Genomic DNA, 57671 nt, shown 5'->3' with positions numbered 1-57671 from the left:
ACTTCAAATCAGATTAGGAAAGTTCATGCCCCAACCCATAAAATTCGGCACCGACGGCTGGCGTGCCGTGATCGGCGACGACTACACGTTTGCGAATCTTGAGAAGGTCGCTCTTGCGACTGCAAGACACTACAAGAAACACAAGAAAATCCGTAACGGGATTGTTATCGGCTACGATGCGCGGTTCATGTCAAAGGAATTTGCCGAAGTTGTTGCGACTACGATTGCCAATACCGGTATCAAAGTGAAGCTTTCAGACAGCATCGCATCGACACCGGCTATTTCTCTTCTCTCAAAAACCGAAAAAGCCGCTGCCGGGATCGTCATCACAGCGAGCCACAATCCCTACAAATGGAACGGTTTCAAGATCAAGGGCGAATTCGGAGGGCCGGCGTTTCCCGAGACTATTGATAAGGTAGAGAAGGAACTGGCAAAGATTCTGAAGCCGAAAAAACTCCCACCGCAAAAGCGATCATTCAAACAGCTTCTGGACAAAGGCACAATCTCCACCATCAGCATGAAGCAACAGTACCTTGATGATTTGATGACGAAGTTGAACTTTGATCTCATCAAGAATTCCGGCATCAGGATTCTCTACGATGTTATGCACGGCGCAGGCCAGGGTGTGTTGGATGGCGTGCTTCCGAATGTTGTTCAGATGCGCAATGAGTACAACCCGTCGTTCGGCGGCACAAACCCGGAGCCGATAACGCAAAACCTCGGTACACTCATGCGTCGCGTGAAGGACGAGGGATTTCACATCGGCATTGCGACCGATGGCGATGCCGACCGCATTGGCGCGGTTGATGAACACGGCAATTTTGTTGACTCGCAACGCGTGTTTGCTCTTCTTCTCAAATATCTTGTAGAAGAGAGAGGATTACGAGGGGATGTTGTCAAAACCTTCTCCGTCACGCAAATGGTCGACAAACAGTGCGAGAAGTACGGACTGGCGATGCGCGAGACGCCTATTGGTTTCAAACACGTGTGCAGGCTGATGGTGGAAGGCGACGTGTTAATTGGCGGAGAGGAAAGCGGCGGCCTCGGAACGAAAGTTCACCTGCCCGAGCGGGACGGGATTTTTCTCGGTTTGTTGTTGTGTGAGATGATGGCCGTCCGGCAAAAAAGCCTGAGCTATCTTGTCCAGGAATTGATGGACGAATACGGTCAGCATGAATTCAAGCGTATTGATCATCATACAACGGAACAGGGCAAAGCGGCGATCATGAGGCGGTTCAAGAAAGGCGTGAAGAAAATCGCGGGCTACAACGTCATTGATCGTCAGGATAAGGATGGCTTCAAGTTCTTCGTTGAAGGAGGCGGATGGGTGCTGGTGCGTGCGTCAGGAACAGAACCGCTTATTCGCTTCTATGCCGAGTCCGACAGTCAGATAAAATGCGACGCGCTTCTTGCTGCATCGATTAGTGGGTAGGGGTCTCTTCACAGCCGAGTCTCAGGCACGCCTGCAATGTTGCCCGCCTTCCGGTGTTGCTGTATTCTGAAAAGAGAGTTTTCCAACAACTATGGACAAGCATGGAACTCACAGTTTACTACACCATAATGCCCGACGGTACGGTGAAGCAGGTTAATCCGTTTACAGGCACCGAGGTGTGGGCTGTTGCCGGTCGAAAAGGGAAGCCCATTACGAACGAACAAGCAGAAGATGTGCAGTCCCTTGAAGTTCATTCACCTGAAGATTATTGCAGCTTCTGCCAGTCTCGTTATCACGAAACAGCCCCCGAAAAAGCCCGCCTTATCCGTCATGCTGATGGCCGGTGGGGAAGTATTCCTCTCGCGGCACCGGACAGATATTTCGATACCACCGCCGAGTTCCGCCGTGTTGGAAACATGTTTGAGATTGTCACGCTCGACTATTGGCGCAAGAATTACGCCTACAAACTGACGGGTGCCCAGACCCGGTGGAAGGAAGAGTATCTTGCCAATCCCGCCGGGCTGAAACACATTTCTGATATCATTGAATACAAGTTGCGTCGCGAAGGGAAGTCTGATGAACAGCTGGAGAAGATGCACATGGCTGACAGGCTGGCACTTGCCGATTCGTTCTTCGGCGGCTCGCATGAAATGATTATTGCCAAGCGCCATTATCGCGACAACGCTGTAAATACCTCCGACCTGTACTCTTCCGGAGAGATGACGCTGGAGGAACACTTCCAGTATTTTCGTTTCACAATAGAAGCAATGCGTGATGTAGCTGCTGCGAACCGCTACGTTCGCTATATCAGCGTGTTCCAGAATTGGTTGCGGCCCGGCGGGGCATCGTTTGACCATCTTCACAAACAACTTGTCGCGCTCGATGAATGGGGATCCTCCATCGAAAATCAAACAAAGATGATTCGTGAAGATCCGAACGTGTACAACCAGTTCGGGGCAAATTTTGCGGCACACCACAACCTGGTTTTTGCCGAGAACGATTTCGCGATTGCGTACGCCGGTATCGGCCATCGGCATCCGACCATCGAAATCTACTCGAAGTCGCAGGCGGGCAGACCCTATGAACACACGGATGATGAAATACGGGGGATGAGCAACCTTGTGCACGCAATGCATGCCGCAATGGGCAGCAAAATCTCCTGCAACGAAGAGTGGTACTATACACCCATCGATGCTGTGTACAAAATGCCGTGGCATGTGCTGATCAAGTGGCGCGTGACTGTGCCTGCCGGCTTTGAAGGTGGAACGGGCATCTTCATCAATCCTATGACACCGATTGAAGTCCGCGACCTCATGGTTCCGAGACTGTACAGGCTTCGCGACGAAAAGAAAATCGACAACATTCGCATTGCGGAGGAATGCCGCGTAGATCCGAATCCGCTGAAGTACTATTTGCGATAGAGAGAGTCTTTCCGCATCGTCGGTTCAACACCTCCCGTCAATTCAGCGCGGGCATACTTCTCCCGCTCGCCAGATTTCAGTATATTGCCTCCCATGATCTCCGCAGTTAACATAGCACTCCAATACGGCAGCAAAATTCTCTTCAAGGGAGTGTCGTTTCGTATCGGCACACATGATCGGATCGGACTTGTAGGGTCGAACGGAACGGGCAAGACCACGTTGCTCCGCATGCTTATCGGCGAAGCCTCCCCCGACAAAGGCGAAATTGCGAAAGCAAAGTACGTCACGGTCGGCTACCTTCCGCAAGAAGGCATGCACGTCGAAGGGCGCACGTTGTACAAGGAAGCCGAAACAGCGTTCGGTGATGTGCTGGAAGCGCAACAACATCTCGAAGAAGTCCATCGCCGGATGGGTGAAGTGACTGACCATCAGAGTGAAGAATTTCAGGAACTGCTGGAACTCTATGGCGAACTGCAACACAAGCTGGAAGACAGCGACGCGTTCCGCATGAAAGCGAAGATAGAGAAAGTACTTCTCGGCCTAGGCTTTTCCGTCGAGGATTTGGATCGACAGACGGATGAGTTCAGCGGCGGCTGGCAAATGCGTATCGCGCTTGCGAAACTTCTTCTCATACAACCATCACTATTGCTGCTCGACGAGCCAACAAATCACCTCGACCTCGATTCATTGCAGTGGCTGGAAGAATATCTGCAATCGTATGAAGGGGCAGTTATGATTGTCTCACACGATCGTCGCTTTCTCGATAATATGACGACGAAAACGTACGAGTTGAGTCTCGGTAATCTTGCCGAATATCCCGGAAACTTTTCGTTGTATGTGCGAGAAAAGGAAGAAAGAAAGCAACTCACACTCGCCGCCTATCAGAATCAGCAGCAACAAATCAAACAAACAGAACGGTTCATTGAACGCTTTCGCTACAAGGCGACAAAAGCCAGACAGGTTCAAAGCCGGGTCAAGATGTTGGAGAAGATGGATCTGGTGGAGATTGAAGATGAAGAGAGCGGCATTCACTTCAAGTTTCCTCCGGCTCCGTCAAGCGGGCGATCTGTGTTGGAAATCAGAAATCTGCAAAAAAGCTACGGCAGCAAGCGCATATTCAGTGGTATCGATTTCGACATTGATCGCGGCGACCGGATTGCATTTGTAGGCGTGAACGGCGCCGGAAAATCCACGCTCTCCAAAATCGTTGCCGGCGTCGAACCGTTTGAGGGCGGCGAGCGAAAGCTCGGGCACAATGTGATCCTCTCCTATTTTGCCCAGCATCAGGCAGACGAATTGAACCCGGCCAATGATGTGTTGGGAACGGTGGATGAAGTTGCGGTCGGCGAAATCAGGAAGTCGTTGCGCAATCTGCTCGGCTGTTTTCTGTTTCGCGGAGATGATGTGTTCAAGAAAGTCGCCGTTCTTTCAGGCGGCGAGAAAAGTCGGCTGGCTCTTGCCAAAATGCTGCTCCAACCCTGCAACTTGATTGTCATGGACGAACCGACGAACCATCTTGATATGCGCTCGAAGGCGGTGATGCAGAAGGCATTGATGAATTTCGAAGGAAGTTACATCATCGTCTCACATGATCGCGATTTTCTCGATCCCATCGTGAACAAGGTCGTGGAATTCTCAAAGGGAGGAGTTCGTACGTTTGCGGGCAACGTCAGCGAGTATATCTACGCCAAGCAAAAGGAGATTGCCGCATCAACCGCAACGGTTTCTGTACCCGCAAGGAAAGAAGAATCGCATATTTCCGAGAAGGAACGCAGGCGAATCGAAGCTGAACAGCGCCAGCGCGCCTACAAGATCACAAAACCACTGAAAGAAAAGATAACAAAAGCCGAACGGGAAATCGAGCAGAAGGAAGCGCTGAAACGCGAGATTGAAGAACTGATGGGGCATCCCGATTTCTACAAAGACGGCGGGAAGGTGAAGGCCGTTACTGCGCAATACAAGAATCTGGAAAGCGAATTGCAGAATGTCTACTTCAGGTGGGGCGAGCTGACAAGAGAATTGGAACGTGTGACCGGGGAGATGAACGATTGAGCCAATTCCGGCGGGGAGAAGAACTTATCCTCACATTGGATTCCTTTGCCTTTGAAGGGAAGTCCCTTGCCCGGCATGACGGACTCGTGGTGTTCGTTTACGGCGGCGTTCCCGGCGACGAGGCCCGCGTCCGGTTGACGAAAATTAAAAAGCAGTTTCTTGAAGCCGAAGTTGTCGAGCTTGTGAAGCAGTCGCCGTTGCGTGTTCAGGCGCGCTGCCGTTACTTCGGAACCTGCGGCGGCTGCAAATGGCAGCATGTTGATTACCGGGCGCAACTCGATTTCAAACGCCAGCATGTAGCTGATGCTTTTGAGCGAATAGGCGGGTTCAAAGGAATAGCCGTCAATCCTGCAATCGGTTCGGATCAAATCTACTTTTACCGGAATAAAATGGAGTTTTCTTTCGGAGAGAAGTGGTTTCCGAAGGAAGAGTATGAATCGAACAAGGATGTGCAGGCATTTTCTCTCGGTATGCATCCGGCGGGGATGTACCGCAAGGTTCTCGATCTTGAAGAATGTCATCTCCAATCCGAAGAAAGCATCCGCATTGTGAACACAGTCCGGAATTTTTGCGTTGAACGGAATCTCTCCATCTACTCAACATTCACACACGCCGGCTATCTCCGCAATCTTGTCATTCGGCAAAGCGCCTCCACGAATGAGTTGATGGTGAATATCGTTACCTCTGACGACAACCCCGGGTTGCTCTCATCTCTTTGCACGTGTTTGCTGAAGGAGATGCCATCCATCACCACTATCATCAACAACATCACGCAGCGGAAGAATCTCGTTGCTATCGGCGAGTATGAAAAAGTGTATCACGGCCCCGGCTATATTACAGAGATGATCGGGAAACGCATCTACCGTATTTCAGCAAACTCATTCTTCCAGACAAACACACAGCAGGCCGAACGATTGTATAATGTCGCACAACGGATGGCCGGTCTCAAACCCGGCGATGTGGTGTTTGATCTCTATTCCGGCACCGGCACGATTGCATTGCATATCGCCGATGATGTGAAAGAAGTTGTCGGCGTGGAAAATGTCGAAGCAGCCGTCGAAGATGCCCGAAAGAATGCGACCGCCAACAGAGTAACGAATTGCGCGTTTGTGTTGGGAGATTTGAAAGATCGATTGACGAAAGATACAGCCTGGCTCGACAACCATCCTTTGCCGGATGTGATGATCATCGATCCGCCTCGAGCCGGTATGCACGAGAAGGTCGTGAAGGAAGTCATAGAAATGAAACCCGAGCGAATTGTGTATGTGAGCTGCAATCCGGCAACACAAGCCCGCGACGTAAAGCTGATGGCAAACGCGTACCGGATTGCTGAAATCCAGCCCGTTGACATGTTCCCTCACACCTACCATATCGAGAATGTGGTGCGGCTTGAAAGGTCGTGAGTACCCGTCCGATGCATCCCCTCTTGTGTAACCCTTGTCACAGTTCAGTTGAGGGTTCGTTGATTTTCTGCGAATGGAAGGCTATCTTGAACTAACACAGGATCCATCCACTGATATTTCGACCCTAATGCGTTACTCAGGGGGATTCCTCCTTGCATATGCGTTTCTGGTTTCACCCGCATTATGGGCTGATACAGGGAAGATCATCAAGGCGGCCCGCCTTGAAAGTCGGTTAACGCTCGACGGATTGCTGCACGAGCGACAGTGGCACGCCGCACTACCCGCGGAAGACTTCACGCAGTTCTATCCCCTCGAAGGAAACCCCCCGACCGAGAGAACCTCTGTCCGCATTCTGTATGACGATAAGGCAATTTATGTCGGGGTGATTTGCTACGACAGCAATCCGCACGGGATCGTTTCGCAATTGACACGGCGAGACCGGACATCGGAAGCCGACCGGTTCACCGTGCAGATTGATTCATACAATGACCGGCAAACGGCGTTCGTGTTTTCAGTAAATGTTGCCGGCGTGCAAAGCGACGGCTTCCTTTCGCAGGACGGGAATGCCTACGACCTGAACTATGACGCTGTGTGGAGTGTACGCACGGCGCGGCATCGTGAAGGATGGTCGGCGGAGTTTGAGATTCCCTACAACGCTATCCGGTTCTCGCCGCAAGATGGAGAATATCGATGGGGGATTAACTTCCGTCGCTACATCAGCCGGAAGCGGGAAACAATCGAATGGGTGATGGTGCCGAGTACCGAACGGCTGATGATCTCAAAATGGGGATATGTAGAAGGCATCCGCGCCATTACGCCACCCTTGCATCTGAGTCTCATCCCGTACATTTCTGCAACGGCATCATTCGAAACGGAAGCGTCGTACCGTCCGCACCGGTCTGATCAAGCAGCGCATGCCGGACTTGACGTGAAGTACGGACTCAGCCGCAACTTTACGTTTGATGCGGCGATCAATCCCGACTTTGGCCAGGTGGAGGTGGATCAGTCGATTCTTAATCTGACAGTCTTCGAAACGTACTATCCCGAGAAGCGCCCGTTCTTCATTGAAGGCGCGCAGTTGTTCACATTCGGCAATTCGGTTGATAACACCCCCCTTACGCTATTTTACTCGCGCAGAATCGGGCAGAGACCCTTCCTTTCTCCGTTTGTTGCTGCGCCTCCCGGCGGGTCCATCAAAGAAAATCCTCACATTACAACGATTCTCGGCGCCGCAAAAGTAACCGGCCACACGGAATCCGGTTTTTCGTTGGGCGTTCTTGCCACTGCCACCGATGACGAGAATGCGGTTCTGTTGGATAGCGCGGGACGGGAATCAAGGATACAGACGGAGCCGAAAGGAACGTACAACGTTGTTCGTGTAAAGCAGGAGCTTGCAGGAAACTCGTGGGTTGGCGGCGTTGCAACACTTGCTGCCCGCGATCAGTTGAAGCCGGCGTTCAGCGGCGGTGCGGATTGGAATCTGCGCTTCGACGACGGCTCGTATACGCTCGATGGTTACATCGCCGGCGTGCATTCATCCAGCAGCCGCGCCAATCCGGACGGCACCGCCGGGCGCCTGCTGTTCTCGCGCATCGCGGCGCGGCACTGGTACTACACGGCATCCTACAATTTCTTCAGCGCCAACTTCAACAGCAACGATCTCGGCTTCTTTGCGCAGCCGCGGTATCACGGCGGTTACGTGCAGCTTCTCTATCGCGAGAACAGGGCCGAAGAGCCGTTCCGCCGCTATTCGTTCTCGCTTGTTCCCGAAGCCAAGTGGAACTGGGACGGTGTACGTACACTTTCGCAGGTCGACCTGTCGTTCTCGGCAGACTGGACGAATTTCTGGAAGTCAACATTCCGCTTTGTTCTCAACGACCGGGCCTACAGCGATTCGGAACGGGGGATTCTCGGCCTCTACCTTCGCCCCGTCGATTACTCGCTTCAGGCGCAAATACAAACAGATGAGCGACAGCCGGTTTCTATTTCGATGACAACAGATTTCCGGTTTGATGAGAAGGAGAAGAAGAGCATCAGCACCCTCATCGGCGTTACGATTCGTCCGGCCTCAAACATCGAACTCACACCTCTCTTTTACTTTGAGAAGACACGTTCGGAAGAAACGGGAGTACTGAGCGGCGGCAGGATTGTTCCGGTCGGCGGGCGCAGTCTCTTTGGAGATAGAGATGTCGACGAGATAGATTTCGCGCTGCGCGGCATCATCACCTTCACCCGAACGGTATCGTTGCAGTTCTATACACAAGTTCTGCTTGCACGGGGGCGCTACAACAACTTCCGGCTCCTGACCGGAGGCAGCGGCTTTGCCTCCTACACAACTCCTAACGTGTACGATTTTAATTACGCGATCTTCGACGCCAACCTGCTGCTGCGATGGGAGTTTCTACCGGGCAGTACAATTTTTCTTGTGTGGACTCAAAGCCGTGCAGATGATTCCGGCAATTACAACAACGACTTCGGCCCGCGGTTCCGCGGCATCTTCAAGCTGCCGCACGATGACGCCGTGCTGCTGAAGATGAGTTATTGGTGGGGATTGTAGAGCGAAAAGCTGAAGCGCCTCTGCTGCGTCAACGACTGCATGACAAGACGCTACGAGATCATCCCGCCTTCGCGAACTTCGTGCCCTTAGTGGATGAACAACTTCTTCTATCTCCTCGGCCCCGCCGCAATCACCTCCGGCGGACAGCCGGACTCGAACTTCTTGAAGTTTTCGATGAAGCGGGAAGCGAGATCTTTGTATCGCCGCATGTAGTCATCCTTGTTGCTCCACGAATCTCCCGGATTCAGAACGCTTACCGGCACGTCGCCGCAGCGTTGCGGAACCTGGAAGCCGAAGATGGGATCGGTTTTGTATTCAACGTTCAACAGCTCGCCACTCAGTGCAGAGTTGAGCAGCGCACGCGTATACTTGATGCTGATGCGCTTCCCGATGCCGTACGGCCCGCCAATCCAGCCTGTGTTGACAAGCCAGCAGTTGACGCCGTGACGCAGAATCTTCCGCTTGAGCAAATCGGCGTAGAAGTAGGGATGATGCACCATGAAGGGCCCGCCGAAGCACGCGCTGAATGTCATCTCCGGCTCTTTGCCCAACCCGACTTCCGTTCCGGCAATTTTCGATGTGTAGCCGGAGATGAATTGGTACATCGCCTGATCGGGCGTGAGTTTCGCAATCGGAGGCATGACACCTGATGCGTCGCAGGTGAGAAGAATGATATTTTTCGGATGTCCGCCTAATTTTTCGGGGACGGCGTTACCGATGAACTCCAACGGATACGATGCGCGGGTGTTTTCGGTGATGGACTCGTCGTCGAGGTCAATCACGCGGGTAACCGGATCGTACGGAACATTTTCGAGAATGGTGCCGAACATGCGCGTCGTCGCGTAGATTTGCGGCTCAGCCGAAGGGGAAAGCTGAATCACTTTTGCGTAACAGCCGCCTTCGAAATTGAACACGCCCTCGTCGCTCCAGCCATGCTCATCGTCGCCGATGAGGCCGCGGTTCGGGTCGGCGGAGAGTGTCGTCTTTCCCGTTCCCGAAAGGCCGAAGAAGATTGCAGCATCGCCATCCTTGCCGATGTTTGCCGAGCAGTGCATCGGCATGACTCCATCGAGCGGCAACAGGAAGTTGAGGATGGTGAAAATGGATTTCTTGATCTCCCCCGCATAGGCTGTGTTGCCGATGATGCAAAGCTTCTGCGCGAAGTTGAGGGCGATGAATGTGTTCGCGGGTGTTCCATCAATCTGTGGAATGCCTTTGAACGACGGCACGCAAATCACGGTGAAGTCCGGAACGTGCCGGCGGTATTCCTCGTTCGTCTTCGGCAGAATGAACATGTTCCGCACAAAATGGCTGTGCCATGCAAGCTCGGTGATCATGCGGACTGGCATCCGGTAATTCGGGTCGGCGCCAGCATAGCAATCCTGCACGAACACATCTCTGCCTTGCAGAAATCCCTGCAAGCGATTGTACAGATCGTTGAACTTGTCGGGACTCATCGGTCGGTTGTATTGTCCCCACCAGATTTTCTCCTCGGTGGTCGGCTCTTTCACAACGAACTTGTCGTTTGCGGAGCGGGCGGTATGCTTGCCCGTGAACGCAACGATTGGCCCGTTGCGCGTAATGCGCGCTTCCTTGCGGAACGTGATTTCTTCATACAACGCTTCTGTCGGCAGATTCCAGTACGCAACGCGCAGGTTTGCTAGACCGTGATTGTCTAAACCGTAGTCGCTCTTGAGTGCTGTGGCTTCGGCCTGTGCCGGTGTTACAATATTCAGTAGGTTGTTCATAGCCAATCCCGAATCAGTTTTCGTTCACCGATGTAAATATCATTGGGAGATGTCGGATCAAGCGCCCACTTGATGCGGGCAACGCCTTCCATTACGTCTTTGATTGTCGTTGCATAGCTCAGTCGCAAGTGTCCTTCCATCCCGAACTCTTTCCCCGGCACCGTAACGACAAGCGCTTTCTTCAACAAGAACTTTGACAGTCCGACCGAGTCGTTGCTGTATGCACGAAAATCCGGCAGGCAGTAGTACGTGCCGTCGGGTTTCGTAATCTTCACGCCGTTGAACGATTTCAATTCCTGCATCATCACGTTGCGGTTGTTCTCTAACGTCATCCGCAGCGTATCAACGTGACTTTGTATTCCGGTGAGAGCGCCTTCCGCGGCAGCTTGCAGCAGAAGCGATGTACAGGAAACAGTCTGCGACTGCACGTTCCCCAACACTTCTGTAATTGCCTTCGGCGCAATCGTCCAGCCGATGCGGAAACCCGTCATGCCGTACAATTTTGAAATGCCGTTGATAACGATGACTCGTGTGTTTTCGGTATCTTTGTTGGTGAATTTGTATGCGGAGATGTTCGTCTTTCCATCAAACACCAACTTGTGGTAGATGTCGTCCATGATAAGATAGATACCTTTGCGTTCGCAGAACGCGACAATCTCCGCAATGAACGACTCGGGATACATCACGCCCGAGGGATTATTCGGACTGTTGACGATGATAGCTTTCGTGTACGAGCTGACGGCGCGCTCGATTTCCTGCATACGCGGATAGAATCCGCCATCTTCCGGCGTGACAATGACGGGAATGCCGTACACCATTTTGATCATTTCGGGATAACTCACCCAGTACGGCGCGAGCACAATCACTTCATCCTGCGGATTGACGAGCGTGACGAGGAGATTGTACAACGCTTGCTTCGCTCCCGCCGAGACAAGAACATTTTCCGGGGCGACCACGCGGTCGTAATTTTCTTCCGTGTACTTGATGATGGCTTTGCGCAGCCCCATTGTTCCTTCGGTCGGCGTGTACTTGATGTCGCCAACATTCAGTTTGGCTGCCGAGGCAAGGATAGCGCTGATGGGGGCTTTGTTTTTTGGTTCGCCCGCGCCTAAGTGAACGACAGCTTCGCCTTTCTCGCGAAGAATGCGCGCTTCTTCGTTCAGCGCAAGCGTCGGCGACGGGGCAATTTCGCGTGCAAGTTTACTTATACTCATGATATTTCCTTCGGTAGAATTTCCTGTTCAGCCGGTTCGAATGGATTTCACCGTTTTATTCCTCGCAGATTCAATGCCAGAGAAAATCCGCTAAAATGGCAGATTTCAAGGGGTACAGATGAAACGATTCTCGAAATTGACAAATCGGAGAGTGTTGTGGGGGGATTGCAATTTTACATCAGAGTTGTAAATATGCAATGCAAATTTACAACTGTTTAGAAATTGGAACGACGGGCAGTGTCGGCGGCAGTTGCTATCTCTTGTAGTGGTATTTGCAGGAGACGATGATGATGGAGTCTTGTGTGACCTTGTAGACAAGGCGATGTTCGTCCGTTATGCGGCGCGACCAATAGCCTTGCAGTTCATGTTTGAGAGGTTCGGGCTTACCGATACCCTCAAATGGTGATTGAGCAGCACTACGAATCACCATAGTTAATCGTTCGAATATCTTCGGATTCTCCTTTGCCCAATTGCTGTATTGCTCGAATGCTCCTGATTGAAACGCAACGGTTTTCATTGAAACTGCTTTTGATCGGGGATGACGATATTGCGGTTATGTTCCACATCGTCAATCGCTTCAAGCAATCTTCGCTTGTTTTCCGGCGAGCGAAGAAGGTACTTCGTCTCATCCATTTCATACACCACGATCTCAACCTCTTTGTCGCCGTACAATGTTTTGATGCTTGCGAGGAACTGATCATCAAGTTCGCTCGCCTTCAAACGATATGTGCTGGACATCGCCTTTCTCCCTTCCTTTCATGTTGAATTAAGATAGTCCATCCAGAAACGAATAGCAATACAAGCATCAGGCTGGCTTTTCCACGGAAATTTTCTAAATTAGAACACATCACAAGACGTTCCACCAATCATTCTCGCATGATTCTCACCGATAAACGCATTCTCGAAGAGATGGACAAAGGCACCATCGTCATCTCTCCGTTCGACAAGAAGTACTTAGGCTCCAACTCGTACGACGTGCATCTCGGCAAATGGCTTGCGACGTACAAGAGTGATATTCTCGATGCGAAAGTTCATAATCAAGTGGAACATTTCGCCATTCCGGACGACGGGCTGATTTTGCTTCCGCATAGATTGTATTTGGGAGTGACGGAAGAATACACCGAGACACATGCGCATGTTCCGTTCCTTGAAGGTAAGAGTAGCATCGGGCGGTTAGGCATTGATATTCACGCAACGGCGGGCAAAGGGGACATCGGTTTCTGCAACACGTGGACGCTGGAGATTTCCGTCAAGCAACCTGTACGCATTTATCATGGAATGCCGATTGGCCAGTTGATCTATTTTGAGGTTGATGGCGAAGTGCTGACAAGCTACAAATCGAAAGCGTCTGCAAAGTACACTGCACGAACAGACAAGCCGGTTGAATCAATGATGTGGAAGAATTTTTTGAAGTGAGCACGAAAGATGTAACTCTTCCGAAGGAATGCCTTCGGCAAAAGGTACAAAGAGACACAAAGGTTCAGGAAGATGTTTTCCTTTGTGTACCTTCGTGCAACTCCGTGTCTTCGTCTTGAACCCCGGTCAATCATCATTTCTACAACTACTATTCACAAGATGCACCATGCGAAGAATAACGATTCTCATTATCACCACGCTGTTCTGTTCGAATCTCTACGCGCAGCAGAAACGACCTCTCGAACTCGCGGATATGTTCAAGATGCAGCGCGTGTCCCAACCGGCGGTCTCGCCCGATGGAAAGTGGGTTGTGTACACGCTGACGACGCCCGATGTTGGAGAGAACAGGAACTTCTCCGACTTGTGGATTGCCTCAACCGAAGGCGGCACACCGCGACAATTAACGACAGATCCCGCATCCGACCGTCATGCGGTGTGGTCTCCGGATGGTCAGTGGATTGCGTTCGAGTCAAGCCGCTCGGGCGATTCCCAAATCTGGCTGATGAAGCCCGACGGCAGCGAGCAGAAACAGCTGACCGTTCTCTCTACAGGGGCTTCGACGCCACTCTGGTCGCCTGACGGAAAGATGATCGCGTTCGTGTCGGATGTGTTTCCTGAAAACTCGACACATCCCTTTGCCGTCAGTGATTCTCTTAACAGGAAGAGATTGGATGAGCTGAAGAACGGCAAAGTCAAGGCAAAGATCCTGACCCAACTGTACTTCCGGAATTGGGACACCTGGATCGACGGCAAGCGTCAGCATGTGTTTGTACAGGGTGTTGAAGGCGGAGATCCGGTGAACGTCACGCCGATTATGCGCGACGGCGTGCCGCGTTCGATGACATTCAACTCGGGAGTTGAGTTTGCCTTTTCACCCGATGGGAAAGAAATAGCACACACGGCATCAACGGTAAACACGCGGGAAGAAGCGTGGACAACGAACTACGATATCTGGCTTGTCCCTCTCGATGGCAAACCTCCGAGACAAATCACAACCAACGCCGCTGCCGACGGACATCCTCGCTACTCGCCCGACGGGAAGTACATTGCGTATCGGGCACAAGCACGTCCCGGTTTCGAAGCCGACCGCTGGCAACTGATGTTGTTCGACAGGGCAACATCAACAAGCAGAAGTTTGACGGCGAATTTCGATTCACATATCGATGAGTTTGAATGGGGATCGGACAGCAGAACGATCTACTTTGCAGCCGAGGAGAAGGGAAGCAAGCCCATTTGGTCTGTGACGATTGCCGGGAATGACGTGAAGAAAGTGTTCGACAAGGCAACAAACGGGAGTCTGAACGTTACTTCCTCTTCCGTCATTTTTTCGCATGTCAGTGCCGTTCGTCCGGCGGAAGTGTACAGCATCGGTCTCGACGGATCCAACCTGAAGAAGATTACGGGTGTGAATGATGGGCTCTTTGCCACGCTCGACATTCCCGAGCCGGAGAGCATCTGGTTCAAAGGTGCGGGTGGAACGAACGTTCAATCGTGGATTTTCAAACCGCCGGTGATGAAGGAAGGCGTGAAGTATCCGCTTGTGTATCTTGTGCACGGCGGGCCGCAAGGCGCGTGGATGAATTCATGGTCGTACCGGTGGAATCCCGCGTTGTGGGCGGCTCAAGGATACATCGTGATGGCCCCGAATCCGCGCGGAAGCAGCGGGTTCGGACAGAAGTTCATGGATGAAATTTCCGGTGACTGGGGCGGCAAGGTGTATGTCGATTTGATGAGAGGGCTCGACTATGCCTGCAAACTTCCGTTCGTGGATAGTACAAAGAAGGCAGCGGCAGGAGCCTCCTACGGCGGTTACATGATCAATTGGTTCCAGGGAAACTGTCCGCAACGGTTCAACGCACTGATTACGCATGACGGCGTGTACAATTTCGTGAGCATGTACGGCACAACGGAAGAAGTCTGGTTTGACGAATGGGATCACGGAGGTACTCCTTGGGACAATCCGAAGGGATACGAAAAATTCTCGCCGCACACGTATGCAGAGAATTTCAAGACTCCTCACCTCGTGATTCACGGCGCAAAAGACTACCGCGTTCCTGAAACGGAAGCGTTTCAGCTTTTTACGGCATTGCAACGGAAAGGTATCCCGTCAAAATTCCTCTACTTTCCGGATGAGAATCACTGGGTGCTGAAGCCCGCAAACAGCAAGCTGTGGCACGAAACGGTGTTTGAGTGGTTGAAGCAATACTTGCACTGAAAACGTAATGTAGGTCGAATTCCCGACCGGAAGGTGAGAGCTCATCCGGGGGTCTGTGAGGGCTCTCACCAACGGAGAAGATTTCCTTGAAATGTTTGGGGATTCACCGTATCTTTTTCTCCACTTGAACGCCACTCCCCGGCCAAACTCACACTGTTTCATTTACTCAAGAAGGAAATCGTTCATGCCAACTGAAGTGAAGGGCGTACTCGCTCAACTCGGATTGAAAAATCTCGGCGACGTGTATTCAAATCTTTCGACTCCCCGATTGTATGAAGAAGTTGTCCGTCGGCGTGAAGGATGGATTTCTCATCTGGGGCCGATGGTGGTTCATACCGGACACCACACGGGTCGATCTCCCAACGACAAGTTCATCGTGAAAGAGCCTTCGAGCGAGGACAAGATTGCATGGGGAAAAGTGAACCGCCCGATGGAACTCGCCAAGTTCGATGCATTGTATGCCAAGATGTGCGCGTACTTTCAAGGCCGTGATGTGTTTGTGGCAAACCTCTACGGCGGTGCGGACGAAAAGTACCGCATTCCGGTCCGCGTCATCACCGACTATGCGTGGCACAATCTCTTTGCGCGCAACCTGTTAATTCAGCCGGAACAGCCCGTTGTCCATACGTCGCCCGACACATGGACAATCATCGACTCGCCGCGGTTTCACGCCTCGCCGGAAGTTGACGGCACGAACTCCGAAGTGTTCATTGTCATCAACTTTGCGCGTAAGCTGGTGATTATCGGCGGAACGAGTTACGCGGGAGAGATCAAGAAATCCGTTTTCACGATTCTCAACTATCTTCTTCCCGACAGCGGCGTGATGCCGATGCACTGTTCTGCGAACGCGGGTAAGAATGGCGACACGGCGTTGTTCTTCGGACTCTCGGGTACCGGCAAAACCACTCTCTCGGCGGATCCTGACAGAAGTCTGATCGGCGATGACGAACACGGCTGGACGGACGGCGGCATATTCAACTTTGAAGGAGGATGCTACGCAAAAGTGATTCGCCTCTCGAAGGACGCGGAGCCGGACATCTATGATACCACACGCATGTTCGGAACCGTCCTGGAGAATGTGATTCTGAACTCCGATTCGCGCCACGTCAATCTCGATGATGGCACGCTCACAGAGAATACGCGTGCAGCATATCCCCTCACACATATTAAGAACATTGTTCCATCGGGAATTGCGGGGCATCCGAAGAACATCATCATGCTCACCTGCGACGCCTATGGCGTGATGCCGCCGATATCAAAGCTGACCCCGGCGCAGGCGATGTATCATTTCCTTTCGGGCTACACGGCAAAGGTTGCGGGAACCGAAAAGGGTGTTACCGAGCCGCAGACGACGTTCAGCACATGCTTTGGCGCGCCATTTATGCCGTTGCCGCCGACTGTCTATGCAAAACTCCTGGGCGAGAAGATTGCAAAACACAAGTCGGATTGCTGGCTTGTGAATACCGGCTGGAGCGGTGGCGGAGTGGGTGTTGGTGCGAGAATGAAAATCGGCTACACGCGCGCAATGGTGACCGCGGCGCTCAACGGCACGCTTGCCGCCGTTGCGACGGTCCAGGATTCCGTATTCGGACTGAACATACCGACCTCATGTCCCGGTGTTCCCGAAGAGATTCTCAATCCCCGCAACACCTGGAAGGACAAATCAGCGTACGACGCGAAGGCAAAAGACCTTGCTGGGAAGTTCAAAAAGAACTTCGAACAGTTTGCCGCCGCTGCAAGCGAGGATGTTCGCAACGCGGGGCCGAAGTAGAATAGAAGTCAGAAATCAGACGTCAGATATAAAAAGCCTCCCAGTGTGCCGGGGGGCTTTGTCTTTTGAGTACGAAGACGAGAGGAACCACAAACTTCTTTTGTTCTCTTCTTTGTGTACCTTTGTGTGGCTTTGAGCCTTTGTGTTGAAATCTTCTTCTGATGAATAAACCCAAGTACAAAATCTGGGGCAGCGACATCGATCCCGAGGCGAAAGCGCAGATGGAAACTGCTGCGTCACTTCCCATCTCGGTTGCTGGAGCGTTAATGCCCGATGCCCATGTCGGTTACGGCCTGCCGATTGGCGGCGTGCTGGCGACGGACAATGCCGTGATTCCGTACGGCGTCGGGGTTGATATTGCCTGCCGGATGATGATGACGATCTTCGACGTGCCGCCGAAAGTTGTCCGTACGCAGGAAGATCTGTACAAGAAGGCAATCGAAGAGAACACACGATTCGGCGTCGGGGCGGAGTGGAAGAACAAGAAACAGCACGACGCGATGGATGAAGATTGGAATGTCTCGCCGGTGACGCGTGAGATGAAGGACAAGGCTCACCGCCAGCTCGGCACATCAGGTTCGGGGAATCACTTTGTGGAGTTTGGCGAGATTACGTTCGAGGAAGAGGCGCTCGGCATTCCCGCGGGCTCGTATCTTGCCCTGCTCTCGCACAGCGGCAGCCGGGGTACCGGCGCGCAGGTTGCCGACTACTACACGCGCATCGCAAAGCAAAAGCATCCCGAACTCATCGGCGCAGCGCGCAATCTTGCCTGGCTTGATGTCGATGAAGAAGGCGCCGAGTATTGGGCGGCTATGGAGTTGATGGGAAAGTACGCCTCCGCCAACCATCATCTTATTCATGAAGCTATCATCAGATTTCTGAAGCATGACGTGTTGAAGCAAATCGAAAACCACCACAACTTTGCGTGGCGTGAGAAGCACGGCGGACGCAATGTGATTGTTCACCGCAAAGGCGCGACGCCTGCAGGCAAAGGAATTCTCGGTATCATTCCCGGCTCGATGGGAACCCCGGGCTTTTTGGTGGAGGGATTGGGAAGCGAAGAGTCGCTTGCCTCCACCTCGCACGGCGCGGGACGCCGCATGTCGCGAAAGCAGGCCTCCAAGACCTACACGTGGAAAGAGACGAAGGAGTTTCTGGAGAAACAGGGTGTCAAGCTCCTCTCCGCCGGACTTGATGAAGTCCCGTGGGCGTACAAGAACATCAACGACGTGATGAACGCGCAGTTGGATTTGGCAAAGCCTCTTGCGAAGTTCATGCCGCGACTCGTGAAGATGGCGCCGGCGGGCGAGAGGCCGGAGGATTAAGCTGTTGATTCGGCGTTCATCATTCCTTAGATTGGATCACAACACGCAGCGGTTTTCATATCCTCTTCACGCATGAACATCCGAATCGGTTCGACGACACTCACCCTCGTTCAAGCCGACATCACCCGACAAGAGGTTGATGCCATCGTCAACGCCGCTAATTCGAGTCTGATGGGCGGGGGCGGAGTTGACGGTGCGATTCATCGGGCAGGTGGACCGCAAATTCTGGACGAATGCAAAGCGTATATCGCCCGGCACGGCCGCCTTCCGACTGGCGAAGCAATGATAACATCCGGCGGGAGAATGAAGGCGAAACATGTCATTCATACGGTCGGGCCCGTGTGGCACGGAGGCGGAAATCATGAAGTTGAGTTGTTGGCGAATGCGTACCGCAACTCATTGCAGGTTGCTGTCGAGAACAATGTAAAGACGATAGCGTTTCCATCCATCTCAACAGGGGTTTACGGCTTCCCGATTGAGGGGGCGGCAAAGATAGCGGTCGAAGCGGTGAAGAATTTCGTTGAGAAGAATCCATCCCTGAAAGAAGTTCGCTTTGTAACGTTCAGCCAACCCGATTACGACATCTACCGGATATTATTCACATCTTGATCTACCAATCTATTTTCAGGAGTACTCATGATTGATACGCTATCGCGTCGGGGAGGAGTGTTGCTTGCGTTGGCTCTTCTCGTTCTGCAATCGGGCATTGCGCAAACAACTCCGCCCGAAGGCATCCGCAGGAACACGCCAACCGTTCACGCGTTCACGAACGCCCGCATCATTCAATCGCCGGGCAAGGTGATCGACAAAGGAACGCTGGTGATCCGTGACGGCGTGATTGTCGCTGTCGGAACGAATGCCGCCATTCCCGCCGATGCGCGTGTGTGGGATATGATGGGACAGTCCATCTACCCAGGACTGATTGATTCGTATTCGGATTACGGCGTGCCGAAGGCCCCGAAGCCGCAACCCCAACAGGAAGGCGATCAACCGCGCCAGCGGCCCGAGCAGGATCCGGCGCGGGGGGCGGAATATTGGAACAAGATGGTTGCAGCGCAGAACAACGCCGCAAGACTCTTCACGCCTGATCAAAAAGCAGCCGAGAAGCTTCGCAGCCAGGGCTTCACATCGGCGCTGATCGTTCCACAGCGGGGAATTATCAAGGGAAAAAGCGCGGTGGTGAATCTCGGTGGCGGGAAGCCGAACGACGGGCTCGTCAGGGACGGCGTGGCCCATCACGCACAGCTTGGCGGTGAGTGGGGGTACGACGGTTACCCGGGCTCGCTCATGGGCATCATTGCGCTGATCCGGCAAGCGATGTATGATGCGGACTGGTATGCAAAGGCACAGGACGCGTATGCAAAGAATCTCTCTCTCCCCCGACCAGAAACAAACGAGGCACTCGCAGCGATGAGGGATGCGAAGTCGCTTCCATTCATTATTGAAGTGAACGATGAGTTGAGTTTCCTTCGTGCGGAGAACATTGCGAAGGAATTCGGTTTGAATGTGATTGTACGGGGAAGCGGACGCGAGTACAAGACGCTGAATGCAATCAAGCAGACGCGTCGACCCATTATTCTTCCTGTCAACTTCCCTGAAACTCCGAAAGTCGACTCGCCCGAAGAGGCGCTGCAATACACGCTCGAAGAATTACGCCACTGGGATGAGGCTCCCGAAAATCCCAAGCGTCTGCAAGACGCGGGCGTTTCGTTTGCATTCACCTCTGCAACGCTTGACGATCCCGCGACATTTCTCGCAGCAGTTCGGACAACAGTTGAACGCGGACTTTCTGCTGATGCCGCGCTTGCGGCGCTGACATCAACTCCCGCCCGGCTCTTCGGAGTCGAGAAGCAACTCGGCTCGCTCGATGTTGGAAAGACGGCAAACTTCATTGTTACGAACGGTGATCTGTTTGCAGAAAAGACAGTCATCAGGGAAAGTTGGATTGACGGCAGTCGCTACGAAATCAAGCCGTTACCGGAAATTGATCCGAGAGGAAAGTGGACCATCAAAGGAGAAAAATCATCCAACGATACCATCACCCTGACGCTGAAAGGCGAACCCGAATCGCTGCAGGGAACTGTGACGAAAACATCTCCCGGCGGGCTGAAAAAAGAAGTGAAGCTGACAACTGTTTCCTACTCTGCTTCACGCCTCTCGTTTTCGTTTGCCGGTGATTCGATCGGTTTCGGCGGTATCATTCGCATGACGGCAACTGCACGTCCGGACATGCTTACAGGCAACGGCGAATGGTCGGACGGCTCGACGTTCACCTGGTTTGCGGATCGTGTTGCCCCGTACATTCCCGATCCCGATACGGCAAAGCCGAAGGAAACAAAGATGGCATCGTTCCCTCCCGTATATCCTTACGGCGAGTTCGGTAGATCAAAAATACCTGATCAGCCTGCAACAGTGATTGTGAAAGGCGCAACAGTCTGGACGAGCGGACCGAAGGGTAAGTTGGAGAATGCCGATGTGTTGATTCAGAAAGGGAAGATCGTAAATGTCGGAACAAATCTCGCCGCACCTTCCGGCGCATTGATAATTGACGGAAAGGGGAAGCATGTTACCGCGGGCCTCATCGACGCGCATTCTCACATGGCGGCGACAGGCAGCGTCAATGAAGCACAGCAGGCAATCTCTGCCGAAGTTCGCGTTGCAGATGTGGTGCAAAGCGACGACATCGACATCTACCGCGCGCTGGCGGGCGGCTTGACTTCAGCCCACATTCTTCACGGCTCCGCCAACCCGATCGGCGGACAGGCGCAACTCATCAAATTACGTTGGGGATTGCTGCCGGAAGAACTGAAATTCGAAGGCGCTCCACCCACAATAAAATTTGCGCTTGGTGAAAACGTCAAGCAGTCAAATTGGGGCGAACGTTTCACAACACGCTATCCGCAAACGCGCATGGGAGTGGAGCAGATAATCCGAGACGAGTTTCAAGCCGCTCTCGACTACGAGAAGGCGTGGCAGAAGTGGGAGAAGGAGAAAACGGGTATTCCGCCGCGCCGCGATCTTGAGCTTGATGCGATCGTCGAAATTCTGCGCAGCAAGCGGTTCATCCATTGCCATTCGTATGTGCAAAGCGAGATTCTGATGTTGATGAGAGTGGTGGAGGATTTCGACCGTATGCTTGGCAAACCGGGATTCAGAGTTCAGGTCTTCCAGCATATTCTCGAAGGCTACAAAGTCGCCGACGTGATGGCGAAGCACGGAGCGGGCGGGTCGTCGTTCACCGATTGGTGGGGATACAAGTTCGAAGTGTATGATGCCATTCCGCACAACGGCGCGTTAATGCACGAGCAAGGCGTGCTGGTCTCATTCAACTCCGACAGCGACGAGCTTGCGCGGCGGATGAACCTTGAAGCAGCGAAGGCAGTCAAATACGGCGGTGTTTCTGAAACAGAAGCCCTCAAGTTTGTCACCATCAACCCCGCAAAGCAGCTCAAGGTGGATAATCGAGTCGGATCGCTTGAGCCCGGCAAAGACGCTGACTTCGTCATTTGGAGCGGCAGCCCTCTCTCGACGTATTCGCGTTGCGAGCAAACGTGGGTTGACGGCCGGAAGTATTTCGATATTGACGAAGACAAGAAAATGAACGAGGAAGTACAGAAGCAACGCGCAACCCTCATCCAGAAAGCGCTGACACATAAGAAAGCGGGCGGTTCCGAGCAAACACCGCGGCCGCAAAAGCGCGGCGACGAAGTGGATCATCCCCGACATAATGACGAAGGAGGATTTTGAAATGAAGAATGGTATTCGTCATTGGTCATTGGTCATTGGGGTGTTGGTCGTCTCTTCCGGTTCGCTTCTTGCGTTGGGACAAATTCCCGGCAAGAAACAGGAGAAAACCATTGCCATCGTAAATGCGACGATACACACGGTCAGCGGGCCGGTGATTGAAAAGGGAACGATCATCTTCGAGGACGGAAAAATCACGGCAATCGAAACACAACTCACGACGCCGCGGGGAGCCGAAGTGATTGACGCAACCGGCAAACATGTGTATCCCGGACTGATGAGTCCTGATACATATATCGGGCTCACCGAGATCGGGGCCGTACGCGCTACTCGCGATCACAATGAAACCGGCCGCATCAACCCGAACGTTCGCGCTGAAGTTGCTGTGAACCCGGAGTCGGAGATCATTCCCGTTACGCGGGCAAACGGCATCACGACATTTGTCACCGCGCCGCAAGGCGGACTCATCTCCGGTATGTCGGCGGTGATGATGTCGGATGGATGGACATGGGAGGACATGACGCTGAAAGCACCGGCCGCCCTTGTCGTCCAGTGGCCGGCTATGACAATCGGTCGCGGGCGCAGACAAATCCGCTCCGAGGCGGATCAGATCAAGGAGCGCGAGAAGCAGTTGAAAGAACTTGCCGATGCCTTCCGCGATGCGCGGGCATACATGAACGCAAAGAAAGCGGAAGAGCAAAAGGGCATTCCCTACCATAACGTCGATCTGCGTTGGGAGGCAATGATTCCCGTGCTCGAAGGCAAAGTGCCGGTGATGGTGGTTGCGAATGACGTGCAACAAATTCAGGCGGCTGTTGCATGGGCAATACAGGAGAATCTTAAGCTTATCATCCGCGGAGGGCATGAGGCGTGGCGCGTAACGGATTTGCTGAAGAAGCACAACATCCCGGTGCTAGCAGGAGGCATTCACCGTCTTCCCACACGCCGTTTCGACAAATATGATGAGCCGTTTGCATTGCCGAAGAAACTGCACGAAGCCGGAATCCGGTTTGCCATTATCAGCGAAGAGGAAGCACCGCACGAACGCAACCTGCCGTATCAGGCCGCTCATGCCGCTGCCTACGGCCTGCCAAAAGAAGAGGCGCTGAAAGCGATCACCCTCTACCCGGCGCAAATTTTCGGCGTTGCAGACAGGATCGGCTCGCTCGAACTTGGCAAGGACGCAACGCTTATTATAACAGACGGCGATCCCCTTGAAATCATGACACGGGTTGAGATGCAATTTATTGAGGGAAAAAAAGTCGACCTCACGAGTCGCCATACGATGTTGTATGAAAAGTACAAAGAGAAATATCGCAGGATGCGAAGTAATTGAGGAAGACAATATCTTCATCTCTTCATCATATCCTGATCGAGCCTGAAGCCCCGGCGGGCGAGAAGCATCCGACGGTTATCATGCTGCACGGGCTTGGCGCCGATGAGCATGATCTTGCCGGACTTGCGCAATATCTCGATTCCCGATTGCTGACTATCGCCGTGCGGGCGCCGTTCAACCTGGAATGGGGCGGATACAAGTGGTATGACTTTCTGGAGATGGGCAAACCTGAGCCGCACATGTTCAAAGAGAGTTGCGACAAGCTCTCCACGTTTGTCGATGCTGTGCTGTTACATTATCCTGTCGATCAACATCAGGTCTACCTGTTGGGGTTCAGCATGGGGACAGTGATGTCGCTGGCGATGGCATTGAGCATGCCGCAGAAATTCCGCGGCGTTCTTGCCAACAGCGGCTATCTCGTCGAGGGTACACATCTCGAATACCGGTGGAACGAAGTGAACGCCCTCGGCTTTTTTGTTGCTCACGGACTCTACGATCAGGTGATTCCTGTTGAGGCAAGCCGCCTCATTAAGGAGAAGCTGGATGCGGCGAAAGCTCGCGTTGAGTATCATGAATACCCGATGGCGCATGAAATCGGCCAGCAAAGTCTGAACGACATGGTCCGGTGGCTTTCGCAACAGATTGACGGCGGGAAGAGTACGTAGCCATGCCGGAAAACGAACTCTACCTCTTCATCGGCTTCAATTTTTTCATCCTCCTCCTGTTGGCGCTCGACCTTGGTGTGTTTCACAGAAAAGATGAGCCGGTCACTCTCAAAGAAGCGGCATGGTGGAGTGTTGTGTGGATTGCACTCTCGCTTGTCTTCAACGTGGGCTTGTACTTCTGGGTGAAGGAGAATAGCGGAAGTGAAGTGGCAACGAGGGTGAGTCTGGAATTCCTGACCGGCTATCTGCTAGAAAAATCCCTTTCGGTTGACAACATTTTTGTCTTCATCCTTATCTTCAATTATTTTGGTGTCCCCCCGAAGTATCAACACAGAGTACTGTTCTGGGGTGTGCTTGGCGCGCTCGTGTTTCGTGCGATATTTATCGCGGCGGGTGCATTGCTCATAGCGCGATTTGACTGGATTCTCTACATTTTTGGGGCAATACTCATCTACAGCGGCTGGAAAATGTTGCGCGAGGATGAGGTGAAGGTTCATCCTGACAAGAATCCCATTATCCGATTAGCGAAGAGGGTGTTTCCGGTCGATACAGGGTATGAGACGCACAATTTTTTCACACGCGTCGGCGGCAGACTTCATGTCACAACGTTGTTTCTGGTTCTCCTGACGGTGGAAACGACGGACATCGTGTTTGCTGTGGACTCGATCCCCGCGGTATTCGGCGTAACGCGCGATCCGTTTATCGTTTACTCGTCAAACGTCTTTGCCATTCTCGGTTTGCGCGCTTTGTATTTTCTGCTCGCTGGAGTCATGAAGTCCTTTTACTACCTGAAGCATGGACTTTCCCTCGTTCTCATTTTTATCGGGATTAAGATGTTGTTGGAGGATGTTGTTCATATTTCTATCGGCATCTCCCTCGGCACTATTGCATCCGTTTTGACTGTTTCTGTTATACTGTCGCTGTTGCGCAACAAACACATGCGGCCCTCCAGATGACCCTTTCGGGCCTGACCGCGCCTTGACATCGCCGCGGGACTTCTCTACATTGAAATGACGAATCTTTTCTTCCAACACCAAATTCTTTCAGCAGTTCTCATTCAATTCGAACAAGGAAGGCCAGTGGCCTCGTGCGACAGAATTGTTCCAACAACATAATCATTGGAGATAGGAGAATGAAACATATCGTTACCCTGATGCTGTTTCCCGTTACAGCGTTGCTTCTGACTTCCTGCGCAAACGAGCCGAAGCAAGAGGCAGATGAATTTCTTCAGGACTATAACACGCAATTCCACAAGCTGCTGACGGCTGCGAATGAAGCGCAATGGCTTGCCAATACCGACATCAGCGACGTGAACGACAGTCTCGCCACGGAGGCAACAAAAGTGCTGGCAAGATTCCAAGGAAGCAAAGAGGTTATTGAGAAGACGAAGACCTTGCTTGCACAACGCGACAAACTTGATCCTTTGCAGGTTCGCCAGCTTGAGAAGATTCGTCTTTTTGCAGCCCACGCTCCCGGGACCATTCCGGCCGTTGTCGACTCGCTGATCAGCGCGACAACAAAGCAGACAAGTGCCCTCTACGGCTATGAATACATGATGACCGACGCGGATGGAAAGCCGAAGAAAGTCACAACGAACGAAATAGATCGCATTCTGGTGGAGTCAAACAATCTTAAAGAGAGACTCTTCGCCTGGGAAACCAGCAAAGGTGTCGGGGTAGAACTCCGGGACGGACTGGAAGAGCTTCAATACCTGCGAAACAGAGTTGCGCGGGAAATGGGATACAACTCCTATTTCGACCTTGAGGTCGCCGATTACGGCATGTCTACATCGGAGATGATGGTGTTGATGGCGAAATTAGTGGACGAACTTCGGCCGCTGTACAGGGAACTTCATACATACGCCCGCTATGAGCTCGCGAAACGATATAAACAGCCCGTACCCGACAAGCTACCTGCTCACTGGTTGCCGAACCGTTGGGGGCAGAACTGGCCCGGACTTATCAAGTCTGTAGATTTGAACGAGCCGTTCAAGACAAAGACAAAGGAATGGATTGCTGAACAATCCGAGAAGTTCTACGTGAGCCTCGGGTTCCCGGAAATGAACAAGACATTCTGGGAAAAGTCCGATCTTTATCCTGTGGAAGCAGGCTCGGCGCGCAAGAAGAACAATCATGCCTCGGCGTGGCACATCAATCTTGCCGATGACTATCGTTCATTAATGAGTATCGAACCGACGGCGGAGTGGTTCAGAACATCGCATCATGAACTCGGACACATCTACTACTTCATAGAATACTCAAATCCGGATGTGCCCATGGTTTTGCGTGACGGGGCAAACCGCGGCTACCACGAAGGTATCGGCGATTTGATGGCCATCGCGTCGATGCAACAGCCGTATCTGCAGGATCTTGGCCTGCTTCCGGCGAAGAAGATTGACCAGACGCAGTGGCTGTTGAATGAAGCACTTTCCAGCAGCTCCGTTGTGTTCATCCCATTCGCCGCCGGCACGATGTCGCATTTCGAGCACGACCTCTACGAGCAGAACCTGACGAAGGATGAATACAACAAGCGCTGGTGGGAGTATGTGGAAAGATTTCAGGGGATTGTTCCTCCGACGCCGCGGCTTTCAGAATATTGCGATGCAGCGACGAAAACTCATATCATCGACGATCCCGGGCAGTATTACGATTATGCGATCTCGTGCGTGCTGAAATTCCAGCTTCATGACTATATCGCAAAGAATATTCTGAAACAAAGCCCGAATGTCTGCAATTATTATGGCAACCAAGAAGCGGGAGATTTTCTGCGCGGCATTATGCGCCCCGGCGCTACCCGCGATTGGCGAGAGGTGCTGAAAGAGAAAACAGGGGAAGACCTGAGCGCCCGCGCAATGCTTGAATACTATCAGCCGCTGATGGAATATCTCAAGAAAGTAAACGCCGGCAGGAAGAGCACGATTCAGTAGCTCAGTGGGCGTCGAGCCCTTTCAATACTTTTTTTGCCCTTGCGCGAAACCCCGCCGTTCCCCACGGTATCTGTTGTTCAACGATGAGCCGGATTTCATTCCCGAGGTCCGGCTCTTGCTTTGCGATGTTGCCGAGAACTGTCATGCAGAAGCATTTTACGGCAACCGGCTCTTTCCGAGATGCCAGCAACTCGAAACAAATCGTTGCCACTTTGCCCGCAAGTTTGGGTGGGACTTCGATATTCTGCAAAAGCCTGACGACATTTCTTCTCGCCGCAACATGCACATCCGGTTCCATCATACGGTCGATCATTTTGTTGAGGTAGGGAAGAAGAAGAACCGGATGTTCATCAGCACAATGCGATACGATCCACGCTGATCGCTGCGTCACTCGATATTCTCCTTTCAGAAACAGATCCATTAACTGCTTGAATCGCTTTTTGTCGCTGCCAACCCACCGCGCAATGCGGACCGTGTTGTGCTTGGAGTGTTCTTTGAGGATTTGTTCTTCAAGATTCATGTCGAACGACTGGCTGCCGTATCAATGATAATCTAAGCCGGGATACAGCAAGTTAATTGCCGCCAAATGAATCGGCGGGTAGATGTACGTGAACAATTGCCACGCGAGAAAAATACCGAAAATGGCAAAGCCCGATCGATGCAGGAGACTCATGTACTTCTGTCCGAGCTGTTCGCTCATGAAAAGCGGCAATGCACCGCTTCCATCCAACGGCGGCACAGGTATCAAATTGAAAGCAAACAACAGCAGGTTCAGAGAGAAGAGAATGCTAAGTATGGTTGCAGCGTTTGACCACATGCCCCCATCGACGGCCTCAGTAAGATGAGTAAAGGAAAGCCTCTCGGGCGGTACAAAGAAGCCGAACTCAACTCCCAGCCGAATGATGATCGAAGTCCCAAAGACAAGCACCAGATTCGATGCCGGTCCGGCAAGCGACATAATTGCGGAGCGCTTCGGATACTGTAACGCCCAATGCGGATTGTACGGCGCGCTTGCCCATCCCATCATCCAACCCGCAAGGAAGTAGGAGAGAATCGGAACGATCACGGTGCCGAATGGTTCGCGGCGTACATGCGGCGCAGGATTAAGCGTTACTTGTCCGCCGTTGTATGCCGTGTCGTCTCCCATTTTCATTGCAGCAAATGCGTGAGCCGCTTCGTGCACTGTTATTGAAAACAAAAACACGACGTACCACGCAAGTCCGTTGGCAAGTATCTCCGGCGTCACGTTAACCTCATATCATGATCAATGATTAATGATTTCTATCCCCGTAAGAGCTCGCGGCAGCCAGATATTCATTTCTCCCTCTCCCCGATGCGCCCACGCATAGTAGGGAATTGCGACAAACTGTTGCCGCTCCGTCGTTACACTTTTGCCGTCTTTCCCGAGAACAAATGCCGGGACTTCGCTGGAAAGCGTCATCACTCCGTTGAGCAAATCAAGGCGGAATTCCGCCTTCAACTCCGTGTCGTCCGGTAACAACAAGTTGCTTGTCAGTCCACCGTTGTCAACCCATTCCGCGCAATACACAAGCGGCCCGCGTTGCAGGGCAACTTTACCCGAATTCTCTTTGAGATTCGGGTGCGATACCATGCGCTCGATGTTCATTGGAAAATCTATTTCCACCACATCATTCTTCTTCCATTCACGATCAAGAATTGCGTACCCGTCTTTTGCTTCTACTGTCGCCGTTGAACCGTTCACTGTCAGCGAATAGGAAGCTGTCCGTTTTGATTGATAGCTGTACAAATCGGACGGAACCGGCCGGGAAAGCCATCCGGGAATACGGATATTCACTGAAAACCGCGCCGACTTCCCGGTGTTGATTGCGATTCTCACCTTTCCGTTCCACGGATAGTTCGTCTCTTGTTTCAACGCAACGCGAACGCCGTTCGGGAGGGAGATCTCCGTTTCGCCTGACACGAACAAATTCACATAAATGTTCTTCTCCTTTTGCGCAAAAATGTATCCCGGAATCGATGGGACGAAGCGTGTGATATTCGTGGGGCAGCACGAGCAAGGAAACCACGTCGAGCGCGAAAGTTCAATATCGGGATGGCGGTAGTGTTTGCTGATTTGCATTGCGTTGGTGTAGAAGAATGTCTTTCCATCCAGCCCGAAACCCGAAATCAATCCGTTGTAGAGAATCCGTTCCAACACATCGATGTACTTCGCGTTGCCGTGAAGCAGGAACATGCGGTGATTCCAGAACACATTGCCGATAGCAGCACAGGTTTCGCAGTATGCATCACGATTCGGCAGTTCGTAGTTCTCGCCAAAACGCTCGCCGTCACCTGCCGCGCCGATGCCGCCGTGTACATACATTTTCTTTCCGACAACATTCTCCCACAACGTATCAATGGCGCGGATATATGATGCATCTCCCGTCAGTGCGGCGATATCGGCCATAGCGCTGTACATGTACACGGCGCGAACAGCATGCCCGACCGCTTCCTTCTGATCGACAACCAGCTTATGATCCTGCCAGTATTTGCCGTTTCGGAAAACATCCTTGCTGGTCGTGTCATAGGGGACTCTGCCCCTCTCATCAAGAAAGAACCTGGCAAGTCGGAGATACTTTTCGTCTCCCGTAATGCGATAGAGTTTGGCGAGGCCCATCTCAATCACCTGATGACCGGGTGCAACGCGCCGCTTGCCGGGCCCGAATGTTGCATCAATAAGATCCGCGTTCTTGAGGGCGATACCCAGCAGAGAACGTTTGCCCGTCGCGAGGAAATGTGCTGCCGCGGCTTCGTACAAATGTCCCGCGTTGTACAACTCGTGACTGTGCAGCCGTTCATTCACCCACCGTTCCGATCCGATGCGCTTGCTTGTGTTGACCGGATCCATCGTACGCTCGGTGAACAAATAGCCATCAGGTTCCTGCGCCCGACTGATCAATTCAATAAGACTGTCAAGATATGCATCAAGATGCTTGTCGGGATGTGTAGACAGCGCGTACGAAGCGCCTTCAAGAGTCTTGTAAATGTCGGTATCGTCGAATGAATACTTCGTGAGGAATTTCCCCTTTCGTTCAGCCGCCATCTCAAAATTCTTGATCCGCCCGGTTGTTCTGCAGTGATCGAACGACGACGGAATGGTAACACTGCGGTTCATTTCAATGCGAGGCGCCCAGAATGCATCGGAGACGCGAACCTGGGTAAACGGAACCGCCGTCACCGGATAGTCTCGCGCAGGTTGTTGCGCCCACGCAGTCGCGGAAATTGCAAAAACGATGATTGAGAGATTTCTCATTGTTGTTACTCCGCGTTTGTCAACGTGTGCCGTTCCATTCGGCAAGAAATTGTTCAAGGAACACTTCCATGACCGTATGCCGCTGCTCAGCCATTTTTCCGGCAGTTTCCGTGTTCATCAGGTCTTTCAGCAGCAACAGCTTCTCGTAGAAGTGATTGATCGTATTGCCGCGGCTGTTCTTATACTGTTCGAATGATGTGTGAAATTCCGGCTTCACGTCCGGATTGTAAAGCTCGCTTCCTTTATGTCCGCCGTAGGCAAACGCCCGCGCAATACCGATAGCGCCGAGGGCGTCGAGTCTGTCGGCATCCTGAACCACCATGCCCTCACGTGTGTGCATTGCACTCTTCACTCCGGCCCCTTTGAACGACAGGTTCATGATAATGTCGCAGACATGCGCAATCGTCTCCTCGTCAACTTTCAGACTTTCGAGCCATGTTCTGGCCTCCCGCGGTCCGGCGGAATCATCACCTCCGGCAAATTTCCAATCGGCGATGTCGTGCAGGAGCGCAGCAAGTTCGACGATGAACATGTCAACCTGTTCTTCGGTGCCGATGTGTCGCGCATTCTTCCAGACACGTTCAACGTGAAACCAATCGTGCCCCGAACCTTCGCCCGAGAGTTTTGCCTTGACGTATTCTGCCGTTGCGGCAATGATGGCTATGCTATCCGTGTTGTTCACAAATAGCACCGCAGTTCGGATAGCAATGTAGTTCCGCCATAGATGTTCGTGTAATGCTCAGGAGTTGAGGTTGTGCTGCTGTAATGCAAGTCCAACACAATAGCCAGTGGTGTTCCAGCGATTTTCTGCTCGACCACAGCACCAATGAACACTCCGGCTATGCCATATCCCTCATTCTTCGGCTGACGGTTGAGCAACTGTATTTCCTCCTTTGCGTATCCGACGGTCGCCCCGATGCATGCACCGAGAGAAAGAAGATCAAAACGGGCAAGCCGAATCTCTATTCCAACGTCGAGTAACCACATACGCAGAACGAGCGGAGAAGTGACGGGGGAGAATGTCGGATCCAACCGTATGATAGTCGTGCCATTTGAAAATTCCCTCCGCGTTATTCGTCCGAAAGTCCCAAACATCTCAGACAAATGCGACCCCAATGTGAGGCCGTATGCAACACGAATGCTTGTCGAGTACAGATCCGTGAACTTCGGAGACGAAGGATTAAATAAGCCGCCGTGCAAGCCGAGGTAGGGCCCGCGCGAAGAGTCGTCCTGTGCAAGGGATGGCATGGCCAGCAACAAGCATAGAGTTGGCAACATACACAGCGTTAATCGGGAACTTATCTTCATGGTCATCCTCATTGTTTCTTTGGGTACAGGATTAACGTACCGCGCTTTCCCTGCCCGTCGTTGCAGAGAATGAGTGTAAGATCAGGCGCAAAAGCGATTCCTTCGGGATGTGTATTCACTTTCCTGTTAATCGGCTGCTGGCTGAGAATTTTCCCCTCCTTGGAAATTTCGATAATGGTGCTGCCACGAGCAGCGATGATGAAGAACGTTCCCGTTTTCGGATGGCGGGCAATACCGGAAGGTTTGAATTCCTTTCCCCGAATGTTCTTCAGAGGAATGAGAAAACGGGGCGCTGGCAAGAGTTGTTTTGTTTTGAGTGAGAAGGAGTACACCGCCCTGTGTCCCTCATATCCCTTGCCGGGAAATTCCTTGCAGGCAAGAAGCAGAGAGTGTGTTTCGGGATCATATTCAAGCCCTTCAACATCGTTCTTTGTTGTCAACGGCGTTGTGTACGTTCTGAACTCAACCGTCTGTCCGTTTCCGGCTTCAGGGAATTCATAGATCGTGCCGTTGCTTTCGACAAGATAGAACAACCTCCCAACAACGGCAATATCTTCAAAATCACCTCTCACGCCAAATCTGCCGAGCGAGAATTGTTTGACAACTGCGCCGTTTGAATAGTCAATCTGATACACAACAGCCCGCTCGTCATCGTGACAAAACAGGCGTCCATCATCAGTCATTGCAAGACCCGATGCTTCGGCCAGTTTGTTGGGCAGAACGAATTGCCGCGGCTTTTTGTCGGAGAGATCGTAGCCCGGAAGAGCCGCGTTGACCGCTGTTTTCTGTTCCGAGTGAAGAAGAAGAGGAAATGTGAGAAGGGTGATGAGAAATACCTTCATCGTGAATTCCCGATCAGCGATGAAACAGATGGCGGCAGAAGCCACTCCAAGGATGCACAGGCTCCGTACTTCAAGTTGCCGACGCTGAGTTTGCAAATTCCCCCCTTTTTCATCGTCAGCGGCAGGCTCGAATCACCGACAAGAAGAGTGGAGATGAACTCTCCAAGGTACGGTTCATGTCCGACAAGCAATACATTCTCGAATTCGTTCTTCGCGCTGTTGATGAGGCGGACAAGTTCTCCAGGGTCGCCGTCAACCGCCAGTGTCCCGGTTTCGCGAAGCTTCTTCCCGGCATTGAAAACAGCAACAACAATGTCGGCGGTTTCCCGTGCCCGCGTGTAGGAGCTCGTATAGATGACATCGAACGAAAGGCCGAGCGCCCGCATGGCCACCGCAATTCGATGCATGCGTTTCTTTCCTTTGGTTGTAAGAGGACGGAGGGAGTCATCGGGCCAGTGTTCGTGACTGCGCTCCTCGGCAATTGCATGACGAAGTATGTAGAGATTCATCGACGTGTTCCTTGCTTTCTCGAAGTCAACATCGGCTTACGGAGACTGTACAACTCATCTGCCGATTGTTCGTAGTGGGAGATCAATTCCTTCTTCCGGGCAAGCAGCTCGCGGCGAAGACCGGCAAGTTCTCTGCGCAATGCAGGCGGACGTTGCTGGGTGAAGCGGGCTACGAGGTCATTCAAAATTCGAGCATCCTGTATGCTTCCCATTCGTGTCTGATACTCATCCATCGCTTTCAACATACGTTTGTCGGCAGCAGGCAGCATCGGGGCGATTGCTTCCAGCGTGTAGCGGAATTTCTTGAATGCAATGCGCGCCCGGTGAATTGTTGCGGGCCGCGAAGGGATACTGTGTTCCTTTCCCCATACTGCCGCATTGAAACGTCCCAGCGCTGCACCGAGCACGGCATTCCAACAGATCTCTCCCATCATCGGGCGGGAGAAATGCCGGCGAAGCCCTTCCTTCAGTCCGCGAAATGATCTCCCCATCGATATCGTATCGATCGTCGAGATTCTTCGTGAGATGGAATCCATCAGGTTTCGCTCACGGACTTTGAGAACAGTCAGAAGGGTCTCCAACTCTGGATAGTCCATCACCTTCTCCTGAAGTGAAAGAAGTTGTACCTGCGCATCGCGCAGCGGGCTCATCGAATCAAACAACCGTTTCAATCTGCGCTCGATCTTGCGCATATTCCGGTCGGGATAGACAATCCTGATGATCAACAACGTGGAAATCAGCCGTCGTGTTGCGACGCGTACGTCGTGAACGGCTTCCTCGGAAAACGCCCGCTTGCATCGCCGGAGTTCGTTCAGATATTTGCGCCACCGTTGTTCCAGTGAGTCGATCAGTATTGTACCGATCCGCGGCAGACGACGTGAAGGCGGTTTCCGCGGGTTTGCCTTTTTGCCCGATCCCGATTGTGTACTTCGCTTAGTCATTAATGGAAAGCTTCACGCTGTACACTTCTTCGAACATTGCCGCCTTCTTCATCAATGCCCATTTTTCCAACAGCAGGTCGCCTTCGCCCTTCAACGTAAGAATGAACTTGGGCTTCTTGTACTCAACGGTGAAATCTTCAACCTTCGTCGCATGTTCGTTGTCCATTGCATCTGCAAGACGAAGAATCGCTGCAAGTTTCGAGACGATGACACGCTCTTTCGATGACAGCACGCTGTACGCTTCGTGCTGTGGTTTCGGCAGGGATTTCCGGTGGTAGCGGGCAACGTTTGCGACAATAGCCATCTGTGCCTTCGAAAGTCCGATAACCGGCGATGCTGTAAGGAGATAGAGCGTATGCTTGTGGTGATCAATCATATTGATGAAATGACCGATATCATGCAGCATTGCGGCGACCTCCAGCAGCAGCCGGTATTCCATCGGGAGATTGTGAAGATTTCGCGTTTCGTCAAAGAGACGAGTTGCATAGCGGCCCACAGCAAGTCCATGCTGCTCGTCGAACGAGAACTTGCGGCCGAGCTGCAATGCCGACGTCAACACCTGATCGCGCGACGAGATTTTCTTCTCGCCATACAGTTCCTGCATCATGTCGATGAGCAGGCCGTCTTTTAACCCGACAGACGGGATTTGCAGTTCATCCACACCCGCGCGTTTCAACAACTTCTGGATAACAATCGACGCGGGCACAATCACATCCGCACGGTCGGGGCGCAAAAGCAATTGCTGGATGCGTTCTTCGTACGTCAAGCTTTGAAGTTTCTTGACCAGCGTATCAAGTTCATCAGCCTGTACAACGTCGCTTCGTTCCTTGTCGAACAGTTGCACGCGCAACGCGCCGAGCGCCTCGATATTTCCGCCCGTTCCTACGCACACATCGATTTCCTCGGCGCCGAGTTCCTTCTTCATTCTCTTCTGTGTGGCGTCGACGTACTCACGCACAAGCTGGCCGAATTTTTTCTCGCCGTGTTTTCTTTCCTCCAGCAACTGCAACAGGCGCACGGTTCCCATCTTGTAACTTTCCGTCGAGAGAATCTGCCCGTCAGCAACAAGGGTCACTTCCGTACTGCCGCCCCCTATATCGACGAGGATAGCGCGCTTGTTTTTCAGGTTGATCTTCGATGCAACGGCAAGATGAATGAGAACAGCTTCTTCTTCTCCGTCAACGACATTGATCGTGATGCCGCTTGCTTGCTCCATCCTGTCAACAAACAAGTCCTTGTTCTGTGCTTCCCGCACGGCACTCGTGGCAATGGCTTTCGTCCACTTCACGTCATGCGCGGCAATTACGGATTTGAAACGGGCGAACGCCTCGGCCGCCTTGTCGATGGTCTCTTCGGCGATGACGGATTTTGTGAACACATCCTGCCCGAGCCGCACGGCTTCACGGATGTTTTCCAGAATCTGCATGTTGCGGTCGCCGTTCACCTTTCCGACGATAAGGCGGATGCCGTTGGAGCCGACATCAATTGCTGCAAGTGTTGGCATGAGTCAGAGATTGGGATGATATGTTCGCTTCAATATAGAAAGAAGCGACGGGGAATTCAAAGGGATAGATACAGCTTCAGGAGGACTCAGCGTCCGACAAAAAAGTTCGTCTCCAACTGCGCCCTGCCCGGCCATTCGAGAAATTCGCGTTGATAGCCTCCGGTCTTTTGTATGAGGAAAAAAATGGAGAACGACATGCCGGGAAACAGCCGTGAGAAGAACCGCGCTGCTTTTCCCGGAAAGGGGTAGAACTGCGAGCCCCTGAACCCTCTGATGCGGCAGAAGCCGGAGCCGATGTCATGGTAGAATGCTTTCACGTCGCGTCTCGAAAACGGCCGGACGTGTGCAGAGGTGAGTTTGTGTTGGGTGGGATGAAAACCGAACAGCATCAGAATCCGGTTGTGGAGCGAGAGAATGTTGGGCGTTCCGAAGAAGAGATGCCCTCCCGGTTTCAAACAGCGAAAGACTTCGTGGTTGATCCAGAAGATCTCTTTGGTGTGTTCGAAAAACTGATTGGCGATGACGAAGTCAACGGAGTTGTCGTCGAAGGGAAGTTTCTCTTTCTCAACGTTGATGGAGAGGGGGCGGATGTTCCGCGCCTTCAGTCTGTCAAAATTCCACTCTCCGAAGTCAACGCCGTACAGTGCCGCCTGCGGATTCTGTGCTGCAACAACCATAAGATCATCACCGCCTCCGCAACCCAGGTCGACACACGTTTCAATGCGGAGGCCGGTGAGTGCCTTGGCGAGAATGTGCCGTCCGTACGTTTCGCCGTGATCGACGATCGTCAGTCTGCTGGTTGAGCCGGGTGTGACTTTGCGGAGGAACATGGGATCAATGCGGAGGTACGAAAGAATTTTCAATCAGTATGTGAACAATAAATAAAGGCCGGGAAAACTGTAGAAACTTATGCTGTCAGCAGCGGTGTTGTTGTCGATTTGCTGCGATCGGGGTTTCCTTGTCTCGTCGAGCATCCTTGATGACTCCGATGAAGTTATTAGATTTTGTCTGGGATCGTTACGCTTAAATGAAACTCCACAGGTAGAAAACGGTGTTGCCTGCGCCGTGCGCAATGATAGGCAGCAGCAGGCTCCCGCTGGAAAATCGCAACCAGCCGTATGCAATGCCGCCCAGCAGCGGAAAGAGCGCCGACATAAGATCGAAGGAGAGCTTATACTCGTGAAAACTGATACCATGCCAAACACCGAAGGAAATGCCTGTGATGAGGATGACCGCCCAGGGGATTTCCTCTGACGCCGACTTGGATGCAATGAGGCCAAGTAACAATGCCGGGGCAATGCCGCGATAAGCGATCTCTTCGGCCAAGCCGGGCATCAATGTTTGGAAAAGAATTGTCTCTGCATCCGGCAATTCCGGCTTAAAGACGATACCGAGAAAGAAGCTGAGTAACGTCAAAATGAGCAGGGCAATGAGAGATTTGGAGATATTCCTCTGCTTCAGGATCAGACCTGTGGCTGTCCTGTCAATTTGAAACGTTAAGATGACGATAAGAGAAAAGAGAATGCTGAGAATCTTACCGGCCCAATTCCAGCGGCCGGGGATTTGTTTCAAGGCAGGAACAAGTGATGGCAAACCGGTCAGCACGTCATCAATGCCGATGTACACGGCAAACAGGATCCCGAATCCGAGCAAAAGCCGTTTGTCAAACCACTTGAAGCAAAGAAAAACGAGAAAACAGGTTGCTGCGAAGAAAACAGATCCTGTCAAAGACTCCATATACCAATTCCTTTGGTCAACTCATCAGTAGCATTCTCCTCAATCGTAAATAGTCCCCCGGATCATTCCAATCGTTCGGAATCTCCAAAATGAATCTATACGGTGTCTTTTCTGGATGCCACGCAAACGTGGTTGCATCCACTTCCCTCTAGTTACCCGCACAAGAAACCGCGAGTAGAAGAAGAGCTGTGACTACAGTACGCATGATTCCGTCAACAGATAGGTTATCTATTTCTCTCCCTTAGTCTCCACCGCCGCCTTCACAAACTCCCTGAACAGCGGGTGCGGGTTGGTGGCGCGGGACTTCAATTCAGGATGAAACTGCGAGCCGACGAACCACGGGTGGTCGGGTAGCTCGATCATTTCGGCAAGTCCATTGTCGGGACAAATGCCGCTGAAGGTCATTCCCTTTGCGGCAAGCTTCTCCTTGAACGCGTCGTTCACTTCAAACCTGTGGCGGTGACGCTCGGAGATCAACTCCTGCTTGTAGGCGTGATATGCCTTCGTTCCTTTTGTGAGCTTGCACGGGAACGCTCCGAGACGCATTGTGCCGCCGTATTCTTTCACGTTCTTCTGCTCGATCATCATGTCAATCACGTTCTGATCCGTGAGCTTGAACTCGGTGCTGTTTGCTCGTTCCATTCCGCAGACGTTGCGCGCAAACTCGATCACGGCGCATTGCAATCCCAGACAAATGCCGAAGAACGGAATCTTGTTCTTCCGCACGTACTCGATTGCCGCAATCTTTCCTTCGATCCCCCGCTCGCCGAACCCCGGCGCTACAAGAAGTCCGGCGATGCCTTTCAGATGCTTGTCGGCCCCTTCACGCTCGATGTCTTCCGCACGAATCCACTTCAAATCCACCCCGACGTTATTGGCGGCCCCGGCGTGCACGAATGATTCGGTGATGCTCTTGTATGCATCCTGATGCTCGGTGTACTTGCCGCAAATACCAACGGTGATTCGCCCCGCGGGATGTTTCACACGGTCGACGTATTTCTTCCATTCGCGGAGATTCGGTTTCGGGCAGGTGAGATCGAGTTTATCAAGAACAATTTCGTCAACCTCCTCTTCCGCGTAATTGAGCGGAACTTCATAAATAGTGGACACGTCACGCCCGTCGATGACGGAATCGGATTCGACGTTGGTGAAGAGGGCGATCTTCTCCCGCACATCTTCCGACAGCGGACGCTCGGTGCGGCAGATGAGAATATCGGGCTGAATACCGAGTTCGAGCAGCGCCTTCACGCTGTGCTGCGTCGGTTTGGTTTTCGTTTCCCCCGCCGAGCCGATGAACGGAACGAGCGTAACGTGAATAGCGATGGCATTCTTTCTTCCCACCTTAAACATAAACTGGCGCATCGCCTCGAGGAAAGGAAGACTTTCAATATCGCCGACAGTGCCGCCGACTTCGGTGATGATTACGTCGTAGTCGCCCGTTTGTCCGAGCGCTTCAAACCGGCGTTTGATCTCATCGGTTATGTGGGGAATGACCTGCACTGTTGCTCCGAGATAATCGCCGCGGCGTTCTTTGCTGATCACCTCGTGATAAATCTGCCCTGTTGTGGAATTGTTCTTGCGGGATGTCGTGATATCGAGAAAGCGTTCGTAATGGCCGAGATCGAGATCGGTTTCGGCGCCGTCGTCGGTGACGTACACTTCACCGTGCTGGAACGGATTCATCGTGCCGGGATCGACGTTGAGATACGGATCGAATTTTTGGACTGTGACGCGCAAGCCGCGCAGCTTCAGCAGCAGGCCGATGGAGGCGGACGCGATTCCTTTGCCGAGCGAAGAAACCACTCCGCCCGTGACAAAAATGTATTTTACTTGATGGCGACGTTTCACGGTATGTTCCTATGCCACGAAGGCTCGAATCTGTCACAAAGAGTTGTTGGATAACTTACTTCTTGAGTTGTTCAAGTTTCTCGGGCAGGACAATCCCGCCGGAGAGAACGAGTTTCAATCCCTGTTCGATTGAAAGATTCAGCTTGACGGCCTGTTCTTTCGGAACAAGAATCAGCAAACCCGACGTCGGGTTCGGCGGGTTCGGGATGTAGACGTTATAGAACTCAACCTTCTGATTGTCTGCCGTATGGAACGTCATCTCATTCGTTACAAATGCAAGCGTATTCAATCCGGGCCGCGGGTATTGGATCATCACGACTTCGCGGAATGTTTTTCCTTTTCCCCCAATCGTAAACGCCCCGACGAGATCTTTGATGGCGCTGTACACCGAGCGGACAAAGGGAATCTGCTTGAGGAGATTTTCAAAGCCATTAAACAGAATCCTCCCGACAAGATTTCTCGCCAGCAGGCCCACGAGAAACACCAGCACCACCATTGTCATGAATCCGAGGCCCGGAATGCTGCGGCCCAGCCATTCCTCCAGAACGGGCGAAAAAATTCCGTCAATCGCGTTCAAAAGGGAGCTGAAGAACCAATAGGTGAGGCCGAGAGGGATGATGACGACAACGCCGCGGAAGAACGTTGTGCGTACCTCCGCCCAGAATCCCTTCTTGTTATCAGCGTCGTTCATACTGTTGTTGATATACCAGTCGTACGCGTTTCAAATCATCCTCCGTGTCAACGGGTACGCTATCGTACTCTGTAACAGCGGCCCGGATCGTATAACCATGTTCAAGAATGCGTAACTGCTCAAGCTTCTCGGCGCGTTCAAGCGGGGTTTGCGGGAGTGTCGGATACCGGAGAAGGAACTCCCGCCTGAACACATACAGCCCGATATGCTTGTAGTATGCTGTCTGCTTCAGCCAATCCTTTTGGGCAACATCCCTGCCGAACGGAATGGGCGAGCGTGAAAAATAGAGACATGTGCCGTTCTTTCCGAGAGCGACTTTCACAATATTGGGATTGAACAACTCCGCTTCCTGCTCGATTTTCCTGACCAGCGTACCGACCTGTGCATCGCTTTCCACAACGATGCGAATCCCCTCATCAATCATCTCGGAAGCAATCAGCGGCTCATCTCCCTGCACGTTTACGATAATGTCGGAGCCACTGATGCTGCGTGCGGCAAATGCAACCCGGTCGGTGCCGCTTTGCAGATCAACCGGTGTCATCGCGGCGTTTCCGCCGAACGCCTCAACCGCATCTGCAATGCGGCGATCATCGGTGGCGACGAGAACCTTGGTTGCCAGGGTTGCTTGTGCCGCTCTTTCATACACATGCCGGATCATCGGCTTGCCACCGATATCGGCCAGCGGTTTTGCCGGAAGCCGCTGCGATGCATAGCGCGCCGGGATAATGACAACGGTGTTTGTCATCGCGGGCCGACAACTTTCGGCACTTTGAAAAACTCTCCGCTTGTCGCAGGGGCGTTCTTCAAGGCCTCGTTCTGCGAAACGCCGCTCCTGATCTCATCCTCACGAAAAACATTCTTCAACTCGATCACATGCGCAAGCGGTTCAACGTTTGTTGTATCGAGAGAGTTGAGTTGTTCCATGTATGTGAGAATGTCGTTCAGCTGATGCGTCAGTGTTTCCTTTTCATCCTCCGAAAAAGAAAGACGGGCAAGCCGTGCAACATACTCAACGTCGTTCAGTGTTACTGCCATCGGTTGTGAATTACTGCTGGAGAATCATAAACTGGAACGCAGACCGGAAGTTCGAACAGCTTCCCAAATCTTTGATAATCTGCGTGTTAAGAACGTTCGAAACGTTGTAGATCTTGTCGCCGGTTTGCAGCAACCCGCTGCGCCCCGGGGGTATGTTTGCCGACCCTTCGGCTGACGAGAACATCATGTTGTAGTCCCCTTCGCGGCCGCACGGCGTGTTGCGGGAAGTGTACAACTCGGTGCCCACCACAACACGGAAACGCTGCTCGCCTGCCTTTGTGAAGAGTGTGTCGAGTTCCGCCGGCGGAAGCGTGTTCACCATGGCAATCAAGCTATCGTTTTTGCTTTTGAGAATCAACGCGAAGCCTGCGTCGGTTTTCTTGTAAATCAGAACCGTTCGTGACGTCGTGTCCACCTTCAGCCGTTCGCCGGGGGGAAGTGTATAGTACACCCACGCCGTGTCGCCGGTGAGCGTGTCGCGTAATGCCGTGTAGTGATTGAACGTGCCGACGCCCGGTACCGTGAGCAACGTATCGCCGCTGCCGCCGAATCCCTCAACCCGTCCGCGAAATTGGAAATCATTCGGGTTGGGAAGTGACGTAACGACGGTTAACAGTATGTGTCCCAACGTAGTTCGCTCGGATTGCGGTTCGAGGGTCTCCTTCGTGCATGATGCGAATGCGAGAATTGAAAGAACGAAAAGATAGAAAAAGCGATTACTGGTTGACATAATGCTTCTCGATTGCCGCATGTACTTCCTCCATGAGTGTGAGTTCGGATTCCTTGCCCTGTTGTCCGGTCAGGTGAATCGGTGTGTCGAGAATCAGTTCAACATGTCCCGGATTGATGCTGATTGAATGTTTCGGAAGAATTGTGAAACTCCCGTTGATGGTCAGCGGAACAACCGGAACGCCCGCTTGTACCGCAATGTGAAACGCCCCGCGCTTGAACGACTGCAACTTCCCATCCAACGTTCGCGTCCCTTCCGCAAACAGCAACACCGATTCGCCGTTGCGGATTTTGCCGATGGCTTCTTCCAGACTTCGCTGTGCCTGCACTCCGCGTCCCCGATCAATGGCAATGTAACTGCCGAATTTCAATCCCCAACCGAAGATCGGTATCTTCTCCAACTCTTTCTTATACACAATTCGGATTTGATCGGGGATGCCCGCAATCACCGAGGGAATATCGAACATTCCCGCATGATTTGAAACATAGACGAAACCGTTTCCGTTGCGGAGATGCTCAACGCCCCGAACCGTGACCTTCACTCCGCACACGAACAATACGCTTCTCGCCCACATTCTGCAATATCCATGAAACACCCGTGAACTTCGTGTAAAGATGAGTGTCAGCAGAATAATGCTTGCGAAGAACATCGAAAGCGAAAACAAGCCCAAAAACCTGAGGGAGCCGATGATCTTCTTCATTTCAATTCAGCGATTCCACCAATGCAATACGCCGCGCAATCGACGGGTGGCTGTAGAACAGGAACTCGATAACCGGATGCGGCTCCGGATCGGCAAGATTCGTATCCGCCAGCTTGAGCAATGCGGAGATGAATGCGTGCTTGTTCTTGGTTGTCGTGACGGCATATCTGTCTGCTTCGCGTTCGTGCTTGCGCGAAAGAACATTTCCCAACGGCGATGTCACCAATCCGAACACCGAAAGCCACAATCCCAATATCGGCAAGGCCGCCACATCCGCTACCGATGCAAATCCGAACCATCCCAACGAAAGTGCATACAGCTTCGATGTTACATAGAGTCCGGCAAACGTTGAACACATGCCGACCGCGATTCCGATGAGGATGTGCTTGTGCGTGTAATGTCCCAGTTCATGAGCGAACACCGTTTCGATTTCCTCCTCCGAAAATTCCTGCATCAGCGTGTCACCGAGAATGATGCGTTTCGATTTCCCGATTCCGGTGAAGCCCGCGTTTGCCTTCTTCGTGTTCTTGCTCATGTTGAATGAGAAGATCCCGTCGATACGCACGCCCGCCTTCTCACACAAATTCATAATGCGTTCTTTGAGCGAACCGCTTTCGATGGGCGTAAACCTGTAAAAGAGCGGCATGATGAACGTCGGAACAATTCGCGCCAGAACAAGAGAGAAAAAGGTAAGCGCGATGCTCACCGGAAGCCACCACCATTCGCCGTACGTCTTCAGGCAATAGTAGAGAACCAGCACAACTGCAAGCATGAGCGGAGCCCCGACCAGTAATCCCTTCACGCGTTCCCATACCCACCGCCCGAAGGTCTGGTTGGAGAGATTGTAGCGATGTTCAACAATGAATCCTGAATAGAAGCCTATCGGCAGCGTGACGAACGATTGCATGATGCCCAATGCCAGCAAAAAGAGAACAATCGCTGCGTAGTCGAGCGAGAAAAGAGAATGTGCCCAATTTCTCAACTCCACCGAAACACCCGACAGAACGATGACAAGCAGAAGTGCAAACGAGAGCGCGGATGAGGTAATCCCGAGCACGAGCTTTGTGCGGCTGTACTGTTTGGCCTTTGCCGGATCTGCTGATGTCATAGTACTTGAACTCTTGATAGTCTTCAACATGAAATTCTACGCAAATCACGCAGGAAAATCAATTGTAGGAAAACCGCATTTTTGATTGTCAAAAGTGGGAAATGGGGCCAGCCAACAGGTTGAAATTCAATTCCATTCCTTGTTTCTTGGTGGCACAGGCTTTGACCCAAATATAGACGAATTAGCATGTCTATCTCTCATTCAACAAATCATCACGAGCCAATACCCAGCCCCGCATCTCCGGTACCCCGCTGAGATTGCCGGATTGGCTTTGAGGAACTTTCACAAGGAGGCTACATCATGGCAATGATACGAAAACAAGACGCGCTTGACTACCACAGCCAGGGGCGAAAAGGCAAGATCGAGGTTACGATCACGAAGTCGTGCGCGACGCAGCGTGATCTTTCGCTTGCTTATACACCCGGCGTTGCCGAGCCGTGCCGCGAAATTGCGGCGAATCCGGCGGATGTCTACAAGTATACGGCGAAAGGAAATCTCGTCGCCGTTATTTCCAATGGCACCGCCGTGTTGGGTCTCGGCGATATCGGAGCCGCAGCAGGCAAACCGGTGATGGAAGGAAAGGGAGTTCTGTTCAAGAGATTTGCCGATATCGATGTGTTCGACATCGAGCTTGACACACACGATCCCGAGGAGATCATCAAGATCGTGAAAGCGCTGGAACCGACATTCGGCGGTATCAATCTGGAAGACATCAAGGCGCCGGAATGTTTCCGTATTGAAGAAGAGTTGAAGAAGCAAATGAACATCCCGGTGTTCCACGATGATCAGCACGGAACGGCGATCATCTCCGGAGCCGGATTGCTGAACGCGTTGGAACTTGTCGGCAAAAAGCTCGAAGACGTGAAGGTGGTATTCAGCGGCGCGGGCGCGGCAGGAATAGCCTGCGCAAAGTTCTATGTAACGTTGGGTGTGAAGCGGGAGAATCTGATTCTCGTCGATACGAAGGGCGTTGTGTACAAGGGACGCAAAGACGGAATGAATCCCTACAAAGAATTCTTCGCCATTGAAACCGACGCACGGACGCTTGAAGACGCAATGAAAGGTGCCGACGTGTTTGCGGGCGTTTCCGTGAAGGGCGTTGTCACGAAGGAAATGGTCAAGAGCATGGCGGATAATCCCATCATCTTCGCGATGGCAAATCCGGATCCCGAAATTACGCCCGAAGATGCGCTTGCAGCACGCAGCGACGTTCTCATGGCAACAGGCCGCTCCGACTATCCGAACCAGGTGAATAACGTTCTCGGATTCCCGTTCATTTTCCGCGGCGCCCTCGATTGCATGGCAAGTGCCATCAACGACGAAATGAAACTTGCGGCGGCACATGCGCTGGCGTCCCTCGCCAAAGAAGATGTTCCCGATTCCGTCATCAAAGCATACGGCGGCAAGCCGATCAAGTTCGGGCGCGAATATATTATTCCCAAGCCGCTCGATCCGCGTGTTCTGTTGTGGGAAGCCCCGGCTGTTGCGAAGGCGGCAATGGAAACCGGCGTTGCCCGCAAACCGATCGAGAACCTCGACGCATATCGCGACTCGCTCGAAAGCCGGTTCGGACGCGGCAAGGAAATCATGCGCGCCACAATTCATAAGGCACAAAAAGCGCCGAAACGGATCGTATTTCCGGAAGGAATGGAAGAGAAGGTATTGCGCGCAAGCCAGATTATTCTCGACGAGGAAATCGCAAAGCCGATTCTGCTCGGAAACAAAGAGACGATCGCTGAGAAAATCAAAATGCTCGATCTCGATCTGGAAGGCGTGGAAGTTGTCGATCCGCTGCATGCACAAAAATTCGACGAGTACGTGAGCAAGTTCTACGACATGCGCAAACGCAAAGGCATGACGCTGAAGGACGCTCGCAACCATCTCCAGCGCCCCATTGACTACGGCATGATGATGGTGAACACCGGCGACGCCGATGGACTTGTGGCCGGATTGACGCAACACTATCCCGAGACGATCCGTCCCGCACTCCAGATTATCAAGCCAAAGCCCGGTATCAGTACTATTGCCGGCATGTACATGCTCATCTTCAAGAACGACGTCCGGTTCATCGCCGACGCAACGGTGAATTTCGATCCGACGGCCGAACAGCTTGCCGAGATTGCCATTCTCGCAGCGGACAAAGTCCGCAGTTTTGACATCGTGCCGCGGATTGCGATGCTTTCGTTCAGCAACTTCGGCAGTACACAGCATCCTTCGGCTATGAAAATGGCGAAGGCGGCAGAGCTCGTGAAGAAGCGTGCGCCGGAATTGATGGTTGATGGTGAGATGATGGCGGATACCGCTGTGTCTCCCGAGATCATCGAATCGCTGTATCCGTTCAGCACATTGAAGGGCGGCGCTAACCTGCTTGTGATGCCGAACCTCGAATCGGCGAACATTGCCTACAAGCTGCTGGCGAAGTTAGGCGGAGCTGAACTCTACGGCCCCATGCTGATTGGTATGCGGAAGCCCGTCTATCTGCTCATTCCCGGCAATGAAGTTGCGGATATTGTGAACGTGGCCGCAATGGCCGTGCGCGATGCGCAGGAGCCCGGCGGAGAAGGTACCGAACGGTTGGGAAAGGTATCGCCCCGACTCGAGACGGTGTACGAGTAACACGCTGTGAAATAAAAAGCCCGCTTCAGAAATGGAGCGGGCTTTTCGTCTGATTTCGAGTTCCTTGTGCTCTGTATACTTCGTGGAGAACTTTGAGATGAGATCATACAGTTTGCTTCCAGCGTTTCTCCTTGCGCTCTGCATCACCGCTTGCAAGGAAGAGAATGTCCGGCCTCCGATTCAGGAAGAATCAAAGTTCCTGGAGATTGTATCCATCCAGCCGGCTAACGGGAGCGTGTGGGTTGAGCGAGGGACGCCCGTCCTCGTGCAGTTCAACTACGGAGTCTCCAGTGAGGAACTTGACAAGATCAGCTCCCGATATGTCGATGACACGGTGGCAACGGGGGCTTGCATAGATCTTGTTTGCCGGAATCTGAGTATTGCAAAGTATCAAGCCCTGCTCTGGAAGGCGGAGAGAACAGTAGAGGTCGTGATTCCCCGGGGTCTTCTGGATACATCCGGGAGGATGCTGAAAGATTCGGTTGTACTTCGCTTTACTGTTGAGCCGAATCCCGCCCCGCTGCGCGTACTCTGGACAAGCATTCAGCATAGTGATACGGTCAGCCTTCGGGGCGAAAGCCACATCTTCTGCAACTTCTCATTGAACGATTACATTCCCGTTCTCCAAGAACTGTACTTCAGTGTCAGTTCACCGGCACAAGTCTCGGATGGCTGCTATTTCATCAACTGCCGCCCGCCCATGAAAAAGGGAATGTGCCTCCTTGTGTACAATCTTGAGCCGTACAGAACGTACACTCTTACTCTCTTTCGCAGCATGCACGACTATGACGGAGACACCCTTGAACAGGACTTTCATCTTGTCTTTCATACCAAGCCGTAAAAATGCTGATCGACAATAAAAAGCCCGCTTCAGAAATGGAGCGGGCTTTTTCTGCCTCCAGCATAATACTCAGAAGCTATGATTTCAGCTTTCCTTTGACTGTTCCACCATCTTCACTGACTACTTCGAATTCCGCGTCAACCACATCCTTGCCGGATCGCGTTGCATTCTCCCAGTCCAGGAACTTCTCCACATCCTTCATCAATGAACGGATGAGAAAGGCCAGCATGGCTGCATCGTCGATTACGCCAACGAAGGGAATGAAATCAGGAATGATGTCAAACGGATTGACGGCGTAGAGGGCGACGAGGATGAATACAAACAGGCTTCGCCAGGGAAACACCCTGTACCTGCCGCTGAGCCATGCTCGAACAAGCCGTCCGAAATTTCTCATACAGTGACCTCAGGAAGAAAGTAGGAAAACTTCCGCGCAGTATCAACTACAGCATGCCGCTTCGTTTTCTCACAAACCACTCAACGGCAAACAGAAGAACAACAAGCGCGAGCATGTACTTCCAATTCCACAATTCGAACTCACGCGCATCATGCACTTCCCGCGGAGCAAATGATGCAAGCGAGTTGATGCGGGAGGGAAGTCCGGATATTTGCGAGGGAAGAAGGAATTCGCCGTTTGTTCGGGCTGCAAGCTGGCGCAACAACTGCACATTCATGCGTGTATCCTGAAACTCCAAGTCAAGTTCGCCGACCGTGAATCTTCCCCGATCTTCGCCTAATGCCTGTCCGTCAATTGTTGCAACGGACTTGAATGTGTAGTCGCCCTTGTCGAGTCCTTCGAGAGTCCCTTCATATCTTCCATTGCCGATGGGGCGAAGGGTGGTCTCGAACTGCTTGCCTTCGTGTTCCGCCGCGACCTTCACTTGCGCATTCTCCACCGGATTGGCGCTCGCGTCATACACTTGTCCGACAAACTCCACCGGCTCGCCCTGGGAGAATTCAGGCTTCAACGGAGTGACCTTCACCGGACGACTGTCGTCACGTGTGCTGAGCCAGCGGATGCTGTTGGAGAGGAATGTGGCGAAGAGTTTTTCCGTCTGCGGATTTCCCTGTGCCATCAACCGCCAGCGCCAGATGCCGTAGCCGAGTATTGCCATCGACTTCTGCCGGTTCACGCTGCGGATTGCGATAAGCGGCTCGTTCAGTACAATGTTATTGATCTTGACGGTTGCAAGAACTGTCGCCTCCGATTTTATTCTGTAAGCTGTCTGCAATCTGTAGATGGGAGGTAAACGGCTCCAGCTCGCTATTCCTTCCTCCGTATTCGTGGCGAGGATCGGGTGGTTTCGTTGCGCTGCTGCAGGTTCAATGAAGACGAGTTGTTCATTCTGCACGGGGTTGGCGTCTGAAAACGGCAACAACGGACTGAGCGGCGCAAGCTTCCGGCTGTCAACAGACCTGCCGTTGATGAAGAACAAGGGCGTTGCCTTCCTTTCGATGGACGCCCTGGTCATTTCCATTGTTGCGTCTGCGACGCCGGCAATCGGAAATCCTATCAGCACAATGCAATCTGATGAGTCGAGCAGTTGCGATGTCAGCGGGCGCTCGTAGAATACTGAAGGAGATTTGTGGGTGAGGGAGAGAACATCAATGTTCCTATCCTCGCTCAGCGTCTGTTTGACGATGGAAAGATCCGGGGAGGGCGTACCGGCAAGCAAAAGAACGCGCAACTTGCTTTTGAGTATGCGCGCAAGAAATGTCCGCTGGTTGTTTGCCGTTGTCAGTTCACCCGGAAGTTGAGAAATGCGGACTGTATATCTCTTCACACCTTCACCTTCCGGCGTGTAGGTGAGACGGACGCTGTATTCCCGCGTTCCCTCCTGCAGAACAACCTGCGTTCTGCCCAACTCCCGTGTCCCGTCGGAGAGAATCACTTCCACCTTCTCGTTCGCATACCCGGAACTCTTGATCGTCACGTCAACCGGCACTTCGGTTTCGTTGTACACGAGATCGTTCGTAACGATTTTTGTGATGAGAACATCCTTCTGTTCAGTTGAATCGCCAACACCGATTGTAAAGAGCGGAATGCCGAGGTGTTCCGCTTCGTACACGGGATTCTGGCCGAGATTGTAGCTGCCGTCTGTCAGCATCACCACCGCGCCGATGTTAAGCCGTTCCTTCTCCTCCGCAACCATTCTCAACGCGGCAATCATATCCGTTGCGTCGTCATCAAACCGGAGTGAGTCCGTCTCCTCATTCTGCTTCGTACGAGTCCCGAAGGCGTAGTAGCGTACCTCACCCTTTCCACTTGCCTCACGGAGTGCGTTGTTCGAGAGGATGCTACGCGCTTGCGCCAGCCTGTCCCCGGCGTTGTCGTTGATCGTCATGCTCTTGCTGTTATCAACAAGAACAGCAAGAACCGGCTTTTGGGTGGATGTGGTGATAAGACGAAGCAGCGGCTCGAACAGGAAAATCAGCAACAACGAAAGGGCGGCGGCCCGAAGGGCGATGAGCAGATAGCGTTTTGCAGGAGGCACCGGCGGAACTGTCCGGCGGTAGAACAGAATGGATATCGCGACCGCAATGAGAACGAGGAGAAGAACGATGAACGCTGAAGATGTGAAACTGAGGCTGATATCGGGCATGATGTCGGATTACTGATTCTGGATTACGGAAACGTCTGTAATCCGTAACCGGTAATCGTTGATTAAGGTGTTTCGTTGACGAGCCGTTCGACGATATCAATGGTCGAGACGCCGTCGGCTTCCGCGTTGAAGTTCGGGACAATGCGATGACGCAGCACCGGCGCCGCCATCGCCCGCACGTCGTCGATATCCGGTGTGTGTTTGCCCGCAATAATGGCGCGTGTTTTTGCTCCGAGGATCATGTATTGCGACGCCCTCGGCCCCGCGCCCCAACTGAGCCAATCCTTGATAAACTTCGGCGCGTCATCTGTTTTCGGGCGTGTTCGCGTTGCAAGCCGCACGGCAAATTCGATCACGTTGTCCGCAACCGGCACTCTTCTCACCAAATCTTGATACGCGGAAATTTCGGCTCCCGACAACACGTGGTTCAATGTTGCCGTTGCCTGGCTGGTGGTGGTTTTCACGATCTGTACTTCCTCGTTCTGCGACGGATAATCGAGCCACAGATTGAACATGAACCGGTCGAGTTGCGCTTCGGGGAGGGGATATGTTCCTTCCTGTTCGATGGGGTTTTGTGTTGCGAGAACGAAGAACGGCTCCTGCAGCGTGTAGGTTTTGCCCGCCGCCGTTACGCGGTGTTCCTGCATCGCTTCGAGCAACGCCGCCTGTGTTTTCGGAGGCGTGCGGTTGATTTCGTCGGCGAGGACGATGTTGGCGAACACCGGCCCCTGGATGAACTTGAACGTCTTGCCGCCTGTTGAGGTGTTCTCTTCGATGATTTCCGTGCCGGTGATGTCGCTCGGCATCAGGTCGGGAGTGAATTGGATGCGGTTGAACGAGAGATCGAGAACCTGCGCCAACGTCCGGATGAGAAGCGTTTTGGCAAGACCCGGCACGCCGACGAGCAGGCAGTGCCCGCGGGCGAGCAGGGAAATCAGCAACTGCTCGACAATCTTATCCTGCCCGACGATAACCTTGGCGATTTCTTTGCGGAGGGCGTCGTAGGATTGCTGTAACTGTTTTGCTGCATCAACATCATTGACTTGCTTCACCGGCGATATATTAGCCAAAGTCGTATTCCCCGCTTCCTTGTTTCTGATAATGTCCTTTACAACCGCGACTCCCAATAAATACTCTTGCGCAACGACTCGAGCCATGCGGCGTAATCCTTCTGCCGCTTGTAGTTGCTTGCAACAATCTCGATGCGCTTGTAGTCCTGATCGAGGTTGGCTTTGTGTTCGGGGGTTCGTTCCCGTACCCACACAATGCTGTAGCCGTACTGCGTACCGACGGGAATCCGTACCGGCTCGCTGATCTCGCCGCTCTTCAACGGTGAGACAACGGGATAGAGTTCTTTCGGGAGTTGCTCAAGCTCGAACGTGCCGAGGTTTCCGCCGATGCTTGCCGTTTCTTTGTCTTCCGAGAATTTTCTTGCGATCTCGGCAAAGCTCTCGCCGGCAAGAATCCGTGTGCGCAGGCCGTTGAGATATGCCTTCGCCGAATCGTCGCTCGCTTCGGTTCGCTCGATGCGCATCAGAATGTGGCGCGCATGAACCGCGTCGCCTCGCCGTTCCAACAACTGGATGATGTGGAGGCCGAATTCCGTTTCGACAATTCCCGACACTTCCTGCTCTTTCAGAGAAAACACAGCAGTTTCAAAATCCTTCACAAACAAGCCGCGGCGGACAAACCCCAATTCTCCCCCCTGCGCCGCGGAACCGGGATCCTGCGAATGCCGCCGCGCAAGATCTTCGAACGGAACTCCCGCCTTGATGCTGTCGAGCAGCAATTTCATTTTTCCGTATGATTCCGCCTTCTCCGTCTCGCCGAACTTCGGGCGCACGAAAATATGCGCCAGTTCCACTTCCTCGGGCACTTCCCCCAAACTATCCTGGTACGTGCGGAAGAATTCCTCCACTTCGAGACGGCTGATTTGCGAGCCGCCGAATCGTTGCTGCTGCAACCGTTGGGAGAGGAGGTTCTTTTTCATCTCATCCCGATATTCGCGCTTGATGCGGGAAATGGGCATGCCGTACAGTTCTTCCAGACGTTGCTCCGAACCCGCCGCCTGTACGCGCTGCCGCACAATGGCGTCAAGTTGTTGTGTGACTTCGTCTTCCGAGACTGTCACGCTGTCTTCAATCGCTTTGGCCAGAATCAGCTTTTCGTTGATCATGGATTGGAGAACTTGCTCACGTAATCCGGGCGTATTGGGGTCGAGTTTGTTGGTGGTAATGAAGAACTGGGTTTGGGCGTTCAACTCGGATTCAAGAATCATTTCCTTGTCGATAACGGCAACGATGCGGTCCAGTACCTGCGCCTCTGCAACAGCCACCAAGCATGCAAGAAACAGAACCGGCAACCACGTTTTCATAATCACATTCCTCTTCCCATCATTCTTCATTGACGTTTCCTCTTGTTGTATCGCCGGCTGCGAGCCGGACATCGACCTCATACTTTGCGCGCAGTTGGTCCAGCAGTTTTGCGTACTTCTCGTTCCGCCGTTTCATGGCGAGCCGCTGCCGGATTTCTTCTTTCACATAGTCAAACTGGGGCAATTCGCCCTGCCGTTTTACATCATGGACAACAGCAACGCAATACCCCGCATTCGTCCGCACGACGTACGAGATATCTTCTTTACTCAACGCACGGGCAATCTTCCAGAGTTCCTCGGGGTACAGGACTGCCTGGGTAAAGTACTCGCCGGTGGCGACACGGAGCAGATGGCGGCTTTGCCCCTCGTCGCTGCGGACCGATTGTACTGCGTCCTCCCATCGCGCGCCGCGAAGAACTTTGGATCTGAATGCGTTTGCTTCATCCCGCTCGTCGAAGACGGCAAAGCTCATCTTGACAACGTCGTTGGGCAGACGGTACGATTCGGCGTTGGAGGTGAACTCGTGTTGCAGATCGCTGTCGCGAATTGCCGACGGTTCGTCGCTGTAAACCTCCTGCTCGAGATAGGCAGTAATGGCAAACTGCCTCTTTGCCTCCCCGGCCTGCCGCATCACCGCCTCCGATGTGGCGAACCCTCTCCGCTGCGCCTCCTGAAAGAGAATCTCCGACATCACCCAGTTGCTGACGTACTGCCGCACGAGATGTTCCGGTTGCCCGCCGGCATTCTCCTCAACGTTCTTCTGCGTCAGCGTCGCCTGTCCGACGCGGGCAACATACTCATCAACGGGCCGCTGTTCCGAGCAGGAAACGAACACAGTGGCGAGCAACAGCATGGCAACACTATGGTTGGACCCGGGCAAACGCGTTCTGCAATGCCTCTTTATGTTCGACAACGGGATATTTTCTGCGAAGTCCGTCAAGCCATTCTTTCTCCAAACGCTTCGATTCATATTCCTGGAACGAACTCGACACTTCCGTGCCGGCCTCTTCATACGTTTTCTGCCGGGCGGGTTCTTTCTTGTTCAAGCGGACGATGGTGAAGTTTCCGCGATAGCTGAACGGCCCGGAGTAAGCGCCTTCTGCAAGAGAATCCGCCTTCATTGTCCGCTCATCCGTCCGTACCGCCTGAACCTGATGATCAATTCCACCGACAATCCACGGGCGGCGGTTGATGATGTCGATGCTGACTGTTGTCAGTGCACGGTTTCTGTCGGCGGGGTCGGTAATATGATCAGCCAACGGCCGTACCCAGGTCTGGATCCGTTCCGGATCAACGCCCAGCTTTCTCGTGAATTGGTTCTTGACTGCATCGAGACGTTGATTGGCAAGTCTCTCCTCCTGCGCCTTTCGTTTTGATGTATCCGGCTGCGCGGCAAGGGAGAGGGTCAGCACGGCGTCGTTCTTGAGTTCGGCGGCCACAGCAACCAGAGTCTTGAGTGCAGACGGAGTAAGGGCTGCCGATCCTTTTGCAAACGCCACTCTGAAGGAAGTCGGCATCTTCATTCGTGCGGAGTCTTCGGCAAATATTTGCTCGAGCGTTTTTCCGGCTTTCAGCTTTTCATGAATCAGATTGGCGAGCGAGTCGCTGTACGTTGAGACGGAGGTGAAGTCAACGCGATCGGGCCACACGAAGTTATCGCGGTTGGCGTTGAAATAACTCTGAAGAACCGTGTCGTTCACCGCAACCTTTCCCCAAACCCTGTCCTGCTCAATCTGATACAACAGAATGCCGTCCGTGTATTCTTTCATGATGGAGGCGAACTCCGGATATGTCTGTTCGATGGTTTCGCCCTTTACCTGAAACACAAGCTGTTCCGCGATCTTCTCGACTTGTTGGCGCAACGAATGGGAATTCAGGGGCACGCTCGTCATATCGGGCCGCAGAATCATGATCGAAACGATACTGTCGCACGAAACCGTACGTTGGCCGAAGCGGATGAGAGGCCGCTTGCCTAATTCCGGCTCAAGCGTGCTGTACCAGGCGCTGTCGCGTGTTGTCTTGAGTGAATCAAACGACACAACGAACAGGTTTAGCGCGGTTTCATCCATACTGAATTGTGTTTCCGCCTTCAGCTTGCCCAGGAACTTCTGGTAGTCCTGCTGGAAACGCGTTTGCTGATATACTTGCTGCAGTTCCTTTTTCGCCTCGGCGTACGGCTTTGTCTGTCGTGTCTCGTAGGATTTAATGAGATGATATCCGTAGATCGTGCGGACGATTCCCGAAATTTCGCCCGGCTTCAGTTTGAATGCCTCTTCGTCGAACGGCTGGATCCATCGGGCGCGGCCGAACCATCCGAGGTCGCCGCCGCGGGGGGCGGAACCGGGGTCTTCCGAGTTGCGTGTTGCAAGTTCGGCAAAATCGAACTTTGCAAGCAGGCTGTCACGAATCTGGCTGATCTTCTTGTATGCTTCGAGCGTGTCTTCGGGAGAAGGTTCCTGGCTGTGAAACCGGATCATAATGTGGCTTGCTTTGATTTCTCCCGACGCCGGCTGGCGTCCCGTGCACTTGATGATATGTACGCCGTATTGCGTGCGCACCGGCTTTTGCGTCAACTCGCCCGTCTTCAGTGCAAACGCCGCTTCTTCAAACTCGGGAACCATCCGGCCTGCGGTAAAGAAATAGAGATCGCCCTTGTTCTGGTGCACCGACGGGTCGTTGGAATGCGCAACGGCAAGCGATTCGAACGACGCTCCGGTATTCAGCAGACCGATAAGTTCGTACGCTTTCTTGAATACCGCTTCCGAATCGCTCGGCGCTGCGCCGGGGGCGAGCGAGAGGAGGATGTGGCTGGCACGGACTTCCGTTTGCCGGGCTTCGTGCAGTTTTTTGATTCCCGGGGCGGTGACTTCCCTCTCAGTGAGGTACGATGCGACGAGGCTTCCCTTGTACTGGTTGATTTCGCTGCGAATCTCAGGCTGCTTGTCCAGCCCCTGATCATACGCGTCGGCAAGCTTCAGTTTGAATTTCGTCATCAAATCCAGAAACTTCTCACGCTCCTCCTGGGTTGACGCCGAGGCCTGATCTACACTGCCGCTGCTCTTCAAGTACAGTTCTTCGTATTCTTTGAGTAAGATCGGTTTGTTGCCCACTTTTGCGACAACAAGTTCCCCCGGTTTTGGTGAGCATCCGAACAGCACAACTGCACCAATCACGACACAGCCCACAAGTGCGAGCTTGTTGAAGAAATGCATAGCCACTGAAACTCCGTAATTAGTTGAAAATGAAAGGACTTCTGATGGTTTTAGGCTTACTATGGTAACGAAAAGAGGGGTGAGTTTCAAGGAATTTTGGCCTGTTTCGGGTTGCGAGTGGAGAGCTAATCCGGTAGATTGAACCCGATTGTGGAATATTCTTATTAATGAGAGAAGGAGATTGGAATGGATGATAAACTACGGTGCCAGAGTTGCGGCATGCCTCTTTCGGAACAATTTGGAAATCTCGGAACAGAAGTCGACGGCTCGACGACTCGCGAGTATTGCCACATTTGCTACGCGAACGGCGCGTTTACAACGCCCGACTTGACGATGGAAGGGATGATGCAACTTTCCGTTGACTACATGACGAAGCAGATGAACATACCTGCGGAGAAAGCTGGCGCGATGGCGAACGAGTATATACCGAAGTTGAGGAGGTGGAAGAAGAACTGAGTCGGTAGACGGTTTGCTTTTCTGCTCCCCGTCAGTATATTGAGCCCAAACAACCCATCATTCAACTGCCCAGTCGTTGCCATGAACATCGCCATCGCCGCATCCGAATGTGTGCCTTTTGCCAAAGCGGGCGGACTCGCGGACGTTACCGGCGCGCTGCCCAAGTATTTGCGCAAACTCGGCTGTGACGTCAAAGTATTCCTTCCGAAATACAACACCATCGACGAAACGAAATACGATTTGCATTACGAGTACGCCATAGGCGAGATACCGGTACGCGTCGCGGGTGTTGCCTGGCCTGTGCACGTATCGCGGGCGAACCTTCCCGGCTCGGATGTACCGGTCTATTTCATCGATTGTCCGCATTTCTTTCATCGGGGGAGAATCTATACGAACGACTTCGATGAAGATGCAAGGTTCATTCTCTTCTCGAAGGCTGTCATCGAAACACTCCAGCGACTGCAATGGGCGCCCGACGTTATTCACTGCAACGACTGGCAAACCGGCCTGCTGCCGTTGCTTCTCAAAGACAATTACAGTTGGGATAGAATGTTCGACGGCACGGCGACGCTTTATTCGATTCACAACATCGGGTACCAGGGATTGTTCGGCAAGTCGGTGATGGATATTGCGGAGATCCGGCCGGACCGGTTCAGCGCGCTGGAGATGTTCGGCGGCGTATCCATGATGAAGGGGGGAATCCTCTCCGCCGAAATCATCAGCACAGTGAGCGACACCTACGCGCACGAGATTCTCACGCCGGAGTACGGCGCGGGAATGGAGGGTTACCTTGTGCTGCGTCGCGAAGATCTGCACGGCGTGCTCAACGGCATCGACACGGACGTCTGGAATCCTGAAACCGATCCGCATCTTCCCCACCACTATTCGAAAGAAAATCTGGGCGGGAAATATCTCAACAAGAAATTTCTTCTCGAAAAAGTCGGCATGCCGTACGACACCGACCGGCCTCTTATCGGGATTGTGTCACGACTCGTGGCGCAAAAAGGCTTCGATCTGATCGCCGAAACATTCAACAGTCTGATGGAACTTGACGCCCAATGGGTGATTCTCGGCTCAGGAGAAGAGCGGTACGAACGCATGTTCTCGGCAATCCATCACGCATTGCCGCATAAAGTCTGGACCTACATCGGTTTCAACAACGAGCTTGCCCACCTGATCGAAGCCGCCGCCGATATGTTCCTGATGCCCTCGCGCTACGAACCGTGCGGCTTGAACCAGATGTACAGTCTGCGCTACGGCACCATTCCCATCGTCCGAAAAACCGGCGGACTTGCGGACACAGTGCACGACTGGCACGAGTATCAATCGTACGGCAGCAACGAAGGGAACGGCTTTTCCTTCAACGACGCGGCGGGCTATGCGCTGAACGATGCCGTTTGGCGCGCAGTGACCATGTACCGGACGAACAAGCCGGTCTGGCACCAGATGATGATGAACGGCATGAACGCCGACCTGTCGTGGGATGCCTCGGCGAAGAAGTATATGAGGTTGTATGAGATTGCGATGCAAACACGGAGGATATGATGTTGTGAGTTGACTTATTCCGCCAACCTTTCTGATTCAAGGGAGAACCACAATGGCAATACTGCGCACACTTCTGATCCTACTCTTGTCGCTTGCCTGCAACGATGTTGTATCGGCGGCTCAATCATCCCAAATCCAACCGACCGAGTACGACAGGCTGTACGATCAACTCATCGGCCTTCAACCGGACGAATCCCAAAGTGCCGAGGTCGCCGATTTCACCTTCAGTCGCGATGTCGGACATTTCCATCTTCAGCGGGGGCGCATCTTCCTGTGCAAACCCGTTGACGGACGGGTCGTTGCGGCGATATTTCTGGGTGATGGAACTTTTCTGATGAAGCCCCCGACCACAATTGAACAACAGCAGCTTCTCCGGTTCTATGAAAAGGATTGGGTTGAGATTAATTTCAAAGTTCTCTTCCTGCTCTTTGCCGACAACACAGCCGGAGAATTGCAACGGCGGCTTGTCTTTACATCCGCATCACCTTCAAGCGATGAGGTGGACAATCTCAACTACGCGCTCAGGTATGTACACAACGACGACACGCGGGCATTTCATCAGGATTTCATGCAGG

Annotated in this window: 48 protein-coding genes; 20 read left to right on the top strand and 28 right to left on the bottom strand. The window is 52.8% G+C overall.

Annotated features, from left to right (window positions below; genetic code table 11):
* Window positions 1–25 precede the first annotated feature (25 nt).
* The 5 genes from KF749_05920 to KF749_05900 all read left to right on the top strand — a co-directional run bounded on the left by KF749_05920 (window position 26) and on the right by KF749_05900 (window position 8865).
* Window positions 26–1432: a phosphoglucomutase/phosphomannomutase family protein gene (locus KF749_05920; GenBank protein MBX2990690.1), complete on the top strand. Its 1407-nt coding sequence runs from the start codon at window positions 26–28 to the stop codon at window positions 1430–1432.
* Window positions 1433–1533: 101 nt separating this feature from the next.
* The gene (locus KF749_05915) at window positions 1534–2853 is read left to right on the top strand and encodes a DUF4921 family protein (GenBank protein MBX2990689.1); all 1320 of its coding nucleotides are present in this window, start codon (window positions 1534–1536) and stop codon (window positions 2851–2853) included.
* A 93-nt stretch (window positions 2854–2946) separates the two neighbouring features.
* The gene (locus KF749_05910) at window positions 2947–4905 is read left to right on the top strand and encodes an ABC-F family ATP-binding cassette domain-containing protein (GenBank protein ID MBX2990688.1); all 1959 of its coding nucleotides are present in this window, start codon (window positions 2947–2949) and stop codon (window positions 4903–4905) included.
* On the top strand, window positions 4902–6308 hold the full coding sequence (gene rlmD / locus KF749_05905) for a 23S rRNA (uracil(1939)-C(5))-methyltransferase RlmD (protein MBX2990687.1): 1407 nt from the start codon (window positions 4902–4904) through the stop codon (window positions 6306–6308). The genes KF749_05910 and rlmD overlap by 4 nt, the downstream gene beginning before the upstream one ends.
* A 73-nt stretch (window positions 6309–6381) precedes the next feature.
* Window positions 6382–8865 (top strand): carbohydrate binding family 9 domain-containing protein, encoded by a 2484-nt coding sequence (locus tag KF749_05900; GenBank protein ID MBX2990686.1) that lies wholly within the window; start codon window positions 6382–6384, stop codon window positions 8863–8865.
* 107 nt (window positions 8866–8972) lie between these two features.
* On the opposite strand, the gene pckA is transcribed toward KF749_05900, so the two are convergent.
* The 4 genes from pckA to KF749_05880 form a co-directional block, all read right to left on the bottom strand.
* Window positions 8973–10613: a phosphoenolpyruvate carboxykinase (ATP) gene (gene pckA, locus KF749_05895; protein ID MBX2990685.1), complete on the bottom strand. Its 1641-nt coding sequence runs from the start codon at window positions 10611–10613 to the stop codon at window positions 8973–8975.
* Entirely contained in the window at window positions 10610–11827 is a 1218-nt protein-coding gene (locus tag KF749_05890) for an aminotransferase class I/II-fold pyridoxal phosphate-dependent enzyme (GenBank protein ID MBX2990684.1), read from the bottom strand. Before KF749_05890 ends, pckA begins: the two co-directional genes overlap by 4 nt.
* Window positions 11828–12080: 253 nt before the next feature.
* Entirely contained in the window at window positions 12081–12344 is a 264-nt protein-coding gene (locus KF749_05885) for a Txe/YoeB family addiction module toxin (protein ID MBX2990683.1), read from the bottom strand.
* Window positions 12341–12565 carry a hypothetical protein gene (locus KF749_05880; protein MBX2990682.1) on the bottom strand — a complete coding sequence of 75 codons (225 nt, stop codon included), beginning with the start codon at window positions 12563–12565 and terminating at the stop codon, window positions 12341–12343. Before KF749_05880 ends, KF749_05885 begins: the two co-directional genes overlap by 4 nt.
* 138 nt (window positions 12566–12703) lie before the next feature.
* Between KF749_05880 and KF749_05875 the strand changes: the two genes are divergently transcribed.
* The 10 genes from KF749_05875 to KF749_05830 all read left to right on the top strand — a co-directional run bounded on the left by KF749_05875 (window position 12704) and on the right by KF749_05830 (window position 27225).
* A complete protein-coding gene (locus KF749_05875; GenBank protein ID MBX2990681.1) occupies window positions 12704–13243 on the top strand; it encodes a dCTP deaminase in 540 nt (179 codons plus the stop codon).
* Between the two features lie 166 nt (window positions 13244–13409).
* Window positions 13410–15458 (top strand): S9 family peptidase, encoded by a 2049-nt coding sequence (locus tag KF749_05870; GenBank protein ID MBX2990680.1) that lies wholly within the window; start codon window positions 13410–13412, stop codon window positions 15456–15458.
* A gap of 184 nt (window positions 15459–15642) precedes the next feature.
* Window positions 15643–17229, top strand: a complete 1587-nt coding sequence (locus tag KF749_05865) for a phosphoenolpyruvate carboxykinase (GenBank protein ID MBX2990679.1) — start codon at window positions 15643–15645, stop codon at window positions 17227–17229.
* Window positions 17230–17390: 161 nt separating this feature from the next.
* Entirely contained in the window at window positions 17391–18554 is a 1164-nt protein-coding gene (locus KF749_05860) for an RtcB family protein (GenBank protein MBX2990678.1), read from the top strand.
* 72 nt (window positions 18555–18626) lie between these two features.
* On the top strand, window positions 18627–19163 hold the full coding sequence (locus tag KF749_05855; GenBank protein MBX2990677.1) for an O-acetyl-ADP-ribose deacetylase: 537 nt from the start codon (window positions 18627–18629) through the stop codon (window positions 19161–19163).
* Window positions 19164–19190: 27 nt separating this feature from the next.
* The gene (locus tag KF749_05850; protein MBX2990676.1) at window positions 19191–22301 is read left to right on the top strand and encodes an amidohydrolase family protein; all 3111 of its coding nucleotides are present in this window, start codon (window positions 19191–19193) and stop codon (window positions 22299–22301) included.
* 1 nt (window position 22302) lies between these two features.
* Entirely contained in the window at window positions 22303–23634 is a 1332-nt protein-coding gene (locus tag KF749_05845; GenBank protein MBX2990675.1) for an amidohydrolase family protein, read from the top strand.
* Window positions 23631–24299: a dienelactone hydrolase family protein gene (locus KF749_05840; protein MBX2990674.1), complete on the top strand. Its 669-nt coding sequence runs from the start codon at window positions 23631–23633 to the stop codon at window positions 24297–24299. Before KF749_05845 ends, KF749_05840 begins: the two co-directional genes overlap by 4 nt.
* A gap of 2 nt (window positions 24300–24301) precedes the next feature.
* The gene (locus KF749_05835; GenBank protein ID MBX2990673.1) at window positions 24302–25255 is read left to right on the top strand and encodes a TerC family protein; all 954 of its coding nucleotides are present in this window, start codon (window positions 24302–24304) and stop codon (window positions 25253–25255) included.
* A 176-nt stretch (window positions 25256–25431) separates the two neighbouring features.
* Complete coding sequence (locus tag KF749_05830; GenBank protein MBX2990672.1) at window positions 25432–27225, top strand: M2 family metallopeptidase; 1794 nt, start codon at window positions 25432–25434, stop codon at window positions 27223–27225.
* Between the two features lies 1 nt (window position 27226).
* Here KF749_05830 and KF749_05825 read toward each other — a convergent pair whose 3' ends face one another.
* The 18 genes from KF749_05825 to KF749_05740 all read right to left on the bottom strand — a co-directional run bounded on the left by KF749_05825 (window position 27227) and on the right by KF749_05740 (window position 43452).
* The gene (locus tag KF749_05825; protein MBX2990671.1) at window positions 27227–27745 is read right to left on the bottom strand and encodes a hypothetical protein; all 519 of its coding nucleotides are present in this window, start codon (window positions 27743–27745) and stop codon (window positions 27227–27229) included.
* 21 nt (window positions 27746–27766) lie between these two features.
* The gene (locus tag KF749_05820; protein ID MBX2990670.1) at window positions 27767–28471 is read right to left on the bottom strand and encodes a site-2 protease family protein; all 705 of its coding nucleotides are present in this window, start codon (window positions 28469–28471) and stop codon (window positions 27767–27769) included.
* Window positions 28472–28489: 18 nt separating this feature from the next.
* Window positions 28490–30499: a glycoside hydrolase family 127 protein gene (locus KF749_05815; GenBank protein ID MBX2990669.1), complete on the bottom strand. Its 2010-nt coding sequence runs from the start codon at window positions 30497–30499 to the stop codon at window positions 28490–28492.
* Between the two features lie 19 nt (window positions 30500–30518).
* Window positions 30519–31163, bottom strand: coding sequence for an HD domain-containing protein (locus KF749_05810; protein ID MBX2990668.1), 645 nt, complete (start codon window positions 31161–31163; stop codon window positions 30519–30521).
* A gap of 14 nt (window positions 31164–31177) precedes the next feature.
* Complete coding sequence (locus KF749_05805) at window positions 31178–31807, bottom strand: hypothetical protein (GenBank protein MBX2990667.1); 630 nt, start codon at window positions 31805–31807, stop codon at window positions 31178–31180.
* A gap of 8 nt (window positions 31808–31815) precedes the next feature.
* Entirely contained in the window at window positions 31816–32649 is an 834-nt protein-coding gene (locus KF749_05800) for an SdiA-regulated domain-containing protein (GenBank protein ID MBX2990666.1), read from the bottom strand.
* Window positions 32646–33158, bottom strand: coding sequence for a phosphohistidine phosphatase SixA (gene sixA / locus KF749_05795; GenBank protein MBX2990665.1), 513 nt, complete (start codon window positions 33156–33158; stop codon window positions 32646–32648). The genes KF749_05800 and sixA overlap by 4 nt, the downstream gene beginning before the upstream one ends.
* Window positions 33155–34099 carry a CHAD domain-containing protein gene (locus KF749_05790; GenBank protein ID MBX2990664.1) on the bottom strand — a complete coding sequence of 315 codons (945 nt, stop codon included), beginning with the start codon at window positions 34097–34099 and terminating at the stop codon, window positions 33155–33157. The genes sixA and KF749_05790 overlap by 4 nt, the downstream gene beginning before the upstream one ends.
* A complete protein-coding gene (locus KF749_05785; GenBank protein MBX2990663.1) occupies window positions 34092–35603 on the bottom strand; it encodes a Ppx/GppA family phosphatase in 1512 nt (503 codons plus the stop codon). Before KF749_05785 ends, KF749_05790 begins: the two co-directional genes overlap by 8 nt.
* Before the next feature lie 86 nt (window positions 35604–35689).
* A complete protein-coding gene (locus KF749_05780; GenBank protein ID MBX2990662.1) occupies window positions 35690–36388 on the bottom strand; it encodes a class I SAM-dependent methyltransferase in 699 nt (232 codons plus the stop codon).
* Between the two features lie 238 nt (window positions 36389–36626).
* On the bottom strand, window positions 36627–37340 hold the full coding sequence (locus KF749_05775) for a CPBP family intramembrane metalloprotease (protein ID MBX2990661.1): 714 nt from the start codon (window positions 37338–37340) through the stop codon (window positions 36627–36629).
* A 228-nt stretch (window positions 37341–37568) separates the two neighbouring features.
* Window positions 37569–39188 carry a CTP synthase gene (locus tag KF749_05770; protein ID MBX2990660.1) on the bottom strand — a complete coding sequence of 540 codons (1620 nt, stop codon included), beginning with the start codon at window positions 39186–39188 and terminating at the stop codon, window positions 37569–37571.
* 55 nt (window positions 39189–39243) lie between these two features.
* Window positions 39244–39879 (bottom strand): DUF502 domain-containing protein, encoded by a 636-nt coding sequence (locus KF749_05765; protein MBX2990659.1) that lies wholly within the window; start codon window positions 39877–39879, stop codon window positions 39244–39246.
* Window positions 39866–40624, bottom strand: a complete 759-nt coding sequence (gene kdsB, locus KF749_05760; GenBank protein MBX2990658.1) for a 3-deoxy-manno-octulosonate cytidylyltransferase — start codon at window positions 40622–40624, stop codon at window positions 39866–39868. Before kdsB ends, KF749_05765 begins: the two co-directional genes overlap by 14 nt.
* A complete protein-coding gene (gene gatC, locus KF749_05755) occupies window positions 40621–40914 on the bottom strand; it encodes an Asp-tRNA(Asn)/Glu-tRNA(Gln) amidotransferase subunit GatC (GenBank protein MBX2990657.1) in 294 nt (97 codons plus the stop codon). Before gatC ends, kdsB begins: the two co-directional genes overlap by 4 nt.
* Window positions 40915–40924: 10 nt before the next feature.
* On the bottom strand, window positions 40925–41644 hold the full coding sequence (locus KF749_05750) for a hypothetical protein (protein ID MBX2990656.1): 720 nt from the start codon (window positions 41642–41644) through the stop codon (window positions 40925–40927).
* Complete coding sequence (locus tag KF749_05745) at window positions 41631–42344, bottom strand: 1-acyl-sn-glycerol-3-phosphate acyltransferase (GenBank protein MBX2990655.1); 714 nt, start codon at window positions 42342–42344, stop codon at window positions 41631–41633. Before KF749_05745 ends, KF749_05750 begins: the two co-directional genes overlap by 14 nt.
* Before the next feature lies 1 nt (window position 42345).
* Complete coding sequence (locus KF749_05740; GenBank protein MBX2990654.1) at window positions 42346–43452, bottom strand: M48 family metallopeptidase; 1107 nt, start codon at window positions 43450–43452, stop codon at window positions 42346–42348.
* Between the two features lie 306 nt (window positions 43453–43758).
* Here KF749_05740 and KF749_05735 point away from each other — a divergent pair, with 306 nt between their 5' ends.
* Window positions 43759–46068 (top strand): NADP-dependent malic enzyme, encoded by a 2310-nt coding sequence (locus KF749_05735; protein MBX2990653.1) that lies wholly within the window; start codon window positions 43759–43761, stop codon window positions 46066–46068.
* Window positions 46069–46165: 97 nt separating this feature from the next.
* Window positions 46166–46909: a hypothetical protein gene (locus tag KF749_05730; GenBank protein ID MBX2990652.1), complete on the top strand. Its 744-nt coding sequence runs from the start codon at window positions 46166–46168 to the stop codon at window positions 46907–46909.
* A 76-nt stretch (window positions 46910–46985) separates the two neighbouring features.
* Here KF749_05730 and KF749_05725 read toward each other — a convergent pair whose 3' ends face one another.
* From KF749_05725 to KF749_05700, 6 genes are all read right to left on the bottom strand, one after another.
* Window positions 46986–47303, bottom strand: a complete 318-nt coding sequence (locus KF749_05725; protein MBX2990651.1) for a DUF1232 domain-containing protein — start codon at window positions 47301–47303, stop codon at window positions 46986–46988.
* 46 nt (window positions 47304–47349) lie between these two features.
* Complete coding sequence (locus tag KF749_05720) at window positions 47350–49509, bottom strand: hypothetical protein (GenBank protein ID MBX2990650.1); 2160 nt, start codon at window positions 49507–49509, stop codon at window positions 47350–47352.
* Between the two features lie 62 nt (window positions 49510–49571).
* Window positions 49572–50666, bottom strand: a complete 1095-nt coding sequence (locus KF749_05715) for a MoxR family ATPase (protein MBX2990649.1) — start codon at window positions 50664–50666, stop codon at window positions 49572–49574.
* Window positions 50618–51913, bottom strand: coding sequence for a peptidylprolyl isomerase (locus tag KF749_05710; protein ID MBX2990648.1), 1296 nt, complete (start codon window positions 51911–51913; stop codon window positions 50618–50620). Before KF749_05710 ends, KF749_05715 begins: the two co-directional genes overlap by 49 nt.
* Window positions 51903–52763, bottom strand: coding sequence for a peptidyl-prolyl cis-trans isomerase (locus KF749_05705; protein ID MBX2990647.1), 861 nt, complete (start codon window positions 52761–52763; stop codon window positions 51903–51905). The genes KF749_05710 and KF749_05705 overlap by 11 nt, the downstream gene beginning before the upstream one ends.
* On the bottom strand, window positions 52744–55101 hold the full coding sequence (locus KF749_05700) for a peptidylprolyl isomerase (protein MBX2990646.1): 2358 nt from the start codon (window positions 55099–55101) through the stop codon (window positions 52744–52746). The genes KF749_05705 and KF749_05700 overlap by 20 nt, the downstream gene beginning before the upstream one ends.
* A gap of 180 nt (window positions 55102–55281) precedes the next feature.
* On the opposite strand from KF749_05700, the gene KF749_05695 reads away from it, so the two are divergent.
* The 3 genes from KF749_05695 to KF749_05685 form a co-directional block, all read left to right on the top strand.
* Window positions 55282–55551 (top strand): zinc ribbon domain-containing protein, encoded by a 270-nt coding sequence (locus KF749_05695; GenBank protein MBX2990645.1) that lies wholly within the window; start codon window positions 55282–55284, stop codon window positions 55549–55551.
* Between the two features lie 81 nt (window positions 55552–55632).
* Window positions 55633–57096, top strand: a complete 1464-nt coding sequence (gene glgA, locus KF749_05690; protein ID MBX2990644.1) for a glycogen synthase GlgA — start codon at window positions 55633–55635, stop codon at window positions 57094–57096.
* Between the two features lie 52 nt (window positions 57097–57148).
* Window positions 57149–57671, top strand: a 523-nt coding sequence (locus KF749_05685; protein MBX2990643.1) for a hypothetical protein, incomplete at its 3' end; no start/stop codon positions are given.

Source organism: Bacteroidota bacterium, from assembly GCA_019637975.1.
GTDB lineage: Bacteria > Bacteroidota > Ignavibacteria > UBA10030 > UBA6906 > CAADGV01.
Note: the sequence above shows the minus strand (reverse complement) of the source record. Positions and strands in the feature narration are given on the sequence as shown.

What these genes read in the sequence shown, in the direction of transcription:
- KF749_05885 (MBX2990683.1), bottom strand. Translation starts at nt 12,344, where the DNA reads ATGAAAACCGTTGCGTTTCAATCAGGAGCATTCGAGCAATACAGCAAT.
- KF749_05870 (MBX2990680.1), top strand. Translation starts at nt 13,410, where the DNA reads ATGCGAAGAATAACGATTCTCATTATCACCACGCTGTTCTGTTCGAAT.
- KF749_05860 (MBX2990678.1), top strand. Translation starts at nt 17,391, where the DNA reads ATGAATAAACCCAAGTACAAAATCTGGGGCAGCGACATCGATCCCGAG.
- KF749_05695 (MBX2990645.1), top strand. Translation starts at nt 55,282, where the DNA reads ATGGATGATAAACTACGGTGCCAGAGTTGCGGCATGCCTCTTTCGGAA.
- KF749_05855 (MBX2990677.1), top strand. Translation starts at nt 18,627, where the DNA reads ATGAACATCCGAATCGGTTCGACGACACTCACCCTCGTTCAAGCCGAC.
- glgA (MBX2990644.1), top strand. Translation starts at nt 55,633, where the DNA reads ATGAACATCGCCATCGCCGCATCCGAATGTGTGCCTTTTGCCAAAGCG.
- KF749_05805 (MBX2990667.1), bottom strand. Translation starts at nt 31,807, where the DNA reads ATGAAGATAAGTTCCCGATTAACGCTGTGTATGTTGCCAACTCTATGC.
- KF749_05730 (MBX2990652.1), top strand. Translation starts at nt 46,166, where the DNA reads ATGAGATCATACAGTTTGCTTCCAGCGTTTCTCCTTGCGCTCTGCATC.
- KF749_05745 (MBX2990655.1), bottom strand. Translation starts at nt 42,344, where the DNA reads ATGAAGAAGATCATCGGCTCCCTCAGGTTTTTGGGCTTGTTTTCGCTT.
- KF749_05800 (MBX2990666.1), bottom strand. Translation starts at nt 32,649, where the DNA reads ATGAAGGTATTTCTCATCACCCTTCTCACATTTCCTCTTCTTCTTCAC.
- KF749_05735 (MBX2990653.1), top strand. Translation starts at nt 43,759, where the DNA reads ATGATACGAAAACAAGACGCGCTTGACTACCACAGCCAGGGGCGAAAA.
- KF749_05900 (MBX2990686.1), top strand. Translation starts at nt 6,382, where the DNA reads ATGGAAGGCTATCTTGAACTAACACAGGATCCATCCACTGATATTTCG.
- KF749_05875 (MBX2990681.1), top strand. Translation starts at nt 12,704, where the DNA reads ATGATTCTCACCGATAAACGCATTCTCGAAGAGATGGACAAAGGCACC.
- kdsB (MBX2990658.1), bottom strand. Translation starts at nt 40,624, where the DNA reads ATGACAAACACCGTTGTCATTATCCCGGCGCGCTATGCATCGCAGCGG.
- KF749_05915 (MBX2990689.1), top strand. Translation starts at nt 1,534, where the DNA reads ATGGAACTCACAGTTTACTACACCATAATGCCCGACGGTACGGTGAAG.
- KF749_05865 (MBX2990679.1), top strand. Translation starts at nt 15,643, where the DNA reads ATGCCAACTGAAGTGAAGGGCGTACTCGCTCAACTCGGATTGAAAAAT.
- KF749_05790 (MBX2990664.1), bottom strand. Translation starts at nt 34,099, where the DNA reads ATGACTAAGCGAAGTACACAATCGGGATCGGGCAAAAAGGCAAACCCG.
- pckA (MBX2990685.1), bottom strand. Translation starts at nt 10,613, where the DNA reads ATGAACAACCTACTGAATATTGTAACACCGGCACAGGCCGAAGCCACA.
- KF749_05920 (MBX2990690.1), top strand. Translation starts at nt 26, where the DNA reads ATGCCCCAACCCATAAAATTCGGCACCGACGGCTGGCGTGCCGTGATC.
- KF749_05825 (MBX2990671.1), bottom strand. Translation starts at nt 27,745, where the DNA reads ATGAATCTTGAAGAACAAATCCTCAAAGAACACTCCAAGCACAACACG.
- KF749_05830 (MBX2990672.1), top strand. Translation starts at nt 25,432, where the DNA reads ATGAAACATATCGTTACCCTGATGCTGTTTCCCGTTACAGCGTTGCTT.
- KF749_05845 (MBX2990675.1), top strand. Translation starts at nt 22,303, where the DNA reads ATGAAGAATGGTATTCGTCATTGGTCATTGGTCATTGGGGTGTTGGTC.
- sixA (MBX2990665.1), bottom strand. Translation starts at nt 33,158, where the DNA reads ATGAATCTCTACATACTTCGTCATGCAATTGCCGAGGAGCGCAGTCAC.
- KF749_05725 (MBX2990651.1), bottom strand. Translation starts at nt 47,303, where the DNA reads ATGAGAAATTTCGGACGGCTTGTTCGAGCATGGCTCAGCGGCAGGTAC.
- KF749_05765 (MBX2990659.1), bottom strand. Translation starts at nt 39,879, where the DNA reads ATGAACGACGCTGATAACAAGAAGGGATTCTGGGCGGAGGTACGCACA.
- KF749_05785 (MBX2990663.1), bottom strand. Translation starts at nt 35,603, where the DNA reads ATGCCAACACTTGCAGCAATTGATGTCGGCTCCAACGGCATCCGCCTT.
- KF749_05720 (MBX2990650.1), bottom strand. Translation starts at nt 49,509, where the DNA reads ATGCCCGATATCAGCCTCAGTTTCACATCTTCAGCGTTCATCGTTCTT.
- KF749_05835 (MBX2990673.1), top strand. Translation starts at nt 24,302, where the DNA reads ATGCCGGAAAACGAACTCTACCTCTTCATCGGCTTCAATTTTTTCATC.
- gatC (MBX2990657.1), bottom strand. Translation starts at nt 40,914, where the DNA reads ATGGCAGTAACACTGAACGACGTTGAGTATGTTGCACGGCTTGCCCGT.
- KF749_05715 (MBX2990649.1), bottom strand. Translation starts at nt 50,666, where the DNA reads ATGGCTCGAGTCGTTGCGCAAGAGTATTTATTGGGAGTCGCGGTTGTA.
- KF749_05750 (MBX2990656.1), bottom strand. Translation starts at nt 41,644, where the DNA reads ATGTCAACCAGTAATCGCTTTTTCTATCTTTTCGTTCTTTCAATTCTC.
- KF749_05910 (MBX2990688.1), top strand. Translation starts at nt 2,947, where the DNA reads ATGATCTCCGCAGTTAACATAGCACTCCAATACGGCAGCAAAATTCTC.
- KF749_05880 (MBX2990682.1), bottom strand. Translation starts at nt 12,565, where the DNA reads ATGTCCAGCACATATCGTTTGAAGGCGAGCGAACTTGATGATCAGTTC.
- KF749_05815 (MBX2990669.1), bottom strand. Translation starts at nt 30,499, where the DNA reads ATGAGAAATCTCTCAATCATCGTTTTTGCAATTTCCGCGACTGCGTGG.
- KF749_05740 (MBX2990654.1), bottom strand. Translation starts at nt 43,452, where the DNA reads ATGACATCAGCAGATCCGGCAAAGGCCAAACAGTACAGCCGCACAAAG.
- KF749_05775 (MBX2990661.1), bottom strand. Translation starts at nt 37,340, where the DNA reads ATGGAGTCTTTGACAGGATCTGTTTTCTTCGCAGCAACCTGTTTTCTC.
- KF749_05710 (MBX2990648.1), bottom strand. Translation starts at nt 51,913, where the DNA reads ATGAAGAATGATGGGAAGAGGAATGTGATTATGAAAACGTGGTTGCCG.
- KF749_05850 (MBX2990676.1), top strand. Translation starts at nt 19,191, where the DNA reads ATGATTGATACGCTATCGCGTCGGGGAGGAGTGTTGCTTGCGTTGGCT.
- KF749_05890 (MBX2990684.1), bottom strand. Translation starts at nt 11,827, where the DNA reads ATGAGTATAAGTAAACTTGCACGCGAAATTGCCCCGTCGCCGACGCTT.